General features: G+C 65.2%; 63 protein-coding genes and 3 tRNA genes. 55 read left to right on the forward strand and 11 right to left on the reverse strand.

Annotated features, from left to right (window positions below):
* Positions 1-104: 104 nt before the first annotated feature.
* Entirely contained in the window at positions 105-2081 is a 1977-nt protein-coding gene (locus B447_RS15935) for a hybrid sensor histidine kinase/response regulator (RefSeq protein WP_002942728.1), read from the reverse strand.
* A complete protein-coding gene (locus tag B447_RS15940) occupies positions 2081-3073 on the reverse strand; it encodes an ABC transporter substrate-binding protein (RefSeq protein ID WP_002942729.1) in 993 nt (330 codons plus the stop codon). The genes B447_RS15935 and B447_RS15940 overlap by 1 nt, the downstream gene beginning before the upstream one ends.
* A gap of 219 nt (positions 3074-3292) precedes the next feature.
* On the opposite strand from B447_RS15940, the gene B447_RS15945 reads away from it, so the two are divergent.
* Positions 3293-3925, forward strand: a complete 633-nt coding sequence (locus tag B447_RS15945) for a response regulator transcription factor (protein WP_002931542.1) — start codon at positions 3293-3295, stop codon at positions 3923-3925.
* A 12-nt stretch (positions 3926-3937) separates the two neighbouring features.
* On the opposite strand, the gene B447_RS15950 is transcribed toward B447_RS15945, so the two are convergent.
* Positions 3938-4645: a hypothetical protein gene (locus tag B447_RS15950; protein ID WP_002931545.1), complete on the reverse strand. Its 708-nt coding sequence runs from the start codon at positions 4643-4645 to the stop codon at positions 3938-3940.
* Between the two features lie 109 nt (positions 4646-4754).
* Positions 4755-5489: a class I SAM-dependent methyltransferase gene (locus B447_RS15955; RefSeq protein WP_002942730.1), complete on the reverse strand. Its 735-nt coding sequence runs from the start codon at positions 5487-5489 to the stop codon at positions 4755-4757.
* Positions 5490-5669: 180 nt separating this feature from the next.
* Between B447_RS15955 and B447_RS15960 the strand changes: the two genes are divergently transcribed.
* The 34 genes from B447_RS15960 (at position 5670) to galE (ending at position 22404) form a co-directional block, all read left to right on the forward strand.
* A tRNA-Tyr gene (locus B447_RS15960) sits at positions 5670-5754 on the forward strand.
* Between the two features lie 88 nt (positions 5755-5842).
* Positions 5843-5916, forward strand: a tRNA-Gly gene (locus tag B447_RS15965).
* A 27-nt stretch (positions 5917-5943) separates the two neighbouring features.
* Positions 5944-6018, forward strand: a tRNA-Thr gene (locus B447_RS15970).
* 85 nt (positions 6019-6103) lie between these two features.
* Positions 6104-7294 (forward strand): elongation factor Tu, encoded by a 1191-nt coding sequence (tuf, locus tag B447_RS15975; RefSeq protein WP_002931549.1) that lies wholly within the window; start codon positions 6104-6106, stop codon positions 7292-7294.
* Between the two features lie 77 nt (positions 7295-7371).
* On the forward strand, positions 7372-7683 hold the full coding sequence (rpsJ, locus tag B447_RS15980) for a 30S ribosomal protein S10 (RefSeq protein ID WP_002931577.1): 312 nt from the start codon (positions 7372-7374) through the stop codon (positions 7681-7683).
* A 111-nt stretch (positions 7684-7794) separates the two neighbouring features.
* A complete protein-coding gene (rplC, locus tag B447_RS15985; RefSeq protein ID WP_002942731.1) occupies positions 7795-8433 on the forward strand; it encodes a 50S ribosomal protein L3 in 639 nt (212 codons plus the stop codon).
* A 10-nt stretch (positions 8434-8443) separates the two neighbouring features.
* Positions 8444-9064: a 50S ribosomal protein L4 gene (rplD, locus tag B447_RS15990; protein ID WP_002942733.1), complete on the forward strand. Its 621-nt coding sequence runs from the start codon at positions 8444-8446 to the stop codon at positions 9062-9064.
* The gene (rplW, locus tag B447_RS15995) at positions 9061-9366 is read left to right on the forward strand and encodes a 50S ribosomal protein L23 (protein ID WP_002931584.1); all 306 of its coding nucleotides are present in this window, start codon (positions 9061-9063) and stop codon (positions 9364-9366) included. Before rplD ends, rplW begins: the two co-directional genes overlap by 4 nt.
* A gap of 6 nt (positions 9367-9372) precedes the next feature.
* On the forward strand, positions 9373-10200 hold the full coding sequence (gene rplB / locus B447_RS16000; protein WP_002931586.1) for a 50S ribosomal protein L2: 828 nt from the start codon (positions 9373-9375) through the stop codon (positions 10198-10200).
* Positions 10201-10210: 10 nt separating this feature from the next.
* Positions 10211-10486: a 30S ribosomal protein S19 gene (gene rpsS / locus B447_RS16005; RefSeq protein ID WP_002931587.1), complete on the forward strand. Its 276-nt coding sequence runs from the start codon at positions 10211-10213 to the stop codon at positions 10484-10486.
* Positions 10487-10495: 9 nt separating this feature from the next.
* Entirely contained in the window at positions 10496-10825 is a 330-nt protein-coding gene (gene rplV / locus B447_RS16010) for a 50S ribosomal protein L22 (protein ID WP_002931589.1), read from the forward strand.
* A 9-nt stretch (positions 10826-10834) separates the two neighbouring features.
* Entirely contained in the window at positions 10835-11602 is a 768-nt protein-coding gene (rpsC, locus tag B447_RS16015; RefSeq protein WP_002931590.1) for a 30S ribosomal protein S3, read from the forward strand.
* Complete coding sequence (gene rplP, locus B447_RS16020; protein WP_002931592.1) at positions 11602-12018, forward strand: 50S ribosomal protein L16; 417 nt, start codon at positions 11602-11604, stop codon at positions 12016-12018. Before rpsC ends, rplP begins: the two co-directional genes overlap by 1 nt.
* 2 nt (positions 12019-12020) lie before the next feature.
* Positions 12021-12215, forward strand: a complete 195-nt coding sequence (gene rpmC / locus B447_RS16025) for a 50S ribosomal protein L29 (protein WP_002931593.1) — start codon at positions 12021-12023, stop codon at positions 12213-12215.
* Positions 12212-12481, forward strand: coding sequence for a 30S ribosomal protein S17 (gene rpsQ / locus B447_RS16030; RefSeq protein WP_002931595.1), 270 nt, complete (start codon positions 12212-12214; stop codon positions 12479-12481). Before rpmC ends, rpsQ begins: the two co-directional genes overlap by 4 nt.
* A gap of 153 nt (positions 12482-12634) precedes the next feature.
* Positions 12635-13003 (forward strand): 50S ribosomal protein L14, encoded by a 369-nt coding sequence (gene rplN / locus B447_RS16035; RefSeq protein ID WP_002931596.1) that lies wholly within the window; start codon positions 12635-12637, stop codon positions 13001-13003.
* An 11-nt stretch (positions 13004-13014) separates the two neighbouring features.
* Positions 13015-13332: a 50S ribosomal protein L24 gene (rplX, locus tag B447_RS16040; protein WP_002931597.1), complete on the forward strand. Its 318-nt coding sequence runs from the start codon at positions 13015-13017 to the stop codon at positions 13330-13332.
* A 9-nt stretch (positions 13333-13341) separates the two neighbouring features.
* Positions 13342-13881, forward strand: a complete 540-nt coding sequence (gene rplE / locus B447_RS16045) for a 50S ribosomal protein L5 (protein ID WP_002931598.1) — start codon at positions 13342-13344, stop codon at positions 13879-13881.
* Between the two features lie 7 nt (positions 13882-13888).
* The gene (gene rpsN, locus B447_RS16050; RefSeq protein ID WP_002931601.1) at positions 13889-14194 is read left to right on the forward strand and encodes a 30S ribosomal protein S14; all 306 of its coding nucleotides are present in this window, start codon (positions 13889-13891) and stop codon (positions 14192-14194) included.
* A 13-nt stretch (positions 14195-14207) separates the two neighbouring features.
* The gene (gene rpsH / locus B447_RS16055; RefSeq protein WP_002942737.1) at positions 14208-14603 is read left to right on the forward strand and encodes a 30S ribosomal protein S8; all 396 of its coding nucleotides are present in this window, start codon (positions 14208-14210) and stop codon (positions 14601-14603) included.
* Between the two features lie 10 nt (positions 14604-14613).
* The gene (gene rplF / locus B447_RS16060; RefSeq protein WP_002942741.1) at positions 14614-15147 is read left to right on the forward strand and encodes a 50S ribosomal protein L6; all 534 of its coding nucleotides are present in this window, start codon (positions 14614-14616) and stop codon (positions 15145-15147) included.
* An 11-nt stretch (positions 15148-15158) separates the two neighbouring features.
* A complete protein-coding gene (gene rplR, locus B447_RS16065) occupies positions 15159-15512 on the forward strand; it encodes a 50S ribosomal protein L18 (protein ID WP_002931606.1) in 354 nt (117 codons plus the stop codon).
* A 12-nt stretch (positions 15513-15524) separates the two neighbouring features.
* On the forward strand, positions 15525-16049 hold the full coding sequence (gene rpsE / locus B447_RS16070) for a 30S ribosomal protein S5 (RefSeq protein ID WP_002931609.1): 525 nt from the start codon (positions 15525-15527) through the stop codon (positions 16047-16049).
* A 3-nt stretch (positions 16050-16052) separates the two neighbouring features.
* Positions 16053-16235 carry a 50S ribosomal protein L30 gene (rpmD, locus tag B447_RS16075; protein ID WP_002931611.1) on the forward strand — a complete coding sequence of 61 codons (183 nt, stop codon included), beginning with the start codon at positions 16053-16055 and terminating at the stop codon, positions 16233-16235.
* Position 16236: 1 nt separating this feature from the next.
* Positions 16237-16674, forward strand: coding sequence for a 50S ribosomal protein L15 (gene rplO / locus B447_RS16080; RefSeq protein ID WP_002931612.1), 438 nt, complete (start codon positions 16237-16239; stop codon positions 16672-16674).
* Positions 16675-16689: 15 nt separating this feature from the next.
* Positions 16690-18015, forward strand: coding sequence for a preprotein translocase subunit SecY (gene secY / locus B447_RS16085; protein WP_002931614.1), 1326 nt, complete (start codon positions 16690-16692; stop codon positions 18013-18015).
* Positions 18016-18019: 4 nt separating this feature from the next.
* Positions 18020-18238 carry a translation initiation factor IF-1 gene (gene infA, locus B447_RS16090; protein ID WP_002931617.1) on the forward strand — a complete coding sequence of 73 codons (219 nt, stop codon included), beginning with the start codon at positions 18020-18022 and terminating at the stop codon, positions 18236-18238.
* Between the two features lie 25 nt (positions 18239-18263).
* The gene (gene rpmJ, locus B447_RS22280; protein WP_002931619.1) at positions 18264-18377 is read left to right on the forward strand and encodes a 50S ribosomal protein L36; all 114 of its coding nucleotides are present in this window, start codon (positions 18264-18266) and stop codon (positions 18375-18377) included.
* 53 nt (positions 18378-18430) lie between these two features.
* On the forward strand, positions 18431-18793 hold the full coding sequence (gene rpsM, locus B447_RS16095; protein ID WP_002931620.1) for a 30S ribosomal protein S13: 363 nt from the start codon (positions 18431-18433) through the stop codon (positions 18791-18793).
* A gap of 12 nt (positions 18794-18805) precedes the next feature.
* Positions 18806-19195, forward strand: coding sequence for a 30S ribosomal protein S11 (rpsK, locus tag B447_RS16100; protein WP_002931621.1), 390 nt, complete (start codon positions 18806-18808; stop codon positions 19193-19195).
* 14 nt (positions 19196-19209) lie between these two features.
* The gene (gene rpsD, locus B447_RS16105) at positions 19210-19839 is read left to right on the forward strand and encodes a 30S ribosomal protein S4 (RefSeq protein WP_002931624.1); all 630 of its coding nucleotides are present in this window, start codon (positions 19210-19212) and stop codon (positions 19837-19839) included.
* Positions 19840-19878: 39 nt separating this feature from the next.
* A complete protein-coding gene (locus B447_RS16110; protein ID WP_002931627.1) occupies positions 19879-20859 on the forward strand; it encodes a DNA-directed RNA polymerase subunit alpha in 981 nt (326 codons plus the stop codon).
* A 25-nt stretch (positions 20860-20884) separates the two neighbouring features.
* A complete protein-coding gene (gene rplQ, locus B447_RS16115; protein ID WP_002942745.1) occupies positions 20885-21283 on the forward strand; it encodes a 50S ribosomal protein L17 in 399 nt (132 codons plus the stop codon).
* A 101-nt stretch (positions 21284-21384) separates the two neighbouring features.
* On the forward strand, positions 21385-22404 hold the full coding sequence (gene galE, locus B447_RS16120) for a UDP-glucose 4-epimerase GalE (RefSeq protein ID WP_002942748.1): 1020 nt from the start codon (positions 21385-21387) through the stop codon (positions 22402-22404).
* Position 22405: 1 nt separating this feature from the next.
* On the opposite strand, the gene uvrA is transcribed toward galE, so the two are convergent.
* Positions 22406-25240 carry an excinuclease ABC subunit UvrA gene (uvrA, locus tag B447_RS16125; RefSeq protein WP_002942750.1) on the reverse strand — a complete coding sequence of 945 codons (2835 nt, stop codon included), beginning with the start codon at positions 25238-25240 and terminating at the stop codon, positions 22406-22408.
* Between the two features lie 108 nt (positions 25241-25348).
* Here uvrA and B447_RS16130 point away from each other — a divergent pair, with 108 nt between their 5' ends.
* The 8 genes from B447_RS16130 to B447_RS16170 all read left to right on the forward strand — a co-directional run bounded on the left by B447_RS16130 (position 25349) and on the right by B447_RS16170 (position 34559).
* A complete protein-coding gene (locus B447_RS16130) occupies positions 25349-26548 on the forward strand; it encodes an MFS transporter (protein WP_232431651.1) in 1200 nt (399 codons plus the stop codon).
* Between the two features lie 91 nt (positions 26549-26639).
* Positions 26640-27137 (forward strand): single-stranded DNA-binding protein, encoded by a 498-nt coding sequence (gene ssb / locus B447_RS16135; protein ID WP_002931643.1) that lies wholly within the window; start codon positions 26640-26642, stop codon positions 27135-27137.
* A 116-nt stretch (positions 27138-27253) separates the two neighbouring features.
* The gene (locus B447_RS16140) at positions 27254-28219 is read left to right on the forward strand and encodes an MBL fold metallo-hydrolase (protein ID WP_002942760.1); all 966 of its coding nucleotides are present in this window, start codon (positions 27254-27256) and stop codon (positions 28217-28219) included.
* A gap of 10 nt (positions 28220-28229) precedes the next feature.
* A complete protein-coding gene (locus B447_RS16145) occupies positions 28230-29069 on the forward strand; it encodes a tRNA threonylcarbamoyladenosine dehydratase (protein WP_002942762.1) in 840 nt (279 codons plus the stop codon).
* Positions 29066-29452, forward strand: coding sequence for a sirohydrochlorin chelatase (locus B447_RS16150; RefSeq protein ID WP_002942770.1), 387 nt, complete (start codon positions 29066-29068; stop codon positions 29450-29452). Before B447_RS16145 ends, B447_RS16150 begins: the two co-directional genes overlap by 4 nt.
* 273 nt (positions 29453-29725) lie before the next feature.
* The gene (locus B447_RS16160; protein ID WP_002942772.1) at positions 29726-30793 is read left to right on the forward strand and encodes an efflux RND transporter periplasmic adaptor subunit; all 1068 of its coding nucleotides are present in this window, start codon (positions 29726-29728) and stop codon (positions 30791-30793) included.
* Positions 30794-30803: 10 nt separating this feature from the next.
* Positions 30804-34076, forward strand: coding sequence for an efflux RND transporter permease subunit (locus B447_RS16165; protein WP_037983019.1), 3273 nt, complete (start codon positions 30804-30806; stop codon positions 34074-34076).
* Positions 34077-34238: 162 nt separating this feature from the next.
* Entirely contained in the window at positions 34239-34559 is a 321-nt protein-coding gene (locus tag B447_RS16170) for a PilZ domain-containing protein (RefSeq protein ID WP_232431652.1), read from the forward strand.
* 27 nt (positions 34560-34586) lie between these two features.
* Here the strand turns inward: B447_RS16170 and B447_RS16175 are convergent, their stop codons facing one another.
* Together B447_RS16175 and B447_RS16180 are read right to left on the reverse strand one after the other, a co-directional pair.
* On the reverse strand, positions 34587-35102 hold the full coding sequence (locus B447_RS16175) for a disulfide bond formation protein B (protein ID WP_002942778.1): 516 nt from the start codon (positions 35100-35102) through the stop codon (positions 34587-34589).
* A gap of 36 nt (positions 35103-35138) precedes the next feature.
* Positions 35139-36083, reverse strand: a complete 945-nt coding sequence (locus B447_RS16180; protein WP_002942780.1) for a LysR family transcriptional regulator — start codon at positions 36081-36083, stop codon at positions 35139-35141.
* Positions 36084-36197: 114 nt separating this feature from the next.
* Between B447_RS16180 and B447_RS16185 the strand changes: the two genes are divergently transcribed.
* Complete coding sequence (locus B447_RS16185) at positions 36198-36797, forward strand: FMN-dependent NADH-azoreductase (protein ID WP_002942788.1); 600 nt, start codon at positions 36198-36200, stop codon at positions 36795-36797.
* 71 nt (positions 36798-36868) lie between these two features.
* On the forward strand, positions 36869-37753 hold the full coding sequence (locus tag B447_RS16190; RefSeq protein WP_002942789.1) for a pirin family protein: 885 nt from the start codon (positions 36869-36871) through the stop codon (positions 37751-37753).
* A 13-nt stretch (positions 37754-37766) separates the two neighbouring features.
* On the opposite strand, the gene B447_RS16195 is transcribed toward B447_RS16190, so the two are convergent.
* Positions 37767-38132 (reverse strand): PilZ domain-containing protein, encoded by a 366-nt coding sequence (locus tag B447_RS16195; protein WP_002932243.1) that lies wholly within the window; start codon positions 38130-38132, stop codon positions 37767-37769.
* Between the two features lie 48 nt (positions 38133-38180).
* Positions 38181-39095, reverse strand: a complete 915-nt coding sequence (gene ybiB / locus B447_RS16200; RefSeq protein ID WP_002942790.1) for a DNA-binding protein YbiB — start codon at positions 39093-39095, stop codon at positions 38181-38183.
* A gap of 121 nt (positions 39096-39216) precedes the next feature.
* Between ybiB and B447_RS16205 the strand changes: the two genes are divergently transcribed.
* The 4 genes from B447_RS16205 (at position 39217) to B447_RS16220 (ending at position 42287) form a co-directional block, all read left to right on the forward strand.
* The gene (locus B447_RS16205; protein ID WP_002942791.1) at positions 39217-40098 is read left to right on the forward strand and encodes an NAD(P)-dependent oxidoreductase; all 882 of its coding nucleotides are present in this window, start codon (positions 39217-39219) and stop codon (positions 40096-40098) included.
* Between the two features lie 17 nt (positions 40099-40115).
* Positions 40116-41003 (forward strand): NAD(P)-dependent oxidoreductase, encoded by an 888-nt coding sequence (locus B447_RS16210; protein ID WP_002942792.1) that lies wholly within the window; start codon positions 40116-40118, stop codon positions 41001-41003.
* Positions 41004-41144: 141 nt separating this feature from the next.
* Positions 41145-42071: a UDP-3-O-acyl-N-acetylglucosamine deacetylase gene (gene lpxC, locus B447_RS16215; RefSeq protein ID WP_002932254.1), complete on the forward strand. Its 927-nt coding sequence runs from the start codon at positions 41145-41147 to the stop codon at positions 42069-42071.
* Between the two features lie 27 nt (positions 42072-42098).
* Positions 42099-42287 carry a hypothetical protein gene (locus B447_RS16220; protein WP_002942795.1) on the forward strand — a complete coding sequence of 63 codons (189 nt, stop codon included), beginning with the start codon at positions 42099-42101 and terminating at the stop codon, positions 42285-42287.
* Positions 42288-42308: 21 nt separating this feature from the next.
* On the opposite strand, the gene B447_RS16225 is transcribed toward B447_RS16220, so the two are convergent.
* Positions 42309-42740, reverse strand: coding sequence for a DUF721 domain-containing protein (locus B447_RS16225; protein ID WP_002932256.1), 432 nt, complete (start codon positions 42738-42740; stop codon positions 42309-42311).
* Positions 42741-42827: 87 nt separating this feature from the next.
* Between B447_RS16225 and secA the strand changes: the two genes are divergently transcribed.
* From secA to B447_RS16255, 6 genes are all read left to right on the forward strand, one after another.
* Entirely contained in the window at positions 42828-45563 is a 2736-nt protein-coding gene (secA, locus tag B447_RS16230; protein WP_002942796.1) for a preprotein translocase subunit SecA, read from the forward strand.
* Positions 45564-45581: 18 nt separating this feature from the next.
* Positions 45582-46820: a bifunctional glutamate N-acetyltransferase/amino-acid acetyltransferase ArgJ gene (gene argJ, locus B447_RS16235; RefSeq protein ID WP_002942797.1), complete on the forward strand. Its 1239-nt coding sequence runs from the start codon at positions 45582-45584 to the stop codon at positions 46818-46820.
* Positions 46821-47014: 194 nt separating this feature from the next.
* Positions 47015-49087 (forward strand): TonB-dependent receptor plug domain-containing protein, encoded by a 2073-nt coding sequence (locus B447_RS16240; RefSeq protein ID WP_002942798.1) that lies wholly within the window; start codon positions 47015-47017, stop codon positions 49085-49087.
* Positions 49084-50070, forward strand: coding sequence for an ABC transporter substrate-binding protein (locus tag B447_RS16245; RefSeq protein WP_002942800.1), 987 nt, complete (start codon positions 49084-49086; stop codon positions 50068-50070). The genes B447_RS16240 and B447_RS16245 overlap by 4 nt, the downstream gene beginning before the upstream one ends.
* 5 nt (positions 50071-50075) lie before the next feature.
* A complete protein-coding gene (locus B447_RS16250) occupies positions 50076-51374 on the forward strand; it encodes a diguanylate cyclase (RefSeq protein ID WP_232431653.1) in 1299 nt (432 codons plus the stop codon).
* Positions 51375-51567: 193 nt separating this feature from the next.
* Entirely contained in the window at positions 51568-53556 is a 1989-nt protein-coding gene (locus tag B447_RS16255) for a TonB-dependent receptor plug domain-containing protein (RefSeq protein ID WP_054967142.1), read from the forward strand.
* Between the two features lie 18 nt (positions 53557-53574).
* Here the strand turns inward: B447_RS16255 and apaG are convergent, their stop codons facing one another.
* The gene (gene apaG / locus B447_RS16260; RefSeq protein ID WP_002932262.1) at positions 53575-53958 is read right to left on the reverse strand and encodes a Co2+/Mg2+ efflux protein ApaG; all 384 of its coding nucleotides are present in this window, start codon (positions 53956-53958) and stop codon (positions 53575-53577) included.
* Positions 53959-53981 lie beyond the last annotated feature (23 nt).

Below are 53981 nucleotides of genomic sequence, written 5' to 3' on the forward strand. Positions count from 1 at the left end.
TCGCGGCTTGCGCCGCTCCTACGGCACCCCGCCGCGGCCGATCACCCTGTAGGAGCGGCGCAAGCCGCGAGGGGCTGAAGGCGACATGGCCGAGGTCGTGGCCTTCAGGCCGGTGGCGCGGGGTCGGTGTGCGGTGGTGTCTGGCCCGGGGGCTCGGCCGTCGACAGCAGCCTGTTCATGAGGGCTCGCAGGCGCGCCGGGCGTACCGGCTTGTGCAGGAACTGCGCGCCTTCGGCCTGGATGCGGGCGAGGGTCTCGGCGGGGGCTGCCGTGCCCAACAGCACGGCTGGGAGCGCCTCGAGGCCGGGGCGGGTGCGGATGTCGGAGACCAGTTGGAGGCCGTTGGCGGCGCCATCGAGGTCGACCAGAAGCAGGTTGGGCCCGACGCCGTCGTTGATGAGGGCGTATGCGTCGTCCGCGCGGCGTGCGGTGATCATGTCGCAGCCCCAGTGCGTCAGCAGATCGGTCAGGGTGCGCTCGGCGGGGACGTCCTCACTCACGAGCAGCACGACAAGGCCGTCGAGGCGGCCGAGTGCGCGGGCGTCGTCATGCGCCCGGATGGCTTCCGCTGCGGTGCCCGCAGGGACCTCGATGGCGAATACCGATCCGCGGCCGGGGGCGGAGCGCAATTCGACCACGAGCCCGAGCAGGTCGGTCAGCCGGCGTACGATCGCCAGGCCGAGGCCGAGGCCCTTGTCGCGCGCGCGTTCCGGGTTGTCGAGCTGGACGAACTCCTGAAAGATGATGTGCTGCTCATCCGCTGCGATCCCTCGTCCGCTGTCGCGGATTTCGATGCGCAGGCGGGTGCCGCGTCGGCGGCAGGCGATCAGTACGCTGCCTTGTTCGGTGTAGCGGATGGCATTGCTGACCAGGTTGGAGACGATGCGCTCGAGCAGGTGGGGGTCGGTGTGGGCACGGCACGGCGGGCAGTGCAGGCGCAGTCGCAGGCCGCGTGCCTGAGCTGCGGCCGAATAGCCGTGTGCGATGCGTTCGAGGCAGGCATGGAGGTCGAAGTGCGTGGGGGCGGGGTTGAGCACCCCGGCGTCGAGGCGGGAAATGTCGAGCAGGCTGTCGAGCAGGCTTTCCATGGCCTCTGCCGACGCCGAGATGCGCTCGGTGATCCGCCGGCTGCGTTGATCCAGGCCCTGCTGCTGGAGTTCGGAGAGGAACAGCCCCAGCGCATGCAATGGCTGGCGCAAGTCGTGGCTGGCGGCGGCGAGGAAACGCGACTTCGCGAGGTTGGCGCGCTCGGCCTCTTCCTTGCGTGCGCGCAATTGTGCGGTGGCGTCATCGATGCGCTGTGACATGGATGCATGCACGTTGGCCAGCCGTTCGGCCATCTCATTGACGCCCTCTGCAAGCCTGCGCAGGCTGCCACCGCCCTGTACGGGTACCCGTTCGTGCAGCCGGCCCTGGCCAATGCGCTGCACCGTCTCGGCCACGCTGCGGATTGGCCCGGTGACGCTGCGGCTCATGCTGCGCACGAGGAGCAGGCTGCCGAGGGCAACGACAAGGAGCCAGCCGGCACCGATCCACAGGAGTTCGATCTGGCGCTTCTGCAGGCGTTCGAGCGAGAGGTCGACCACGACCGTGCCCATCGGGGGTGGTTGCCAGCTGCTGGCGTTACCCGGTTCGAGCTCCAGGCTGGTGATGCCACCGGTAGCGGGCAGCGCACTCGAGGCGATCGGTTCTACGATGCGCAGCCAGCGTCCAGCGCCATTGTGATGGATCAAGGGGGCCGGCGCGGCCGGCGCCAGCGGCCATTCGGTGGCCGGTTTGCCCGCTGTGGCCAACAGCCTGCCGTCCGCGGCCAGGATCGCGACGCCGAGCACGTCATCGGCGGTGAGCAGGGCGTTGCCCAGCTGTTGCAGTGATTGCAGGTCGCCCGAGAAGACGGCGTACTCGCTTCCTGCCGCGAGTTGGCGGGCGTGGGCTTGCGCGCGGGCGAGCAGGGCTTCGTCGAGGTCCGCCAGCCGCAGGCTGACGTGGGTGGCGGTCATCAAGGTGGCGAGCACGATCGTCGGCATCAGGGCGACGAAGGTGACGCGGGCGCGTACGCCCCAGTTGCGCATCCGCTTCATCATGGCACATTGCCCGCTTCGATGGCTTTCAGTCCGCGGTGAAGGGCCTCGGCACTTGGCAGGTCGAGCCCCAGGGAGCGTGCGACGGTAGTGTTGACTTCGACTTCGTACAGGCCAGGCCTGGCAGGCGGTGGCAGCGCTGCACCGGCAAGCGTGTGCAGGGCCAGGGTGGCGGCTTCGGTGCCGACCTGGTCCGGGGTCGTGTACAGGCCGATGACCGCGCCCGCTCGCACGAAGGCAGCCGAGTAGCCGAGTACGGGCGAGCGCAGTCTGAAGGCGGTCAGCAGCACGTTGTGTGCAGTGTGCATGTGATAGATGCGGGGGTCCGGCACGGTGATGAGGACGGCGGGTTCGGCCATCGTCGTGCGCAATGCGGTGTAGAGACCACGGTCGTCCTCGATCACGGCGCTGGATACCGAGAGCGCGTGCGCCTGGGCGCCTTGTTCGATAGCCTTCGCGAGTTGTGCGCTGTCGGGGCTGGCGATGAGGGCGATGCGATCGTAGTCGGGGAGTGCGAGCCGGACGAGGCCAAGCTGGCGTTCGACAGGTTGGTCGAGGACGATGGCCGTGCGCGGCAGCATGCTGGGGCGTGCCGGCAAGGCTGCGAATGCCTGCTGGGACAGCAGGACGTGAAGCAGCGGGGCGGGGGGGTCGAGCGCGGTCGCAGTCTGCGCGGCGCGGCTGCCGATCGTGATCACCAGGTCGGCTGGCGGGAGCGCTTCGGCGGGGCTGTCGGCGGTGGAGAGGCGGGTCTCGATGTCGACGGCGGCAGGCCCAGCCGTCAGCGTGCGCCGCAGGGCGGCGAGCGTTTCCGCGTGGATGCCTTCGTCGCCGCTCGAGATCACGAGGATGCGCCCCGCGGCGAAGCCAGGCGCCGATAGCAGCAGGCTGCACACGACAAGCGCGGCAACGACGACGCTCGCCATCAGCGGGCGCCCGGCAATGCGAATGGAATCAATGGCGCCGCCGCCTGGAGTTGCGCCTTGCGTCATCGTCGCCCGCCTTCGGAGCCCGCGGCAGGTGTCACGTGCCGCGGGCAGGACGGGGCGTTGAGGCAAACTGTCATGGTGCGGCGACGGCTGTGCAGGTAGGGTGGCAAGCTTTCGATTGTCCTCCGTTTCTCGCGTTCGGCATAGGGTTTGCCGGTATGCGGCGTGCTATCCTCGGCGCCCTTGGCCGTGGCCGGCGTAACGCTTGGTGTGGGGTGGAAAGTGACTGCGATCCTGATTGTGGAAGACCATGCGCTGGTGCGCGAAGCGATGGTGCAGGGATTGGGCAGGCTTGGAGCCGGTGTGCGCTGTATCGAGGCGGGCAGTGCGGACGAGGCGCTCGCGTGCCTGGATGCGGAGGGCAGTGTGGACCTGGCGGTTGTCGACCTGATGCTGCCGGAAATGAGCGGGTTCTCCCTGCTTGCGATCCTCGGCAAGCGCTTTCCGGACATGCCGGCCATCGTAGTGTCGGCGATGGATGACGAGGCGTCCGTCCGTCGCGCCATGAAGGCAGGGGCGTCGGGTTTCGTGTCGAAATCGAGTTCCGGCGACACGCTGCTGCAAGCCGTGCGCGAGGTGCTGGACGGCGGCGTGCCCACGCCGCCCCGGTTCGCGCCGGCGGCGCCGACGCCCAGGCGCGCCCGCCCGCTGGCAGAGCAATATGGCCTCACCACGGCTCAGGCGAGGGTGCTCGAGTTGCTCGCGAATGGGTCGACGAACCGGGAGATCGCCGACTCGCTGGGCCTGTCCGAAGGGACGGTCAAGGTGCACATGACAGCCATCTTCCGCGCTCTGGGGGTGGTCAATCGGGCGCAGGCGCTGGTGGCGATCGCCCGCAGCGGAACGCGCCTCTAGCGTCGACTGCGTTCAGTGCGAGCGGCGGTCGCTGTGCGCGAGGCGCAGCGGCATGTCGGCAGCAGGCAGTTGCTCGGATGCTTGTTCGAGATCGTAGAGTCCGGTGTCGTCAACGAAGTCGATTTCCAGGACTTCGAGCACCTGGCGCGCGATTGCGCGGCATGCATTGGCAAGCGGGGTCGGCAACTGCTCGGGGATCTGCTTCTGCAACAGCAGCTTGGATGAAGAGAGCGCGTTGACCGGGCGCAGGATGCGATGCTTGTAGGCGCCCATGAGCTGCGCCACGCTGCGGTCCGCAGCCTCGCGTTGCCAGGCATTGTGCGGCCACTGCGTGGGCACCGCGTAGGCGCGCGGAAACATCTCGAGGTCGCGCGCGACGGTGCGGATGTCCTCGTGCGATTCGCGGAAGGGCAGCAGCACGATGTCGGACAGGGCGTAGAGCTTGCGGTCCATCTCCGTGCGGTTGCCGCCGCCGTCGATGACTCCGATCCAGTCCTCGAGCCCGCGTAGCTTGTCGACGACCTTCGTGAGTGCGTCGCGTGTGCGTGCGTCGGCGATCACATAGCGGCGGCCGGTGGGTACGAGGGGTTCGCGCGATGTGTCTGTAAGCACGCAGGCGGCGCGTTGGCCCAGCAGCCCGAGGCCCTGGCACAGCATGTGCGAAAGCGTGGTCTTGCCTGTGCCGCCCTTGTTGCCGATGACGCAAATGATCTCAGCCATGAATGTCCATCCTGAACTCGGAGTACCCGCGAAGGGATGAGCAGGATTATCGGCCCGGCTGTCAGCCCCCGAGCCCGGAAAAAGCGTGCTTTAGTACCCCCATTTCCGCCTAAGAGGCATGTGGGCGGCTGCTGATCCGGTAGGCATGCAGTCGCGTGCGCCGCCGGTCGTCGACGTCGATGACGAAGTCCGCCTCGCAATCGGGCACCGGGAAGCTGTTGCTCACCAGCAGGCTGCCCGGGCGCATCTCGGCGCAGGCCTTGTGCCATACCGCCGCCATCGGAACAGGGGACAGGAAGGCGTACACGACGTCGTAGTGCGCCCATGAGTGTGCGAAGAGGTCGCTGCGTTCAAACGTGACGTTGGGGATGCCCGCACACAGCGCCCTGCCGAGCAGCCAGGGGGCTGGTGCGAGCTCGACGCCGACGAAGCTGCAGTCGGGTCGTGTACGCGCAAGCGGCCGCAGCAGTGTGCCGGTGCCGGCGCCAATGTCGAGCACGCGTGCAGGTTCATCGGGCAGCAGGCGCAGCACGGCCGCTGCGGTGGCGGCATTGCTCAGATAGAGCGGCACCTGCGTCCGGAAGCTGGTCCAGTAGATCAGCAGCAGTGCGACGAATGCGGCGAGATACCAGGCGGGATCGAGGGCGAGTCGATGCGCCATGACGGCCATCGGCAGGAAGAGCAGGTGGATGAGCAGCCACCAGCGCGCACTGCCGAGCATGCCCGAGGCCAGCGCGGCGATGCCGGCCTGGGACAGCACCAGCGGCCACAGGCCGGTGACCAGTCCAGTCCGGGCAAGGGCGTAGGCACCGGCGCAGCCGGCCAGCTGGGCGACGAGGGCCATTAGGGCTGGTGCGTGTCTGATGGGGAAGGGCACGATCGCAGGCTGGGTGAGCGCCCGGTAGCGGGCGGTAGAGCGCGGATCATAGCCCGCAGAGATCGGGTGAGCTGGCCTGGGGTAAAAAAATTTCAGAAAGTGTTTGACACTTCGTGGGGTGAGCACTATAGTGCGGGGCTTCCCGACGGAGGGATACCCAAGCGGTCAACGGGATCAGACTGTAAATCTGACGGCTCAGCCTTCGAAGGTTCGAATCCTTCTCCCTCCACCAGATGCATCGTGTTGCCAGGTGAAGTTCTGTCCTGATCAACACAAGTGGTTGTAGTGAATCGATTGCAGCTTGCTGCGTCGTGGTAAGTGCGGGTGTAGCTCAATGGTAGAGCAGAAGCCTTCCAAGCTTATGACGAGGGTTCGATTCCCTTCACCCGCTCCAGATGTGCTGCGTTTGTACTGTTTCGGAGCCCTTGTAGCTCAGTGGTAGAGCACTCCCTTGGTAAGGGAGAGGCCACGTGTTCAATCCACGTCAAGGGCACCACTCATTTTCTGCCTGGCCTGGCGCGGCGGCCAATATTGTTGGCTGCCGCACTGGTTTTTCTGGTTCTGATTTTAAGGATAGCGATATGGCTAAGGGTAAGTTTGAGCGGACGAAGCCGCACGTGAACGTTGGCACGATTGGCCACGTTGACCACGGCAAGACCACGCTGACCGCTGCGATCACCACGATTCTGTCGAAGAAGTTCGGTGGTGAGGCGAAGGCCTATGACCAGATCGACGCGGCGCCCGAAGAAAAGGCGCGCGGCATCACCATCAACACCGCGCACGTCGAGTACGAAACCGCTGCTCGCCACTACGCGCACGTTGACTGCCCGGGCCACGCCGACTACGTCAAGAACATGATTACCGGTGCTGCCCAGATGGACGGCGCGATCCTGGTGTGCTCGGCCGCTGACGGCCCGATGCCGCAGACGCGCGAGCACATCCTGCTGGCCCGTCAGGTTGGCGTGCCGTACATCATCGTCTTCCTGAACAAGTGCGACATGGTCGACGACGAAGAGCTGCTCGAGCTGGTCGAGATGGAAGTGCGCGAGCTGCTGTCGAAGTACGACTTCCCGGGCGACGACATTCCCATCGTCAAGGGTTCGGCGCTGAAGGCGCTCGAAGGCGACCAGTCGCCGATCGGCGAGCCGGCAATCCTGGCGCTGGCCGATGCGCTGGATTCGTACATCCCGACGCCCGAGCGCGCCATCGACAAGCCCTTCCTGCTGCCGATCGAAGACGTGTTCTCGATCTCGGGTCGTGGCACCGTGGTGACCGGTCGTGTCGAGCGTGGCATCGTCAAGGTTGGCGAGGAAATCGAGATCGTCGGCATCAAGGCCACGGTCAAGACCACCTGCACCGGCGTTGAAATGTTCCGCAAGCTGCTCGACCAGGGTCAGGCCGGCGACAACGTTGGCGTGCTGCTGCGCGGCACCAAGCGTGAAGACGTCGAGCGTGGCCAGGTGCTGTGCAAGCCGGGTTCGATCAAGCCGCACACGCACTTCACGGGCGAAGTGTATGTGCTGTCGAAGGAAGAGGGTGGTCGTCACACCCCGTTCTTCAACAACTACCGCCCGCAGTTCTACTTCCGTACCACGGACGTGACCGGTTCGATCGAGCTGCCCGAGGGCACCGAGATGGTCATGCCGGGCGACAACGTGTCGATCACCGTCAAGCTGATCGCCCCGATCGCCATGGAAGAAGGTCTGCGCTTCGCCATCCGTGAAGGCGGTCGTACCGTCGGCGCCGGCGTGGTTGCCAAGATCATCGAGTAATTTGCTCGATCCGGGGGAGGGGCCTGCAGCCTCTCCCCTTGCTCTTTTCGCTCTTTCAGCTCTTTAGGAACAACATCATGCAAAACCAGAAGATCCGCATCCGCCTCAAGGCTTTCGATTACCGTCTGATTGACCAGTCGGCGCTCGAGATCGTCGATACCGCCAAGCGCACCGGTGCGGTTGTTCGTGGTCCGGTTCCGCTGCCGACCCGCATCGAGCGCTTTGACCTGCTGCGCTCGCCGCACGTCAACAAGGCATCGCGCGACCAGATGGAAATTCGTACCCACCAGCGCCTGATGGACATCATCGATCCGACCGACAAGACCGTCGATGCGCTGATGAAGCTGGACCTCCCCGCAGGTGTGGATGTCGAGATCAAGCTCCAGTAAGCGTAATCCGCTTGCGGAAGTTTGGAACGGGCCGGTATAATCCGGCCTTTGTGCCTTTTGGCGCAATAATTTGACCCCCGGTCAATCGCAACCGGGATTCAGGAGAAAAAAATGAGTCTAGGCCTTGTTGGACGCAAGGTCGGCATGACTCGCATCTTTGCTGAGGATGGTCGTACCATCCCGGTTACGGTGCTTGACGTGTCGGATAATCGTGTGTCCCAGATCAAGACGATTGAGACCGATGGCTACGCCGCGGTCCAGGTCGCATACGGCAAGCGTCGCGCGAGCCGCATCACCAAGCCGGTCGCGGGGCATCTCGCGAAGGCGGGCGTCGAGCCCTGCCGCGGCATCAAGGAGTTTCGTGTCGAGGCCGAGCAGGCTGGTGGCATGAATGCCGGTGATGCAATCGGTGCGGATCTCTTCCAGGTCGGGCAGAAGGTCGATGTGACCGGCGTGACGATCGGTAAGGGTTTCTCTGGTCCGATCAAGCGTCACAACTTCTCGTCGAACCGTGCGTCGCACGGTAACTCGATCTCGCACAACTCCCCGGGTTCGATCGGTATGGCTCAGGATCCGGGTCGCGTTTTCCCGGGTAAGCGCATGGCTGGTCAGTACGGCAACGTGCAGCGCACCACCCAGGGTCTCGAGATCGTCCGTGTTGATGTCGAGCGCCAGCTCCTTCTCGTGAAGGGTGCGGTGCCGGGTGCCAAGGGTGGCGACGTTGTCGTCCGTCCGGCGGTCAAGGCCTGAGGAGCGCGCAATGGAATTGAAGCTATTGAATGAGCAGGGCCAGGCAGCATCGACGCTCGAGGCGTCGGATGTGCTGTTCGGTCGTGACTACAACGAAGCCCTGGTGCACCAGGTCGTCACCGCCTATCTGGCGAATGCGCGCTCGGGTAACCGCAAGCAGAAGGGCCGTTCGGAGATCGCCAAGTCGACCCGCAAGCCCTTCCGCCAGAAGGGTACGGGCAATGCGCGTGCCGGTATGGCCTCGAGCCCGCTGTGGCGCGGGGGCGGCAAGATCTTCCCGAATTCGCCTGACGAGAACTTCACTCAGAAGGTCAACCGCAAGATGTACCGCGCTGGCGTTGCTGCGATCCTGTCGCAGCTGGCGCGCGAGGATCGCCTTGCCGTGGTCGAGAGCTTCAGCGTCGAGGCGCCGAAGACGCGACTGCTGTCGCAGAAGCTCAAGGGTATGGGCCTGGATTCCGTCCTGGTCATTACCGACGAAATGGACGAGAACCTGTTCCTCTCTTCGCGCAACCTCCACCAGGTGCTGGTGCTCGAGGTGAGCGAGGCGGATCCGGTGTCGCTCGTGCGTTTCCCGAAGGTGCTGGTCACCAAGGGCGCGCTGGCGAAGATGGAGGAAGCGTGGCAATGAGCGCGATCAGTCAGGAACGTCTGCTGCAGGTGCTGCTCGCCCCGCAGATCTCCGAGAAGGCGACTTTTGTCGCCGACAAGAACGAGCAGGTGGTGTTCAAGGTCGCTTCCGATGCAACCAAGCCCGAAGTGAAGGCGGCTGTCGAGTCGCTCTTCAAGGTCGAGGTGAAGTCGGTGCAGATCCTGAACGTGAAGGGCAAGGCCAAGCGCTTTGGCAAGACCATGGGTCGCCGCAAGGACTGGAAGAAGGCCTTCGTGTGCCTGAAGCCCGGTCAGGAAATCAACTTCGCGGCGGGGGAGTGATAGATCATGGCAATCGTTAAACTCAAGCCTACGTCAGCAGGCCGTCGTGCCCAGGTCAAGGTGGTTAACCCCGACCTGTACAAGGGTCGCCCGGTCGCAGCGCTGGTCGAGAAGCAGAGCAAGAATGCTGGTCGTAACAACAACGGCCGCATCACCGTGCGTCACCAGGGTGGCGGTCACAAGCAGCACTATCGCCTGGTCGATTTCCGTCGCAACAAGGATGGTATCCCGGCGAAGGTCGAGCGCATCGAGTACGACCCGAACCGCTCGGCGCACATTGCGCTGCTGTGCTACGCCGATGGCGAGCGTCGCTACATCATCGCCCCGCGTGGCGTCGAGGTTGGTCAGCAGCTCGTGAGCGGGTCCGAGGCGCCGATCAAGCCCGGTAATGCGCTGCCGATCCGCAACATTCCTGTGGGTTCGACCATTCACTGCATCGAGATGGTTCCTGGCAAGGGCGCACAACTTGCGCGTGCGGCGGGTACCTCGGTTCAGTTGCTGGCCCGCGAAGGCACCTACGCGCAGCTTCGTCTGCGCTCGGGTGAAATTCGTCGAGTGCACGTCGAGTGCCGTGCGACGATCGGTGAGGTCGGCAACGGCGAGCACGGTCTGCGCAAGATCGGCAAGGCTGGTGCGAACCGCTGGCGCGGTATCCGCCCGACCGTTCGTGGTGTGGCGATGAACCCGGTGGATCACCCGCACGGTGGTGGCGAAGGCCGTACCGGCGAAGCGCGCGAGCCGGTGAGCCCGTGGGGTACGCCGAGCAAGGGTTATCGGACGCGTTCGAACAAGCGCACCGACAACATGATCGTGCAGCGTCGTCACAAGCGTTAAGGGGTAAAAGATGGCACGTTCTATCAAGAAAGGCCCGTTCATCGACGCGCACCTGCTCAAGAAGGTCGACGCGGCTCGGACGAGCAACGACAAGCGCCCGATCAAGACCTGGTCGCGCCGTTCCACGGTGCTGCCGGACTTCATCGGTCTGACGATCGCGGTGCACAACGGCAAGCAGCATATTCCGGTGTTCGTGACCGAGAACATGGTTGGTCACAAGCTGGGCGAATTCGCGCTGACGCGTACCTTCAAGGGTCACGCTGCCAGCAAGAAGGCCAAGCGATAAGGGGACGACATGGAAACCAAAGCAATTCTCCGTGGCGTTCGCCTGTCGGCTCAGAAGGGCCGCCTGGTTGCCGACCTGGTCCGCGGCATGCCCGTCGGCCGTGCGCTCGACACGCTCGCCTTCTCGCCCAAGAAGGGCGCGAAGATCATCCGCAAGGTGCTCGAGTCGGCAATTGCCAACGCTGAGCACAACGACGGTGCCGATATCGACGCGCTGAAGGTCAAGACCATTCACGTGGAAGAGGGCATGACGCTCAAGCGCTTCACCGCGCGTGCGAAGGGTCGCGGCAACCGCATCCTGAAGCCCACCTGCCACGTCTACCTGACCGTTGGCGAGTAAGGAGTAAACATGGGTCAGAAAATCCATCCCACTGGCTTCCGTCTCGCCGTAACGCGTGACTGGGGCTCGCGCTGGTTCGCCAACAGCAAGGACTTCTCGGGCATGCTGCACGAGGACTTGAAAGTTCGTGATTACCTGAAGAAGCGTCTCGCGCACGCTTCGGTTGGTCGCGTGACGATCGAGCGTCCGGCCAAGAATGCACGCATCACCCTGTTCAGCGCCCGTCCTGGTGTCGTCATCGGCAAGAAGGGCGAGGATATCGAGGCGCTCAAGCGTGATCTGCAGAAGATCATGGGTGTGCCGGTTCACGTCAACATCGAGGAAGTGCGCAAGCCGGAACTCGATGCCAAGCTCGTGGCCGACTCGATTGCTCAGCAGCTCGAGAAGCGCATCATGTTCCGCCGCGCCATGAAGCGTGCGATGCAGAACGCCATGCGCCTCGGCGCCCAGGGTATCAAGATCATGAGCTCGGGCCGTCTGAATGGTGCGGAAATCGCTCGTACCGAGTGGTACCGTGAAGGTCGTGTGCCGCTGCACACGCTGCGCGCCAACATCGACTACGGTGTTTCGGAAGCGAAGACCACCTACGGCATCATTGGCATCAAGGTCTGGGTGTTCAAGGGCGAGATGCTTGGCCGTAACGAACAGCCCGTGGCTGCAGAGCCCGAAGCCGACAACCGCCGTGGCCGTCGTGGCGCTCCCCGTGACGGCGAGCGTCCGGGTCGCCGCCCCGCCCGTCGTGGCGAAGGCCGGCAAGAAGATAGCAGGAGTGAATGATGCTGCAGCCGACTAGAAGGAAGTATCGGAAGGAGCAGAAAGGCCGTAACACTGGCGTCGCCACGCGTGGCGCCAAGGTGTCGTTCGGCGAGTACGGGCTCAAGGCGGTCGGTCGCGGTCGTCTGACGGCGCGCCAGATCGAGTCGGCACGTCGTGCCATGACGCGTCACATCAAGCGCGGTGGCCGCATCTGGATCCGCATTTTCCCGGACAAGCCGATCTCCAAGAAGCCCGCCGAAGTGCGGATGGGTAACGGCAAGGGTAACCCGGAGTACTGGGTTGCCGAGATCCAGCCGGGCAAGGTGCTCTATGAAATGGATGGCGTGGCCGAAGAGCTCGCTCGTGAAGCTTTCCGGCTTGCCGCCGCCAAGCTGCCGATCGAGACCGTGTTCGTGACCCGTCAGATTGGGGGTTGAACATGAAGGCCAATGAACTCCGCGCCAAGAGCGCTGAAGAGTTGAACAAGGAATTGCTCGAGCTGCTGAAGGCACAGTTCTCGCTGCGCATGCAGCATGCCACCCAGCAACTTGGCAACACGAGTCAGATCGGGAAGGTGCGTCGCGACATCGCGCGTGTCCGTACCATCCTGCGCGAAAAGGCGGGTCAGCAATGAGCGAACAAGTCGAGAAGGTTCGCCGCGCGCTGGTTGGGCGTGTGGTTAGCGACAAGATGCAGAAGACCGTGACGGTCCTCGTCGAACGTCGGGTGAAGCACCCGCTGTACGGCAAGATCATCACCCGTTCGGCGAAGTACCATGCCCACGTGGAAGATGGTATCGCCGCCGAAGGCGATCTGGTCGAGATCGAGGAATGCCGTCCGATCTCGCGCACCAAGACCTGGCGCGTTGCCAAGGTGCTCGAGAAGGCACGCATCATCTGAACTGAGTAACAAGCAAGGTGCAGAAAAACAGCTTGGCGCGACAGCGCCAGGCTGTTATACTTTTGCCTCTTTGCTCCGGGGCTCGCTCGGGGCATCCTACCCTGACGGGTTCCAAGACTGTCCGCACATGCGGGATAAGTTGGAGATACTTTCATGATTCAAATGCAGTCCAAGCTGGACGTCGCCGATAACTCCGGTGCGCGCTCGGTGATGTGCATCAAGGTCCTGGGTGGTTCGAAGCGCCGCTACGCTGGCGTGGGCGACATCATCAAGGTCACCGTGAAGGATGCTGCGCCGCGTGGTCGCGCCAAGAAGGGCGATGTCTATAACGCGGTTGTCGTGCGTACCGCCAAGGGCGTCCGTCGTCCCGATGGTTCGCTGATCAAGTTCGATGGCAACGCGGCCGTGCTTCTGAACAACAAGCTGGAGCCGATCGGCACCCGTATCTTCGGGCCGGTCACTCGTGAGCTGCGTACCGAGCGCTTCATGAAGATCGTCTCGCTCGCGCCCGAAGTGCTCTGAGGAGTCCTTAGATGAACAAGATCCGCAAGGGTGACGAAGTTTTGGTACTGACGGGCAAGGATCGCGGCCGTCGCGGTACCGTGCTGCGCCGCGTCGATGACGAGCGCGTCGTGGTCGAGGGTGTGAATCGGGTGAAGAAGCATGTGCGCCCGAATCCGCTCAAGGGTGAGGTGGGTGGCATTGTCGAAAAGGAAATGCCGATCCACGTGTCGAATGTCGCGCTGTTCAATCCCGCCACCCAGAAGGGTGATCGCGTCGGGATCAAGACGCTTGAAGACGGCCGCAAGGTTCGTTTCTTCAAGTCGAACGGCGAGCTGGTGAACGCCTAAGGAGTGACGATGGCTCGCTTGCAACAGGTTTACAAGGACGAAGTCGCGCCGGCGCTCAAGCAGCAGTTCGGCTACAAGTCCGTGATGGAGATCCCGCGTATCACCAAGATCACCCTGAACATGGGTGTCGGTGAGGCGGTGGGTGACAAGAAGATCCTCGAGAATGCGCTCGGCGACATGACCAAGATTGCCGGTCAGAAGCCGGTGTCGACCAAGGCTCGCAAGTCGATTGCGGGTTTCAAGATCCGTGACGGCTATCCGATCGGTTGCATGGTCACCCTGCGTGGTCCGCGCATGTTCGAGTTTCTCGATCGTCTGATCACTATCGCGCTGCCGCGCGTGCGTGACTTCCGCGGTATCGCAGCGAAGGGTTTTGACGGTCGTGGCAACTACAACCTCGGTGTCAAGGAGCAGATCATTTTCCCTGAAATCGAGTACGACAAGATCGATGCGCTGCGCGGGATGAACATCAGCATCACGACGACGGCGAAGACCGACGGGGAGGCGCGCGCGCTCCTCGCTGCGTTCAAGTTCCCGTTCAAGAATTGAGGGTCATATGGCGAAACTCGCTCTGATCAATCGCGAAGTGAAGCGCGCCAAGCTGGTGGAGAAGTTCGCCGCCAAGCGTGCCGCCCTGGTCGCAAAGGTCAAGGACAGCAGCCTGTCCGAAGAAGAACGCATGGCTGCACGCCTGGCCCTGCAGCAACTGCCCCGCAACGCCAATCCGACTCGCCAGCGTAATCGTTGCGCGCTCACCGGGCGTCCGCGTGGTGTTTTCCGCAAGTTCGGTCTGTGCCGCAACAAGCTGCGCGAGATCGCTTTCCGCGGCGAAGTCCCTGGCATGACCAAGGCGAGCTGGTAAGGAGAATTCGAAGATGAGTATGTCCGATCCCATCGCCGACATGCTGACGCGCATCCGCAATGGCCAGCAGGCACAGAAGGCATCGGTGTCGATGCCCTCGTCGAAGCTGAAGATTGCGATCGCGAAGGTGTTGCAGGATGAAGGTTACATCGACGGCTTCGCCGTCCGCGACGATGCCGGCAAGGCGTCGCTTGACGTTACGCTGAAGTACTACGCCGGTCGTCCGGTCATCGAGCGCCTTGAGCGCGTGAGCCGTCCCGGCCTGCGCATCTACAAGGGCAGCGACGATCTGCCGCGCGTTATGAACGGCCTTGGCGTGGCCATCGTGTCCACCCCGCGTGGTGTGATGACCGACCGTTCGGCGCGTGCAAACCGCGTTGGCGGCGAAGTCATCTGCCTGGTGGCATAAGGAGGAAGCGATGTCTCGTGTAGCCAAGAATCCGGTGGCGATTCCTCAGGGTGTCGAAGTGACGATCTCCGCTGGTGAGATCGCCGTCAAGGGGCCGCTCGGTACGCTGCGTCAGGCGCTGACCAGCGCCGTCTCGGTCGAGCGCGAAGGTGATGCAGTCGTGTGCAAGGCGCGCGACGGTGTGGCCAACGCCCGTGCGCTTTCGGGTACGACCCGTGCGCTCATCAATAACATGGTGAGCGGTGTCAGCAAGGGTTTCGAGCGCAAGCTCAACCTGGTTGGCGTCGGCTATCGCGCTCAGGCTCAGGGCGACAAGCTCAACCTGTCGCTCGGCTTCTCGCATCCGGTCGTGCATCAGATGCCGGAAGGCGTGAAGGTCGAGACCCCGACCCAGACGGAAATCGTGATCAAGGGTATCGACAAGCAGAAAGTCGGCCAGGTCGCTGCCGAGGTGCGTGCCTACCGCTCCCCCGAGCCCTACAAGGGCAAGGGCGTCCGTTACTCGGACGAGGTGGTGGTGCTCAAGGAAACCAAGAAGAAGTAAGGCGGTTCGTCATGAACAAGAAAGAAACTCGTCTTCGCCGTGCGCGCAAAACTCGCGCCAAGATTGCGGAGCTCAAGGCGGTTCGCCTGACGGTGTTCCGGTCCAACTGCCACATGTACGCCCAGGTCATCGACGGTTCCGGCTCCCGCGTGATTGCGGCCGCCTCGACAGTCGAAGCCGATGTGCGCGCCCAGGTCGCGAACGGCGGCAACAAGGCTGCCGCCGAGCTCGTCGGCAAGCTGATTGCCGAGCGCGCCAAGGCTGCCGGCATCGAGCAGGTCTCGTTTGACCGCTCGGGCTTCCTGTATCACGGCCGCGTCAAGGCGCTGGCCGAGGCTGCCCGCGAAGGCGGCCTCAAGTTCTAAGCGAGGATTCGAATGGCTAAGCAGCAAACCAAACGTGCGCAAGCCTCCGACGAGCGCGATGACGGCCTGAAGGAGAAAATGGTCGCGATCAATCGCGTGACCAAGGTCGTCAAGGGCGGCCGGATCCTCGGCTTCGCCGCGCTGACCGTGGTCGGCGACGGTGACGGTGCGATCGGCATGGGCAAGGGCAAGTCGCGCGAAGTGCCGGTGGCAGTTCAGAAGGCGATGGACGAAGCGCGTCGCAAGATGCGCAAGGTCTCGCTCAAGAACGGCACCCTGCAGCACACTGTTGTCGGCAAGCATGGCGCCGCCTCGGTGCTGATGCAGCCGGCTCCGGCCGGTACCGGCATCATCGCCGGTGGCCCGATGCGCGCAGTGTTCGAAGTGATGGGTGTTACCGATGTGATCTGCAAGTGCATCGGTTCTGCCAATCCCTACAACGTCGTTCGTGCCACGATCAACGGCCTGATGGCGATCAACACCCCGGCGGAGATTGCTGCCAAGCGCGGCAAGTCCGTCGAAGAAATTCTGGGGTAAGCGATGTCGGACAAGAAAATCAAGGTGACGCTCGTCAAGAGCGTGATCGGCACCAAGCAGTCGCACCGCGCCACCGTGCGCGGGCTCGGTCTGCGTCGACTCAACCATACGGTCGAGCTGGCGGATACCCCCGAGGTTCGCGGCATGGTCAACAAGGTGTCCTACCTGGTCAAGTGTGAGGGTTGATATGCGCCTGAATACCATCAAGCCGGGCGAAGGCTCGAAGAAGGCTGCGCGCCGTGTCGGTCGCGGCATGGGTAGCGGCCTCGGCAAGACCTGCGGTCGCGGCCACAAGGGGCAGAAGTCCCGTGCCGGCGGCTTCCACAAGGTCGGCTTCGAGGGCGGTCAGATGCCCTTGCAGCGTCGTCTGCCGAAGCGCGGTTTCGTTTCGCTGACGCGTGCGCGCAATGTCGAGGTGCGTCTGTCCGAACTGGACAAGCTGCCCATCGATGAAGTCGATCTGCTGACGCTCAAGCAGGCGGGCGTGATCGCGGCTGACGCACTGTCGGCGAAGGTCGTGCTTTCCGGCGCCATCAACCGTAAGGTTGTGCTGCGCGGTGTCGGTGCTACCCAGGGTGCCAAGGCGGCGATCGAAGCCGCTGGTGGTTCCGTGGCGGCCGAGTAAACAGGGAAAACGATTGTGGCGAATACTGCTGCCACGCTCGGAAAGCCGGGGCGGTTCGGCGACCTGAAGCGTCGCCTGCTGTTTCTGCTGGGCGCGCTGATCGTCTACCGCATCGGCGCGCACATTCCTGTCCCGGGTATCGATCCCGAGCGTCTGGCTGAGTTGTTCCAGTCGCAGGCGGGCGGCATCCTCGGGGTGTTCAACCTGTTCTCCGGCGGCGCGCTGTCGCGTTTCACCATCTTCGCGCTGGGCATCATGCCCTACATTTCCGCGTCGATCATCATGCAGTTGATGACGGTGGCGGTACCGTATCTCGAGGCGTTGAAGAAGGAAGGCGAGGCTGGGCGACGCAAGATCACGCAGTACACCCGCTACGGCACGCTCGTCCTTGCTTTTGCTCAGGCGCTCGGTATTTCGATTGCGCTCGAGGGGCAGCCGGGTCTGGTGCTGGATCCGGGGCTGATGTTCCGTTTCGTTACCGTGGCGACGCTGGTGACTGGCACGATGTTCCTGATGTGGATGGGTGAGCAGATCACCGAGCGCGGTATCGGAAACGGTATTTCGTTGATCATCTTCGCGGGGATTGTGGCTGGACTGCCGAGTGCGATCGGTGGGCTGTTCGAGCTGGTTCGTACCGGCGCGATGCATCCCTTCACGGCGCTCTTCATCTGCGTGCTGGTTGTGCTGGTGACCGGGTTCGTGGTGTTCGTGGAGCGGGGGCAGCGCAAGATTCTGGTGAACTACGCCAAGCGGCAGGTCGGCAACAAGGTGTATGGCGGGCAAAGCTCCCATCTGCCCCTGAAGCTGAACATGTCGGGTGTGATTCCGCCGATTTTTGCGTCGAGCATCATCCTGTTCCCGGCGACCTTGGGTCAGTGGTTTGGTTCGTCTGAGGGTATGTACTGGTTGCGGGATATCGCATCCACACTGTCTCCAGGACAGCCGATCTACGTGATGCTGTACGCGCTGGCAATCGTGTTCTTCTGTTTCTTCTACACCGCGCTCGTGTTCAACGCGCGTGAGACGGCGGACAACCTGAAGAAGAGTGGTGCGTTCGTGCCTGGCATTCGTCCGGGTGACCAGACGGCGCGCTACATTGACAAGATTCTCATGCGGCTGACGTTGGCCGGGGCGGTGTATATCACCCTGGTCTGCCTGCTGCCGGAGTTCCTGATCCTGAAGTGGAACGTTCCGTTCTATTTCGGCGGCACCTCGCTGCTGATCATCGTGGTGGTCACGATGGACTTCATGGCCCAGGTACAGGCGTTTGCGATGTCGCACCAGTACGAGAGTCTGCTGAAGAAGGCGAATTTCAAGGGGGCGGGCTTCCCGGGCAGGTAGAACCATGGCGAAGGAAGATGTCATTGAGATGCAAGGTGAGGTTACTGAGAACCTCCCGAATGCAACATTCCGCGTCAGGCTCGAGAACGGTCACATGGTGCTTGGGCACATCTCCGGAAAGATGCGGATGCACTACATCCGCATCCTCCCTGGCGATAAGGTGACCGTCCAGCTTACCCCCTACGACCTGACCAAGGGCCGGATCGTGTTCCGGACCAAGTGAAGATAAGAGAAACAGGAGCAAGACCATGAGAGTCCAGGCATCGGTAAAGCGGCTCTGCCGCAACTGCAAGATCATCCGCCGCAAGGGTGTGGTTCGCGTCATTTGTAGCGATCCGCGGCACAAGCAACGCCAGGGTTGATTAGATCAACTTAAGGCTTTAGAATTTAACGTTTTTCGCTTTGGGGTATACGGATGGCCCGTATTGCTGGGGTAAACATTCCCAATCACAAGCATGCCGAGATCGCGCTGACCGCCATCTATGGGATCGGCCGTTCGCGTGCTCAGAAGGTTTGCGACGCTGCCGGTATCCAGCGTTCGGTCAAGGTCAAGGACCTGACTGAATCGGATATGGAGAAGCTGCGTGACGAAGTCGCTCGGTTCGTTGTCGAGGGTGACCTGCGTCGTGAAGTGACGATGAACATCAAGCGACTGATGGACCTGGGCTGCTATCGCGGCGTGCGTCATCGTCGCGGCCTGCCGATGCGTGGTCAGCGTACCCGCACGAACGCCCGCACCCGCAAGGGCCCGCGCAAGGCGATCGCCGGCAAGAAGTAATAGGAACCGATAATGGCTAAGACTGGAACGAAGGTTCGTAAGAAGGTCAAGAAGAACGTCGCGGAAGGCATCGCGCACGTTCACGCGAGCTTCAATAATACGATCATCACCATCACCGACCGTCAGGGCAACGCGCTGTCGTGGGCGACCTCGGGTGGCGCTGGCTTCAAGGGTTCGCGCAAGAGCACCCCGTTCGCTGCCCAGGTGGCTGCAGAAGCAGCTGGCAAGGTGGCACAGGAGTGCGGTATCAAGAACCTCGAGGTTCGCATCAAGGGCCCGGGCCCAGGTCGCGAGTCTTCGGTTCGTGCGCTCAACGCGCTGGGGATCAAGATTTCCAGCATCACGGACATCACCCCCATTCCGCACAACGGCTGCCGTCCGCCGAAGAAGCGTCGTATCTGACAAGGAGTTGATAAGTGGCTCGTAATCTCGATCCCAAGTGCCGTCAGTGCCGTCGCGAAGGCGAAAAGCTGTTTCTGAAGGGCGAAAAGTGTTTTACCGACAAGTGCGCGATTGAGCGCCGTGCCTACGCGCCTGGCCAACACGGTCAGCGCTCGGGGCAGCGTCTGTCGGGTTACGGTGTGCAACTGCGCGAGAAGCAGAAGATCCGTCGTCTGTACGGCGTGCTCGAGCGTCAGTTCCGTCGTGTGTATTCCGAAGCTGACCGTCGTCGTGGCCAGACCGGCGAGAACCTGCTTCAGTTGCTCGAAGGTCGTCTGGATTCGGTGGCCTACCGCATGGGTTTTGGCGCTTCGCGTGCTGAGGCTCGTCAGGTTGTGCGCCACAACGGCGTTCTGGTCAATGGCAAGCGCGTCAACATCCCGTCGTATGTCGTTCGTCCGGGCGATGTCGTGGAGCTGACCGAGCGCGCCCGTGGGCACCTGCGTGTCAAGGCTGCGCTCGAAGCGGCTGAGTCGCGCGGGTTCCCGGAGTGGCTGGAAGTCGACGCCAAGGCTGGCAAGGGTACGTTCAAGGCCTATCCGGTGCGCAGCGAACTGCCGGCAACGATCAACGAAGGCCTGGTTGTGGAACTGTACTCCCGTTGATCGGGAGTCTGAGCCTCTTCTAGTTCCGAGGGAATGCTGATGCAAAGCAATGCACTGCTGAAACCGCGCATCATCGACGTCCAGAGCACCTCGCCTGTCCAGGCGCGGGTGACGATGGAGCCGTTCGAGCGCGGGTTCGGTCACACGCTGGGGAATGCGCTGCGGCGCATCCTCCTGTCGTCGCTGCCTGGCCATGCGGCCACGGAAGTGACGATCGAAGGTGTGCTCCATGAGTACTCGACGCTTGACGGCGTGCGCGAGGACATCGTCGACCTGCTGCTCAACCTCAAGGGCGTGGTGTTCAAGCTGAACGGCCGTGCCGATGTAACCGTGCGGCTGGCGAAGTCCGGCGAGGGCGTTGTCACCGCGGCCGACATCGAGCTCGGTCACGACGTCGAGATCATCAACCCGGATCACGTGATCGCCCACCTTGCTCCGGGCGGAAAGCTCGACATGCAGATCAAGGTCGAGCAGGGCCGTGGCTATGTTCCGGGTAATGCACGTCCGCAGAGCGCCGAGAGCAAGAGCATCGGGCACATCGTGCTTGATGCTTCGTTCGGGCCGGTGCGTCGCGTCAGCTATCTCGTCGAGAGCGCTCGCGTCGAGCAGCGTACCGATCTGGACCGGCTGATCATCGATATCGAGACCAATGGTGCGGTCGACCCCGAAGAGGCCATCCGCTACGCCGCGCGCGTGCTGATGGACCAGCTCTCGGTGTTTGCCGACCTCGAGGGTACTCAGCCCGAGCGCGAGGTGGCGCCGTCGGTGACCATCGATCCGGTGCTCATGCGCCCGGTCGATGATCTGGAATTGACGGTGCGTTCGGCGAACTGCCTGAAGGCCGAGAACATCTACTACATCGGTGACCTGATCCAGCGCACCGAGACCGAGCTGCTCAAGACCCCGAACCTGGGTCGCAAGTCGCTCAACGAGATCAAGGAAGTACTGGCCTCCCGCGGGCTTACCCTTGGCATGAAACTGGAAAACTGGCCGCCGGCCGGGCTTGAAAAGCTCGGTTGAGACGCCGGGCAAGTGAGGAATTGAAATGCGTCACCGTAATGGTCTTCGCAAGCTGAATCGTACCAGCAGCCACCGCCAGGCGATGTTCCGCAACATGGCCAACTCGCTGCTGCAACACGAAGTCATCAAGACGACCCTGCCGAAGGCGAAGGAACTTCGCCGTGTGGTCGAGCCGATGATCACCCTGGGCAAGAAGCCCAGTCTCGCCAACCGCCGTCTGGCTTTCGACCGCCTGCGCGACCGTGACATGGTCGTCAAGCTGTTCGACGAGCTGGGCCCGCGCTACGCCGCCCGCAACGGTGGTTACCTGCGTATCCTGAAGTGCGGTTTCCGTGATGGCGACAATGCACCGATGGCTTACGTCGAGCTGCTGGATCGCCCCGACGTGGAAGCGGTCGAGGTCGAGGACGCCGAGGCGGCTTGAGCCGTCGCGAGCAACCGAATAAAAAACCGGGCAGCGCCCGGTTTTTTTTCGTGATCAGCAATCACGACTTTAACAACGGGCTTTGCTGAAGGGGCGAGCGTATGGGCGTGACATTGGTGACGGGTGGGGCGGGTTACATTGGGTCCCATACCTGCGTGGAATTGCTCGCGGCCGGGCGTGACGTGGTCGTGATCGATGATCTCTCGAACTCTTCGCCCGAAGCGCTGCGGCGTATCGAGGAGCTTGGCGGGCGCCCGTTGGCTGGGTTCGTCGAAGCAGACGTGCGCGATCGTCGCGCGTTGGAGGGCATTTTTGCCGCGCACGAGGTGGAGGCGGTTATCCACTTTGCGGCGCGTAAGGCGGTCGGAGAGTCGGTGGCACAGCCGCTCGCCTACTATGACAACAATCTTCAGGGCTTGCTGAGTGTGCTGCAGGCGATGGATGCCGCGGACTGCCGGAGGATGGTGTTCAGCTCTTCAGCGACGGTGTATGGCGATCCCGCAAGCGTGCCCATCCGCGAGGATTTTCCCACTACGGCGACCAATCCTTACGGCTGGACGAAGCTGATGGGAGAGCAGATCCTGCGCGATCTGGCGAATGCAGATGGACGCTGGAACGTGGTTCTGCTGCGCTACTTCAATCCAGTAGGGGCCCACTCGAGCGGGCGAATCGGCGAAGACCCGGAGGGTTTGCCGAATAACCTGATGCCTTTTGTAAGTCAGGTAGCGGTGGGTCGACTCGAACGCCTGCGGGTGTTCGGTGACGACTATCCGACGCCTGACGGTACCGGCGTGCGCGACTACATTCACGTTGTCGATCTCGCGCTCGGGCACCTGCGGGCACTGGAGCGTATCGACACGCTGGCCGGTGTCACGACGCTCAATCTCGGCACTGGGCGCGGCTACAGCGTACTCGAGATGGTGCGTGCGTTCGAGCTTGCGTGCGGTCGGCCGGTGCCATACGACATCGTGGCGCGTCGGCCGGGTGACATCGCCGCATGCTGGGCCGATCCAGCGCGAGCCCAGGCGATGCTGGGCTGGAAGGCCGAGCGGGGGTTGGCGGCGATGTGCGAGGATGCGTGGCGCTGGCAGCGCATGAACCCGCTGGGGTATCGAGGCTGAGTCAGGCGGATCGGGGTGTTGCGAGCAGGCGTGCGAGGTAACGCCCGGTGTGGCTCGAGGGGTGGGCTGCGACTGCTTCCGGCGGGCCTGCGCACACAATGGTGCCGCCCCCACCGCCGCCTTCCGGGCCCATGTCGATCAGCCAATCGGCAGTCTTGATGACATCGAGATTGTGCTCGATGACGATAACCGTATTGCCATGGTCGCGCAGACGGTGCAGGACCGTGAGCAGCATCTCGATGTCCTGGAAATGCAGGCCGGTGGTGGGTTCATCGAGGATGTACAGGGTGCGGCCGGTGTCGCGCTTCGAGAGTTCTAGGGCGAGCTTGACACGTTGCGCTTCGCCGCCCGACAAGGTGGTAGCGCTCTGGCCCAGACGGATGTAGCCGAGGCCGACATCCTTCAGGGTCTCGAGCTTGCGCGCGACGGCGGGCACAGCAGCGAAGAAATCGAAGGCCTGTTCCACCGTCATGTCGAGCACTTCGTAGATCGTTCGCCCCTTGTAGCGGATCTCCAGGGTCTCGCGGTTGTATCGCTTACCGTGACAGACGTCGCAAGGCACGTACATGTCGGGCAGGAAGTGCATCTCGACCTTGATCATGCCGTCGCCCTGGCAAGCCTCGCAGCGGCCTCCACGCACGTTGAAGGAGAACCTCCCAGGTCCGTAGCCACGCGCGCGGGCCTCGGGCACGCCCGCGAACAGCTCGCGTATCGGTGTCAGCAGGCCGGTGTAGGTGGCTGGGTTCGACCGCGGTGTGCGACCAATTGGTGACTGGTCGACATTGATGATCTTGTCCAGGGCGTCCAGCCCTTGGACGCTCCGGTGGGGGGCGGCCTCGACGCTGGCGCCATTGAGGTGGCGCGCTGCTGCGGCGGCCAGGGTGTCGTTGATCAAGGTCGACTTGCCCGATCCGGACACGCCTGTGATGCAGGTGAACAGGCCGATCGGTAGCGCCGCATCGACCTGCTTGAGGTTGTTACCGGTCGCGCCGAGGATGTGCAGCATACGCTCCGGGTCGAGCTGCCGGCGGGTGCGCGGCACCGGGATGCTGCGGCGGCCGGCGAGATAGTCACCGGTGATGGAGGCTGGGTCGTCGATGACTTGCTGGGGTGTGCCGCGGGCGACGATTTGACCGCCGTGCTCCCCTGCGCCCGGGCCCATGTCGATCAGGTAGTCGGCGCTGCGGATTGCGTCTTCGTCGTGCTCGACAACGATCACCGTATTGCCGAGATCGCGGAGTTGGCGCAGGGTGCCGAGCAGGCGGTCGTTGTCGCGCTGGTGCAGGCCGATCGAAGGCTCGTCGAGCACGTACATGACGCCAGTCAAGCCTGAGCCGATCTGGCTGGCCAGGCGGATGCGCTGAGCTTCGCCGCCGGACAGGGTGTCTGCAGCGCGGTCGAGTGAAAGATAGTCGAGGCCGACGTTGATGAGGAAGCTGAGGCGGTCGGCGACCTCCTTGATGATGCGCTCGGCGACCTGGGCGCGCGCGCCGGTGAGCTGCAGCTGGGTGAAGAAGCGCTGGCATTCGGCGAGCGGCAGGCGAGCGATGTCGGGCAGCGCACGGCCACCGATCAGCACGTGGCGTGCCTCGCTGCGCAATCTGCTGCCCTCGCAGGCCGGGCAGACCCGGCTGGCACGATATTTCGTCAGTTCTTCTCGCACCGCCTGTGAGTCGGTCTCGCGCAGGCGGCGCTCGAGATTCGGGATGATGCCTTCGAACGGGTGCTCCTTGAGCACCATGCGGCCATTGTCGGCCATGTAGCGAAAGGCGATGCGGGTGCGTCCGGAGCCATGCAGGACGGTCTCACGTACCGTGTCGGGTAGATCGATGAACGGGGTCTCGATGTCGAAGCCGTAGTGTGCTGCGAGGCTGGCGAGCATCTGGAAGTAGAACTGGTTGCGCCGATCCCAGCCCCGGATCGCGCCTGCGGCGAGCGAAAGTTCGGGGTGTGCGACGACGCGTGCGGGGTCGAAGAACGCGATGGCGCCCAGTCCATCGCAGCGCGGGCACGCGCCTGCCGGGTTGTTGAACGAGAACAGGCGTGGTTCGAGCTCGGCGAGTGCGAAGCTGCACACTGGGCAGGCGAAGCGCGCCGAGAACAGGTGAGCGGTGCCGCTGTCCATCTCCACGGCGAGCGCACGTCCGTCGGCATGCTGGAGCGCGGTCTCGAAGGACTCGGCGATGCGGCCACGCTGGTCGGCACGGACCTTCAGGCGGTCGATCACCACCTCGACGTCGTGGCGGCGGCTCTTGTCGAGTGCCGGCATCGCATCGAGTTCCATGACCTCGCCGTCGACCCGCACGCGCACGAAGCCCTGGGCACGCAGCTCGGCGAACAGGTCCTGTTGCTCGCCCTTGCGCCCGCTCACCACCGGGGCGAGGATCATCAGCCTTGTCTCGGGCGGCAGCGCCAGAACGTGGTCGACCATCTGGGCCACACTTTGGGCCTCGAGGGCGTGCTCGGGGTGCTCCGGGCAATGGGGCGTGCCGGCACGGGCGTAGAGCAGGCGCAGGTAGTCGTGGATCTCGGTAACCGTACCCACGGTGGAGCGCGGGTTGTGGCTGGTGGCTTTCTGTTCGATCGAGATCGCGGGCGACAGGCCCTCAATGAGATCTACATCCGGTTTTTCCATGAGCTGCAGGAACTGGCGCGCGTAGGCCGACAGCGACTCGACGTAGCGGCGCTGGCCCTCAGCGTACAGCGTGTCGAAGGCGAGCGAGGATTTGCCGGATCCGGACAGGCCGGTGATGACCGTGAGCCGGTTTCGCGGCAGGTCGGCACTGATGTTCTTCAGGTTGTGCGTGCGCGCACCGCGGATGCGGATCTCGTCCATGGCAGATGCCTAGCGTGGGCCAGCCCGAAACTATACGAGAGAAGGGCGGCACCGGCCAGGCGGCCGGAGTGCTAAAATGCTCGGCTTTGACGACGCCGGTTTCCTCTGATGACCGTTCCTGCTCGCGATCCGATGACGCGCGACGAACGCCGCGCCGGCATGAGCCTGGCAGCGATCTTTGCGCTGCGCATGCTGGGGCTGTTCCTGATCCTGCCTGTGTTCGCAGTTCATGCCGCGACCATCCCGGGCGGCGACAACCTGACCCTGGTGGGGCTGGCGATAGGCGCCTACGGCCTCACCCAGGCCTGCCTGCAGATCGCCTACGGTGCCGCCTCCGATCGTTTCGGCCGCAAGCCGGTGATCGTGTTCGGACTCGTGCTGTTCGTGATCGGCAGCGTGGTCGCCGCGCTAGCCGACGATATCACGATGATCATTGCCGGCCGTATCCTGCAGGGGGCGGGCGCGATCTCGGCGGCAGTCACGGCGCTCGCTGCCGACCTCACCCGCGACCAGCACCGTACCAAGGTGATGGCCATGATCGGCTCGTCGATCGGGCTCGTGTTCGCGCTGTCCATGGTCGCTGCGCCGCTGTTGTATGCCGCGGTCGGCATGGATGGGATCTTCTGGCTGACCGCGGTGCTCGCCTTCGTCGCCATCGGCGTGGTGCTGTGGGTGGTGCCTGCGGCGCCGCCCGTGCCGCGCGCGACGGGGCGCCTGATCGACGTGCTCCGCGACGGCCAGCTCATGCGGCTCAACTTCGGCGTATTCGCGCTCCATCTCATCCAGACCACGATGTGGGTGATGGTGCCCTCGGCCCTGGTGGCGAGCGGCGGGTTGCCCATGCCCGAGCACTGGAAGGTCTATCTGCCGGCCGTGCTGTTGTCCTTCGTCGTGATGGTGCCAGCGGTGATCGTCGCCGAGCGCCATGACAAGCTCAAGCCCGTTTTCAATGCGGCGATCGTGCTGCTGGCGGTGGTCCAGCTGGGGCTGTGGCTGATTGGTGACGGTCTGATACCATTGGCATTGCTGCTGACGCTTTTCTTCATTGCGTTCAATGTGCTCGAGGCAACCCAGCCGTCGTGGATTTCGCGCATCGCAGCGCCCGGCGCAAAGGGCACAGCGCTGGGGGTGTATAACACCTTGCAGTCGATCGGCCTGTTCCTCGGCGGCGTGCTCGGCGGCTGGCTGGGCCAGGTCCATGGGCCGGGTGCGGTGAGCCTGTTCTGTGCCTTGCTCGCCCTTGCCTGGCTTGGTCTTGCGGCGTCCATGCGGCCGCCGCCGCTGCGCGCGCAGCCGGCAGCGGGCTGAAGCACCCAGGCCTGGCCTGGGGTCTGTCGTATTTCACGCGGGTGCAGCGCTTACATCGCCGCGCCCGGATGCACACTCAAAGGAGAACCGGATGGCATCCGTCAATAAAGTCATCCTGGTCGGCAACCTCGGTGCCGACCCGGAAAGCCGTTTCGCCCCGTCGGGCGACGCGATTTGCAATATCCGTCTTGCCACCACCGAGAACTGGCGCGACAAAGCCACCGGCGAGCGCCGTGAAGCGACCGAATGGCATCGGGTGTCCTTCTACGGCAAGCTGGCCGAGATCGCTGGCCAGTATCTGCGCAAGGGCAGCCAGGTGTACATCGAGGGCAGCCTGCGGACCCGCAAGTGGCAGGATCAGAGCGGCCAGGACCGCTACACCACCGAGATCCGCGCTGACGAGATGAAGATGCTGGGCGGCCGTCGCGAAGGTGGTGACGCACCGATGCGCGCGAGCGAGGGTGGCTGGGACGCGCCCGCGCCGGCCGCTGCCGCGCCGCGCGCACCCGCACAGCGCCCTCAGCCGGCAGCACAACCGCAGCAGCAGCCGGGCGGTTTTGGTGATTTCGACGACGACATCCCGTTCTGAAGCGGGAGGATGCGGATGCGCGCGCGTGATGTGCGTCCGCGACACTGCCGGAGCGCGAGGCTAGAGTCGGGTCGCCGATGCTGGTCTGCCGCGCGGCAGTGCGAGGAGGGAGTGCAATGTTGGACCTGATCAGCCACGCCGACGGCGTTCATGCGGTGGATTCCGGCTATGGCCGGCCGCAGCTTGCGGCCATCCATATCATCGTGCAGGACGGTCGCGCCGCGATCGTCGATACCGGCAGCAACGCCTCGGTGCCGCGCGTGCTCGGCGCGCTCGCCGCGCTCGGTATCGCGCCCGAAGCAGTGGATTGGGTGTTGTTGACCCACATCCATCTCGACCACGCCGGTGGTGCGGGCAGCCTGATGTGTGCGCTGCCGCACGCCAGGCTTGTCGTGCATCCGCGTGGCGTGCGCCACATGACTGATCCGAGCCGGTTGTGGGACGCCACCTGCGCCGTTTACGGGCCGGAGCGCGCGTTCGCGCTCTACGGACGCCTGGTGCCTGTCGCGGCCGAGCGCATCGTGGCGGCCACCGACGGCCTCGAGCTCAAGCTGGGCGGTCGCTGCCTGCGCATCTTCGATACCCCGGGGCATGCGCGCCACCACGTCTGCATCTGGGACGACAGTGCGCGCGCCTTCTTCACGGGCGACACCTTTGGCTTGTCCTATCGCGAACTTGATGTCGATGGCCGTGCCTTCATCATGCCGACGACGACGCCGACCCAGTTCGAGCCCGAGGCGATGCACGCCTCCATCGACCGCATGCTGGCGATGCAGCCGCAGGCCATGTACCTGACGCACTACAGCCGGATCACCGAAGTCGATCGCCTGGGCGCTGACCTCCACCGTCTGATCGACACCATGGTGGCGGTGGCGCAGGCTGCGCGCGGCGATGGCGTGGCCCGCCATGTCGAGATCCTTGCCGGCCTCGAGCAGATCATGCGCGAGGAGGCCGCACGCCAGAACTGGGCGCTCAACGAGGACGAGACGCTCGACCTGCTGCGCATGGACCTCGAGCTCAACGCCCAGGGTCTGGGCGTATGGCTCGACAGCCAGCGCGTCACCGCGGCCGAGACGGCCTGAGCGGGGCGCGATGCAAGACGCAGGCGTCGATGTTGCCCGCCGCTTCGGCGGTATCGACCGGCTCTACGGCGATGGCGCAGTCGCCCGTCTGCAGGTCGTACATGCCTGCGTGATCGGTGTCGGCGGCGTCGGCTCGTGGGCGGCCGAGGCGCTGGCACGCAGTGGGGTAGGCCGACTCACCCTGATCGACCTCGACCACGTTGCCGAGTCGAACATCAACCGCCAGGTACATGCGCTCGAATCTACGCTCGGCATGGCCAAGGTCGGCGCGATGGCCGCGCGCATTGCGGGCATCAACCCGCTGTGCGCGGTCGAGCAGGTCGAGGACTTCCTGACTGCCGAGAACGCCGAGGACCTGCTGCAGTGCTTCGATGTCGTCATCGACGCCATCGACAACGTGCGCGCCAAGGTAGCGATTGCGGCCGTGTGCCGGCGCCGCCGAATCAGGTTGGTGATGGCGGGCGGGGCAGGGGGCAAGACCGATCCGGGCCGGCTGGTGGTCGATGATCTGGCACGTACGGTGCAAGACCCTCTGCTGTCCAAGGTGCGCGCCCGCCTGCGCAAGGAACACGGTTTCAGCCGCGACCCGCGGCGCAAGTTCGGCATCGATGCGGTGTTCTCCACCGAGCCGGTGCGCTACCCCGAAGCGCGGGCCTGCCAGGGTACGGGCGCGGCTGCCGCGCTCGCTCCGCAGGGGTTGGCCTGTGCCGGATATGGCTCGAGCATGGCAGTGACCGCCAGTGCGGGCCTGTTCTGCGCCGCACGCGCGCTCGATCATCTGCTGCAGGCGCGGGTAGCCTGCGCTACCCTTGGCGCAGCGGACCCAGACAACCCGGAGAGCTGTTCATGAATTCAAGTGTTGCGCGTGACACCGCCGTCGTCTTGTTCGGGCATGGTGCCCGTAATCCCGACTGGGCGGGGCCCATGCGCCGCATCCGTGAGGCGCTGCTGGCACGCCCCGATGCGCCGAGCGTGGAGCTTGCCTTCCTCGAGTTCATGACGCCGACGCTGCCGGAGGCGGTGGCCGCGCTGACTGCCGCGGGTGCGCGCAAGGTGGCGGTAGTGCCGATCTTCCTCGCCCAGGCGGGGCATCTCACGCGTGACCTGCCGATCCTGGTCGATGAGGTGCGCGCGGCCCACCCAGACTGCGAGATCGTGCTCGCCACCGCAGCGGGCGAGTCCGCCAGGGTGGTCGCTGCGATGGCGGACTACGCGGCTTCCTGTCTCGACTGATTCCCCCGTACGCTTCAGCGTGCGCATGGCCTGCTGCAAGGCCATCGCATCAAGCGCGCGATCTTGCGGATGCAGCGGCATGATCGCCTTCACGAGTTCGCGGCTGGGGCCGCTCCTACGGCGGGTCTGCAGCGCTTGGGACCAAGGCAGGAGCGGCGCCAGCCGCGAGCTTTTCGTCGTTCACATGCTGGTTGTCCGCGCGGGAAGAGGTTCATGCACGCGCGTCGTGGCGGATGGCTTGACGCTCATGTCTATAAGAATATACTTATAGACATGAAGATGATCATGCTCCCCCCTCTTGTACGCGCCGTACTGGTCGCGTGTGCTTTTTCAGTGCCGGGCGCAGCCACTGCCGACGTGCCGACCGTGCGGATCGGCGCGCAGGCACAGGATCTTGGCTTCGTCAGCGAGGCCAGCATAGAGGCTGTCCATCAAGTCACCGTTGCTGCGCAGGTGCAGGGGCGGGTCCTTGCACTCGCCGTCGACACCGGCGACCGTGTCCGCCGCGGCCAGGTGCTGGCCCGCATCGATGCGGCCGAGGCGGCGGCTGCGCTTGCGGCTGCGCAGGCCGGGGTGGGGCAGGCCGAGGCCGAAATGGGCAATGCCCGTAGCGAACTTGCCCGTGCACGCGGCCTCGTCGAGCGCCAGTTCCTCAGCGCGTCCGCGCTCGATGCCGCGCGTACCCGCCTCGAGGCTGCCGAGGCGGCCGTCAAGGCTGCCCGCGCCCAGCGCGAACAGGCTGCCACCGTAAAAAGTCAGTTCGAGATCGTGGCGCCGCTCGACGGCGTGGTGTCGGTGCGCCATATCGAGACCGACGAGATGGCCCAGCCCGGACGCGCGCTATTCACCCTTCACGACCCGGCACGCATGCGTGCCGTCACCGATGTGGCGCCGCAGCGCCTGGCCGCGCTCGGTGACGGGGCTGTGCGCGCGCGCGTGACGCTCGGGGATGGCGGCCGCGTCGTCGATGCCGAGGCGGTCACCTTGCTGCCGGCGGCGGATGCGCGCACGCACACGGTGCGTGTCCGCGTCGAGTTACCCGCAGGCACAGACGGATTGATGCCGGGCAGCTTCGCGCGCGTGCATTTCGTGGGGGCGGGCACGGCAGAGGCTTCCGTGGTGGTTGTGCCGCGTGCGGCCATCCTGCGCCGTGGCGAGTTGACAGCGGTGTATGTCGCTGACGGAGCAGGCGGCTTCGCGCTACGCCAGGTCCGCCTCGGGCGGGGTGTGAACGGCAGCGAGGCGGTAGAGGTGCTGGCCGGCCTCAAGGGTGACGAGACGCTCGCCCTCGATCCAGTACAGGCTGGCCTCCGGGCGCGCGCAGCTGCGCCTGCACGCTGAGGAGGTGATCATGGATACGCCTCTCGGCATCGCTGGCCGCATCGCGGCCGGCTTTCAGCGCAATGCCATCACGCCGCTGCTGGCCTTGGTGCTGCTGCTCGCCGGCATCTTTGCCACCCTGGTCACACCGAAGGAGGAAGAGCCGCAGATCGACGTCACCATGGCCAACGTGCTGGTGCCGTTTCCGGGGGCTTCTGCGCGCGACGTCGAAGCCCTTGTCGCGCGTCCTGCCGAGCAGGTGCTGTCGCGCATCGCTGGCGTGGAGCACGTGTATACCGTGTCGCGGCCGGGCATGGCGGTGGTCACCGTGCAGTTCGAGGTCGGCGTGCCCAACCAGACCGCGCTCGTGCGCCTTTACGACACCGTGCACTCGCACGCCGACTGGCTGTCGCCGCAGCTTGGCGTCGGCACGCCGCTGATCAAGCCCAAGGGCATCGACGACGTGCCCATCGTCAGCTTCACGCTGTGGACCGCGGATGGCGAGCGCGCCGGCTTCGAGCTGCAACAGGTTTCGCGTGCGATCGAGACCGAGTTGAAGCGTATCCCCGGCACCCGCGACGTGCTCACTATCGGTGGCCCCGGTCATGTCATCCGGGTGAACATGGACACCGTGCGCATGAACGCGCACGGTGTCACTGCGCAGGACCTGCGCGCCGCCCTGCAGCTGGCCAACGCCTCGCAGCCCGCAGGCAGCCTGGTGGCCGGCAACCAGGAGGTGCTGGTTCAGACGGGCACCTATCTGGAGTCGGCCGAAGACGTACGCGGCCTGGTGGTTGGCGTGCACGACCTGCGCCCTGTCTTCCTGCGCGATGTCGCCGACGTCATCGATGGGCCCGATCAGCCCGCGCAGTACGTGTGGTTCGGCACCGGCGCGGCTGCGCAGCAGCGCGGCATCGAGCAGCAGGGCATGTTCCCCGCGGTCACCCTGGCGTTGTCGAAGAAGCCTGGCGCCAACGCCGCCGACGTCGCCCGCGCGGCCATGCAGCGACTGGACAGTCTGCGCGGCAGCCTGATCCCCGATGGGGTCGAGGTCACCGTCACCCGCGACTACGGCAAGACGGCCAATGACAAGGCTGCCCAACTCATCGGCAAGCTCGCCTTCGCGACCGCCGCGGTGGTGGCGCTGGTCTTCTTCGCGCTCGGTCGGCGCGAGGCGCTCATCGTCGGCATCGCGGTCACGCTTACCCTGGCCGCCACCTTGTTCGCGTCCTGGGCCTGGGGCTTCACCCTCAACCGGGTGTCGCTGTTCGCGCTCATTTTTTCGATCGGCATTCTGGTCGATGACGCCATCGTGGTGGTCGAGAACATCCATCGCTGGCATACGCTCGAGCCCGACACGCCGCTGTGGAGGCTGATCCCCAAGGCGGTGGACGAGGTCGGCGGCCCCACCATCCTCGCCACTTTCACCGTGATCGCGGCGCTGCTGCCGATGGCCTTCGTCAGCGGCCTCATGGGGCCCTACATGAGCCCGATCCCGATCAATGCCTCGATGGGCATGTTCATCTCGCTGGTGGTGGCCTTCGTGGTCACGCCCTGGCTGGCGCAGAAGATGCTGAAGAACGTCGATGCGCACCAGCACGGGGGCGAGGATCGCATGACGAAGCGGCTCGATGGCCTGTTCCGTCGTCTCATGACGCCCTTGCTCGACGCCCGCCGTGGCGCGCGCAACCGCCTGCTGCTGTGGCTCGCAGTGCTGGCGCTGATCGGTGCCTCGGTGGCGCTGCCGGTGGTGCAGCTGGTGGTGATGAAGATGCTGCCCTTCGACAACAAGAGCGAGTTCCAGGTGGTGCTCGACATGCCGGTGGGTACGCCGGTGGAGGATACTGCGCGCGTGCTCAACGAGATCGGCGCGCATCTGGCTGCCGTGCCCGAGGTCACCGACTGGCAGTCCTACGCCGGCACCGCCGCGCCGATCAACTTCAACGGCCTGGTGCGCCAGTACTACCTGCGCAGCGCCCCGGAGCAGGGTGACATCCAGGTCAACCTGGTCGACAAGTCTGCGCGCTCGCGCCAGAGCCACGAGATCGCGGTCGCGGTGCGCGACGCGGTCAGCACGATTGCGACCCGCAACGGCGGCAACGCCAAGGTGGTGGAGGTGCCGCCCGGGCCGCCGGTGCTGTCGCCGATCGTCGCCGAGATCTACGGTCCGGACTACGCCGGGCAGCTGGAGGTGGCGCGCCGGGTGCGCGCGGCCTTCGAGGCCACGCCCGACATCGTCGGCGTGGACGACACGGTGGACGAGGATGCGCCCAAGCTGGTGCTGCGCGTGGATCAGGCCAAGGCCGCGCGCATGGGCGTGGCCCAGGCCGACATCGTCGAGGTGGTGCGCCTCGGCCTCGCCGGCGAGAACGTCACTCCGGTACATGGCGGCGACAACAAGTACGAGATCCCGGTGCGCGTCCAGCTGCCGGCGGTGGAGCAGTCCGAGCTCGCCAGCCTGCTGGCGATGCAGGTGCGCGCGCGCCAGGGCGACAACGCCGGCCAGCTGGTCAAGGTGTCCGAGCTGGTGCAGGTTGCCGAAACCCGGCGCGAGCAGATCCTGTACCGCAAGGACCTGCTGCCGGTGGTGTATGTGACCGGTGACATGGGCGGCAAGCTCGATTCGCCGCTGTACGGCATGTTCGACATCCGTACACGTGTCAATGGCATGGCGCTCGAGGGTGCGCCGGGCCTGTATGGCACGCTCGGCGAGTGGTTCATCAGCCAGCCCGACGACCCCTATGCCGGATACCAACTCAAGTGGGACGGCGAGTGGCAGATCACCTACGAGACCTTCCGCGACATGGGGGCGGCCTACGCGGTCGGCCTGGTGCTGATCTACCTGCTGGTGGTGGCGCAGTTCAGGAGCTATCTGGTGCCACTCATCATCATGGCGCCGATCCCGCTCACCATCATCGGCGTGATGCCCGGGCATGCGCTGTTCGGCGCCCAGTTCACCGCGACCTCGATGATCGGCATGATCGCGCTCGCTGGCATCATCGTGCGCAACTCCATCCTGCTGGTGGACTTCGTCAACCAGCAAGTTGCCGCGGGCATGGAGCTCGGCGAGGCAGTGATCCGTGCCGCGGCGGTACGTGCCAAGCCGATCGGACTCACTGCGTTGGCGGCGATGATCGGCGCGGTGTTCATCCTCGACGACCCGATCTTCAATGGCCTCGCGATCAGCCTGATCTTCGGCATCCTGGTGTCCACCGTGCTCACCCTGGTGGTGATCCCGGTGCTGTACTACGCGGCCATGCGCAGTCGCATCGGCCGCTTGCAGGATCTGCCGAGTCAGGCCTGATCTGAAGGGCGCACGCTGCTGGACGGGATGACGGGGCTCACGTCCCTGTGCCCGGCGCCGTGCGCTTGTGCACGCCGGACCGCTGATGCTTCGAGCGGGGAAGACACCTGTGGCAGCGGCAAGCGCTAGAATCACGCGATGCTCATCAGCTCCGGGATGCATATGGCCACGAATGACGTACCGCCGCACCAGGATCGACGCCTCAATCGGCGCTTGCCGCTGGGGTGCCCCGCCTACATCGCGTTGCGTAACGGCGAACGGGTAGACGCGACCTGCATCGAGATCGGGGTGGGAGGCATGACGCTGCATGCGGCCTATGTGCCGGGGCGCAACGAGGTCATCGACGTTGCCGTGCTGGGGCCGCTTGGTTCGCCGACACCGGACCGCCCGCCGTTGATCACCAAGCTCGAGGTTACGCGCTGCAATGCGCTCGGTGATGGCCGCTACGAGATCGGCGGCCAGATCGTGCGCGTGGTCGACTGAGCGCGCGCCCCATCGGCGCGGCCTGTCTCAGCGTGCCGCCTCCCGGCGGACCAGCATCCACAGCGCAAAGGCGAAGGTGGCGGTGAAGGTTACCAGCGACCAGTTGGCGATCGACAGTCCGAGGAAGGTCCAGTCGATGGCGACGCAGTCGCCCGCGCCACGGAAGATCATTGGCAGGGCCTCGCCCAGAGGGAAGCTCTCCAGCATGAATTCCAATCCTGGGCCACACTCCGGGATCTCAGGCGGAAAGAGCTGCATCCAGCTCTGGCGCGCGGCGATGCCGCCGCCGCCAAGCGCGCCCACGGCGATCAGCGCCGCGTACACGCGGCTGCCGCTGCGGCCCGGGCCGTGCAGGCCGCCGACCAGGGCAACGAGTGCCACGCCCAGGAAGGCATAACGCTGCATGATGCACATCGGGCAGGGTTCCAGCCCCCCTACGTGCTGCAGGTAGAGTCCGAAGCCAAGCAGGCCGATGGCGGTGGCGAACAGGGCGAGGTAGAGCACGCGCGCCGGCAGGTGCAGCAGGGTGTGGATCAGGGACATCGGGTATCGGTTTCCTGGGCGGGCGCCCATTGTAGGTCATGCGTCCTCGGAGCGTGGTGTCGCGGTTTCGGTTCCCGCCGCGGTCCCCGTGCCCAGTGCAGCCTGCAGCATGTCCAGAAAAGCGCGTGTCTTGGCCGGCATCAGCCGTCTTCCCGGGAACACCGCCCACGCCGTGTGGGTGGGCAGGCACCACGCCGCGAGCACCCGGCGCAGTTCCCCGCGGCGCACGTAGGGGGCGGCGAAGTAGTCCGGTACCGCGGTAATGCCTGCGCCGCCGCGGGCCAGTCGGATCAGTAGCTCGGGTGAGTTTGCAGTGATGCTGCCGGGTGGCGTGCCTTGCCAGCGTTCCTCGCCCCGCATCAGCGTCCAGCCTAATGGGGCGCCTCCGCGTCCGAGCAGCCGCAGCGCGCGGTGCTGGTTGAGTGCGTCAGGGCGCTCGGGTTCGCCATGCTCGGCGAGGTATGCGGGGGCAGCATAAAGTCCGGCAGGGAACACCGCCAGGCGGCGCGCGGCGAGCACGGTGTCGTCGGGTAGTTCGCCCATGCGGATGGCGATGTCGAAGTTCTCGCCGAGCAGGTCGACCCGCCGTGGCGACAGGTCCAGTTCCAGCGCCACCGCGGGGTGCAGGGCGCAGAAGGCGGCCAGGGCGTCGGTGAGCAGGAGGTTGGCGAAGTCGCTCGGCATCGACACGCGCAAGCGTCCGCTGGGGCGGGCCTGGCGGCTTTCTGCGAGGGCCTTTACAGCGTCAATCTCGCTTGCGACCTGGCGTGCATGCTCGAGCAGTGCCTCGCCGAACTCGGTGACAGTCAGGCGTCGGGTCGTGCGCAGCAGCAGCCGTTCCCCTAGCTGCTCCTCGAGCATGGAGATGCGGCGCGAGACCGTGGACTTGGGCAGGCCGAGGCGGTCGGCAGCGGCGGTGAAGCTGCCACCCTCTGCCACGCGGGCGAAGATCAGCAGGTCGGCGGGGTCGTATTGTTCCAATTTTGAGACAATGTTGCTCTAAATGGGGGGTTAATCAATTAAATAGGCACGATTAGACTCTCATCACCGTGTTGCAACAAGACCCTGACCCCAAGCGTCCCAAGGAGAGAGAACATGAACATTCTGCAGATCAACGGCAGTGCCCGCACTGAAGGCGCCAACTCCACCCGTGTCGCCAGCGACATCGTTGCCCGTCTGAAGTCGACCCACCCCGAGGCGCTGATCGTGCTGCGTGACCTGGCGCGCGATCCTGCCCCGGTGATCGATGAAGGGGCGCTCGGTGCGCTGTTCACCCCCGCCGACCAGCGTACGCCGGAACAGGCGGTCCGCGTGGCCGAGAGCGACGCCTTGATTGCCGAGGTGCAGGCTGCCGACGTGATCGTGATCGGCGTACCGATGTACAACTTTGGCATCTCGACTCAGCTCAAGAACTGGATCGACGCGATCGCTCGCGCCGGTGTCACCTTCCGCTATACCGAGCGTGGGCCCGAGGGCCTGCTCAAGGGCAAGAAGGTGATCGTCGCCTTCGCTCGCGGTGGCCGCTACCGCGGTACGCCGGCCGACACCCAGACGCCCTTCCTGCAGACGGTGTTTGCTTTCCTGGGGATGACCGATGTGCGCTTCGTGTATGCGGAAGGGCTGAACATGGGTGACGAGTCGGCCCGGCAGGGCTTTGCCGAGGCTGAGGCGGATATCGCCGTCGCCTTGGGGTGAGTTTCGGCAACTGCGGCGGACCCGTCCGCCGCAGCATTGCCAGCGGTAGGACAGACATGAGGAGAGCAGACATGAGTGCAACGACAGCAGGTGCCAGTCCTGTGGTTACGGTGGTGCAGCCGCGCACGGTCGAACGTCTGGTTACCGGCGTACCGACCTCCGATGGTGCAGGCGTGAAGCTGACGCGCGTGCTGACACAGTCCCTGCAGCGCCGTCTCGATCCTTTCCTGATGCTCGATGCCTTCGGCAGCGATCGGGCCGAGGATTACATCGCCGGCTTCCCCGATCATCCACACCGCGGCTTCGAGACGGTGACCTACATGATCGCCGGCCGTCTGCTGCATCGCGATAGCGCCGGGAACGAGGGCTTGCTGGAAAGTGGTGGCGTGCAGTGGATGACGGCTGGCCGGGGGGTGATCCACTCGGAGATTCCGCAACAGGAAGACGGACTGATGGCGGGCTTCCAGCTGTGGTTGAACCTGCCGGCGAGCGACAAGATGAGCGCACCTTGGTACCGGGATTTCGCCGCCCGCGAGCTGCCACGCGTGCGCACCGCAGCCGGGGTCGAGGTCACCGTGATCGCGGGCGAGAGCCATGGCGTGGGCGGTGCAGTGACGCGCACCGCCACGGCGCCGCTCTATCTGGACATTCACCTGCCTGCGGGGGCGCAGTTCGAGCAGCCGCTGGCGGTGGAGCACAACGCCTTCATCTACGCCTATCAGGGTCAGTTGACGGTTGCGGGGCAGGTGGTGCCCGAGCACACCATGGCCATCCTTGCCAATGAGGCTGCCAGCGATGGTGTGCGGCTGGAGGCCAGGGCCGATGCACGTGTGCTGCTCGTTGCCGGCCGCCCCCTGGGCGAGCCGATTGCCCAGTACGGCCCGTTCGTGATGAACACCGAGCAGGAGATCTATCAGGCGGTCGCCGATTACCGCGCGGGCCGGTTTGCGGCCTGATCGACAGGCGTGTTCAGTGCGGCAGCAGGGCGGCGAGTTCGCGCTCGAGCAGTGTGGCGTCGCCCTGGTTGAGTTCGATCAGGCGGCGCAGGTGGGTGATGCTGTCGAGGTCGATTGCAGTGCATGCGAGCCCTATCCGGCCCGCGCTGCAGTGCGCCACATGGCCGTCCATGCGCACCACGGCCTCGCCGTCATCGAGCACGAGCTCGAGGCTGCAGCTGGCGCCAGAAGTGATCGCCGCTCCGTCCTGCAACTGCAGCAGTGCGCCCTTGAGTGAAAGGTCGAGGATCTCGCAGGCCTCGGTGTGTCCGGCGACGCTGAAGCGGGCTCCGTGGTGAAAGCCGATGCGGGCGAAGTGTCTGTGCTCGGGCGTGTCCATGTCGCGATCAGTCCTTGGGTTGGCTTGTGTGTTGCGCCCGCGCGGTGTTCAGTGCGCGAGCGCTTTCAGCGCCGCGACCTGCGCGGTGATCGGGGCGGGTATGGGGGCGTCGCCCGCGAGCATGGCGCGGATGAGTGCTGCGTTGTCGGTGACGCCCGGCAGGTCTGGCAGCCCGGGTAGCGGTGGGGCGCCGCCTTCTTCGCCCGCGACGGCCAGCCGCGTCTCACCGTCGACGTAGGCTTTCATTTCCGGGCAGCGGCGAGGGTTGGCGTAGATCTCGCCCTCGGTGCCACGTAGCAGCATCGAGCGCCCACCGTCCAGGCGCAGGAAGGCATCCATGCGCTCGAGGTACTCGGGGTGGGTGACCGCCACCACGCGCACGCTGCGTCCGCGGCAGGGGTCGATCAGCTTGGCCATGGTGTGGCCGCTGGCGCGCACGCCCATGCGGGTGCGCAGGGCAAGCAGGGGGTCGAGACCCGGTAGCAGGCGCTGGAGGCTGATGCACGCCAGGCGGCGGTCCGCGAGTTGCGCTGCGGCCTCGGCGGTGTCGGCCGCCGGGCGCAGGTCGAGCTCGTCAAGCAGCTCGAACGGGCTGACCCGGGTGTCGAAGTCGTGACGACCCTGGATCAGCACCGGAACGCCCTCACGTGCCAGCAGCATCGCCACCAGCGGCATCAGATTGGCCTGGCGGCGTGCGCCGTTGTAGGTCGGCAGGACGACGCAGCGGGGGCCCGCCGGTACCTGGACCTGGGCGCTGCGCGCGTCCATCGCCTGCTTGAAGCCGAGCAGTTCGGGCAGGGCCTCGCTCTTGATGCGGAAGGCGATCAGGATGGCGCCGAGCTCGAGTTCGGGAATGCGACCGTCGAGCATGTCGCCGAACAGCGCGGCCGCCGTGTCCGTGTCGAGGTCGCGTGCGCCCTTGGCGCCCCGCCCGATTTCCTTGATGATTGCGCCGTAGTTCATGGCCCGGATTATGGCGGGCTTCCTGCCGCCCTGCCAGCGGCAAAGGCGGTGTGCGCGTGCAGGCCTCGCTCGGCTTCCGGTGCATGCCGTGCCGAACCTATCCCCCACGGAGATCTATCGAATGGAAGTTGGATTCATCGGACTCGGCCTGATGGGCCGGCCCATGGCGCTCAACCTGATCAAGGCAGGTCATCGCGTGCATGTCTGGAGCCGCCGTCGCGCGTCGATGGAGCCGCTGCTGGCGGCTGGCGCGGGTGAGTGCGAGAGCGCGGCCGATGTCGCCAGACGGGCGGCAGTGACGATCAGCATGGTGGCCGATGCGCCCGACGTGGAGCAGGTGACGCTCGGCCCGGCAGGCGTGGCCGAGGCGGCAGGGGCGGGTCACATCCATATCGACATGAGTACCATCGCACCGGCCGCAGCGCAGTCGATTGCAGCCCGTCTGGCGGCGCGCGGCGTGACGGCGCTCGATGCGCCGGTGTCGGGAGGAGAGGTCGGCGCCATTGCGGGCTCGCTCACCATCATGGCCGGCGGTGATGCCGATGCTTTTGCGCGCGTGCTGCCCCTGCTCGAGGCCATGGGGCGCTCGATCACCCGCATCGGTGACGCCGGTGCCGGCCAGGTCGCCAAGGCCTGCAATCAGATCCTTACCGGCGTCGGTGTGGCGGCAGTGGCCGAAGCGCTCAATTTCGCCACGCGCAGTGGGGTCGACGCTGCGCGCGTGCGCGAGGCTTTGCTGGGCGGCTTCGCGTATTCGCGCATCCTGGAGAACCACGGTCAGCGCATGCTGGAGCGCAACTTCAAACCTGGCTTCAAGGCCTGGATGCACCAGAAGGACATGCGCATCGTCATGGAGGAGGCGCACCGGCTCGGGCTCGCCCTGCCATCGGCTGCGGCGACGACGCAGCTGTTCAATGCCATGGTCGGCAGCGGCCTGGGCGAGGACGATTCGGTTGCCGTGCTCAAGCTGCTCGAGCGCATGAGCGGCGCTGCGGCCGAGTGAAACAGGAGGGCATGGGCATGAGGATCGGTTTCATCGGCCTGGGCGCAATGGGCGAGTCGATGGCACGCCATTTGCGCGCTGCCGGGCACCCCCTTGCGGTGTGGGCGCGGCGGCCGGAGTCCGCGGCTGGCCTGGTCGCCGAGGGGGTGCCCTTGTGTGCCACCCCGGCCGAACTGGCGGCACGCAGCGAGGTGGTGGTGACCATCGTCACCGCGAGCGCGGACGTGGAGGCGCTCGCCTTCGGCGGGGACGGACTCGCCGAGGGTTTTGCCAAAGGCGCCATCCATCTCGACATGAGCACTATCGCCCCTGATACGGCGCGTCGCCTGGCCGAGCGCTACGCGCGCCAGGGCGTCGACTGGGTGGATGCGCCCGTCTCCGGTGGGCCCCAGGGCGCGCGCGATGCAACGCTGGCGATCATGGCCGGCGCCCATCCCGAGGTGCTGGAGCGCGTACGTCCGCTGCTCGAGGTGCTTGGCAAGCGCATCGTGCACATCGGTCCGCCGGGCGCCGGCCAGGTGGCCAAGGCCTGCAACCAGATGATCATGGTGTCAGTCGTCCAGGCCTGCGCCGAGGCCATGCGCCTGGCTGCAGCCCACGGCGTCGATCTGGCGGCGGTGCGCACGGCGCTGTTGGGGGGCTCGGCGTCCTCACGCATGCTGGAGATCATGGGCGACAAGATGGTGCGCCGGGACTTTTCGGCCGGGATCGAGGCACGGCTCCACCATAAGGACTTCGGCATCCTGATGAACGAGGCAGCGACGGCAGCTGTGCCGCTGCCGATCGCGGCTCAGGTCTGGCAGCAACTCAACGCGCTGATGGCGCAGGGGATGGGGCGCGACGACATCTCCAGCCTGCTGCGGGTGCTGGAGGCCACGCAGGCTCAGGGCCGATTGCGGACTTGAGTTCCGAGTCGCGGCCGAGGCCTTGTGCAGGCGTGGTTGCGCTGCAACATCTGCTTGCGCAACAGCCTGTCTGCATGACCGCGATAGCCGGGGCGTCACGGGGGTGCGTGCTAAAATGCCTGATCAAAAAGGACAATAGACATGATCAGGCAACGTACCCTCAAATCCATCGTCAAGGCCACGGGTGTCGGCCTGCACGGCGGACGCAAGGTGAACCTGACCCTGCGCCCGGCGGCGCCCGACACGGGCATCGTGTTTCATCGCGTGGATCTCGAGCCGCCGCTCACGCTGCCGGCCGACCCGTATGCGGTGTGCGACACCCGCATGTGCTCGGGCCTGGAGCAGGGTGGCCACAAGGTCGGTACGGTCGAGCACCTGATGTCGGCGCTCGCCGGCCTGGGTGTCGACAACCTGCATGTCGACGTCGATGCGCCCGAGATCCCGATCCTCGACGGCAGCTCGGCGCCCTTCGTCTTTCTATTGCAGTCGGCGGGCATCGAGGAGCAGAAGGCGCCCAAGAAGTTCATGCGCGTCAAGAAGGCGGTCGAATATGTCGAAGGCGACAAATGGGTCAGGCTTGAGCCGTATGACGGCTTCAGCCTGTCGTTCTCGATCGTGTTCAACCACCCGGCCATCGACAGCACCTCCACTCGCGTGAAGGTCGACTTCGCCGAGCAGTCCTACGTGCGCGACGTCGCGCGCGCGCGCACCTTCGGCTTCATGCAGGATGTCGAGTTCATGCGCGCCAATGGCCTGGCGCTGGGCGGCAGTCTGGAAAACGCGATCGTCATGGATGAGTATCGCGTGCTCAACGCCGAGGGGCTGCGCTACGCGGACGAATTCGTCAAGCACAAGGTGCTCGACGCGATCGGTGATCTCTACCTGTGCGGCCATCCGCTGCTGGCCGCCTACTCGGCGCACAAGGCCGGCCATGCGCTCAACAACCAGATCCTGCGCGTGCTGCTCGAAGATCAGGAGGCCTGGGAGATCGTCACCTTCGAGAAGGATGCGAGCACACCGGCCGCCGTCTCCCACCAGTTTGCGCCGTTGGCGCAGGCTTTCGCCTGAGCGTCCGCAGATGAAGGTCGCGACCCCATGCTGATCATGCGCCTGCTGCTGCTGCTCGCCGTGCTGGCGATCGGCGGCTCGGTGATTCTGTGGCAGCTCACCGGCAATCCGCGCTACAAGGCCTGGGCGTGGAAATCCTTTCGCGCTGCGGTCGTGGTGATATTCGTCTTCTTCGCCCTGTTCGCGATCGAGCGCGTGCTCGCGCCGATGGTCTGATCCTGTCGTCGCGGCGCTCGTCTACTGGCGGCTGCGGCGCACCAGGCGCTCGAGCGATTCGCGCAGCGGCGAATCGGGCGGCAGGCTTTGCGCGAACTTGCTCAGATTGTCCTTCGCGTCGTTCGACAGGTGGCGCTCGGCAGGTGGCGGGCGCCATTGCACCTGCTCCGGCGTACCCACCTTGACCTTGATGGCCTGCACCGCATGTCCTGCTCGGACCAGGTGCTCGACGAGGCTGGGCAGCATCTGCCGCAGGCGCACGGCCGCCGCGCCGCCGCGCGCGCTGACCGTGAGCGTGCCGTCCTTCAGGTTCGCCACCTGGCATTGGCCGACAAGCTGAGGCGGCAGGCCGCGTTCGAGCGCCCCCTGCAGGCGGCGCAGGCGGGCGGCATGGTCCTGCAGGCGGGCGAGGGCGTCGCCCTGGCCGAGGAAGCGGTGCAGCAGTTGGGACATCGTGCGCGGGCTCGACAAGCGTCATCAGGTGATCGAGTCCGACATGATAAACTGCCGCCTTTGCCGAATTGACGTCGACCCCCAAACATGATCTCCGGCCTGCTCAAGAAAATCTTCGGTAGTCGCAACGACCGCCTCGTCCGCCAGTACTTCCAGACCGTGCGCAGGATCAACGCACTCGAGCCAGAGATCTCCGCGCTGTCCGATGAGGCCTTGCGGGGCAAGACCGCGGAGTTCAAGCAGCGCGTGGCCAACGGCGAAACGCTCGATGCCCTGCTGCCCGAGGCCTTCGCGGTGGTGCGCGAGGCCGGCAAGCGCGTGCATGGCATGCGCCACTTCGACGTCCAGCTCGTCGGCGGCATGGTGCTGCACAACGGCAAGATCGCCGAGATGCGCACCGGCGAGGGCAAGACCCTGGTCGCGACCCTGCCGGCCTACCTCAATGCGCTGTCGGGCAAGGGCGTGCACGTCATCACGGTGAATGACTACCTGGCCAGCCGCGACGCCGAGTGGATGGGGCGGATCTACGGTTTCCTCGGGCTCACCACCGGCTGCAACATGTCACGCATGTCGCACGACCAGAAGCAGGCCGCCTACGCTGCCGACATCACCTACGGCACCAACAACGAGTTCGGCTTCGACTACCTGCGCGACAACATGGTGTATTCGCTCGGCGAGCGCGTGCAGCGCGGTCTGAACTTCGCCATCGTCGATGAGGTGGACTCCATCCTGATCGACGAAGCGCGCACTCCGCTGATCATCTCCGGCCAGGCCGAGGATCACACCGAGCTCTACCTCAAGATGAACCAGGTCGCGCCGCTGCTGAAGAAGCAGGAGGGTGGCCTCAACGACAAGGACGAGGTCATCGAGGCCGGCGACTACACGGTCGACCTCAAGGCCCACCAGGTGCTGCTCACCGAGCAAGGCCACGAGACCGCCGAGCAGATCCTCGTGCGCATGGGCCTGCTCGCCGAGGGTGGTGGGCTTTACGACCCCGCCAACATCCTGCTGGTGCACCATCTCTATGCTGCGCTGCGCGCACATGCGCTGTACCACAAGGACCAGCAGTACGTGGTGCAGAACGGCGAGGTGGTCATCGTCGACGAGTTCACCGGCCGCCTGATGCCGGGCCGGCGCTGGTCGGACGGCCTGCACCAGGCGGTCGAGGCCAAGGAGGGCGTGCGCATCCAGGCCGAGAACCAGACGCTGGCCTCGATCACCTTCCAGAACTACTTCCGCATGTACGGCAAGCTCGCCGGCATGACCGGTACGGCCGACACCGAAGCCTTCGAGTTCCACTCCATCTACAGCCTCGAGACCGTGGTCATTCCGACCAACCGGCCGATGCAGCGCAAGGACGAGAACGACAAGGTCTATCGCACCGCGAAGGAGAAGTGGGATGCGGTGATCGAGGACATCCGCGGCTGCGTCGAGCGTGGCCAGCCGGTGCTGGTCGGTACCACCTCGATCGAGACCAACGAGTTCCTCTCCGGTCTGCTCAAGAAGGCGAAGATCGATCACCAGCTGCTCAACGCCAAGCAGCACGATAGCGAGGCGCAGATCGTCTCCCAGGCCGGTCGTCCCGGCGTGGTCACGATCGCCACCAACATGGCGGGCCGCGGCACCGACATCGTGCTCGGCGGCAACATCGAGAAGCCGGTGGCCGCGCTGCGCGAGGACTCGAGTGTCCCGCCCGATGAGCTCGAGGCCCGCGTCAGTGCCCTGCGTGCCGAGTGGGCCAAGGTGCATGAGCAGGTGCTCGCCGCCGGCGGCCTGCACATCATCGGCACCGAGCGCCACGAGTCGCGCCGCATCGACAACCAGCTGCGTGGCCGCTCCGGCCGCCAGGGCGATCCTGGCTCGAGCCGCTTCTACCTGTCGCTTGAAGATCCGCTGATGAAGATCTTCGCCGGCGAGCGCCTCAACGCCATCATGGTGCGCCTGAAGATGCCCGAGGGTGAGGCGATCGAGCACGCGATGGTCACGCGCTCGCTCGAGTCCGCGCAGCGCAAGGTCGAGCAGCGCAACTTCGATATCCGCAAGCAGCTGCTCGAATACGACGACGTTTCCAACGACCAGCGCAAGGTGGTCTATCAGCAGCGCAACGAACTGCTCGAGAGCGAGGACATCTCCGACACCATCCGCGCCATGCGACAAGGCGTGCTGCACGACATCTTCCGTCGCTATGTGCCGGCCGAGAGCGTCGAGGAGCAGTGGGAGATCCCGGCGCTGGAGCAGGCCCTGCTCGCCGAGTGCCAGCTCAAGCTGCCGGTGGGCGAGTGGGTGAAGGCCGAGCCCAGCCTGGACGACGAGGCCATCCTCGAACGTATCGTGCAGGCGGGCGAGGAGGCCTATGCGGCCAAGACCGCGGTCGTCGATCCGGCGGCGTGGCACCAGTTCGAGCGCAACGTCATGCTGCAGAGCCTGGATACCCACTGGCGCGAGCATCTGGCGGCGCTTGACCATCTGCGCCAGGGTATCCACCTGCGCGGCTATGCGCAGAAAAACCCCAAGCAGGAGTACAAGCGCGAGTCCTTCGAGCTGTTCGAGGGGCTGCTCGACACCGTACGTGCCGACGTCACCAAGATCCTGATGACGGTGCAGATCCGCACCGAATCTCAGCTCGAACAGGCCGAGCCGCCGCAACAGGTCGAGAACGTGAAGTACCAGCACGCCGATTACGACGAGGCGCTTGGCAACACCGAGGCGGGGCAGGGCGGCGCGCAGCCGCAGGTCAATGCCGCGCCCAAGGTCGGGCGCAACGACCCCTGCCCCTGCGGCTCGGGCAAGAAGTACAAGCACTGCCACGGCAAACTCAACTGATCTGCACCGGAGACACGCATGGCCGTCAATCTCGCCACCCCGAACCCTGCCGAACTCCTGCCCGTCCAGGGCGTGCGCCTGGGCGTCGCCGAGGCCGGCATTCGCAAGGCCAACCGTCGTGACCTGACGGTGATCGAGCTCGCCCCCGGCAGCCGTGCCGCGGGCGTGTTCACCCGCAACCGCTTCTGCGCTGCGCCGGTCCAGGTCTGCAAGGCGCATCTGCCTGATGGAGCCGTCCGTGCCTTGGTGATCAACACCGGGGTGGCCAATGCCGGTACCGGCGAATCCGGCGTCGCCAATGCCCAGGCCACCTGCGCTGCGCTGGCTGCGGAGATGGGTATCGACGCCAGCCAGGTGCTGCCTTTCTCCACGGGCGTGATTCTCGAGCCGCTGCCGATGGACCGCCTGGTCGCCGGTCTGCCCAAGGCGCTCGCCGACCTGCGCGCGGACGGCTGGTTCGATGCCGCGCACGCCATCATGACGACGGACACGCTCGCCAAGGCGGTGTCGCGGCAGGTGCAGCTCGGTGGCAAGACCGTGACCCTCACAGGCATCAGCAAGGGCGCGGGCATGATCCGGCCCAACATGGCGACCATGCTTGGCTTCCTGGCCTGCGACGCGGCTGTTTCTCAGCCGCTGCTCGACGCTCTGGTCAGGGAGGCCGCCGACCTGTCCTTCAACAGCATCACCGTCGATGGCGACACGTCCACCAACGACTCCTTCGTGCTCGTCGCTACCGGTGCCGCCGGTAACGATGAGGTCGTCGATGCTGCGAGTGCCGAGTTCGCGGCCCTGCGTGCCGCGATCATCGACGTATCGATCGCGCTCGCCCAGGCCATCGTGCGTGACGGCGAGGGTGCGACCAAGTTCATGAGCATTGCAGTCGAGGGCGGTGCGGATCGCGACGAGTGCCGCAAGGTCGCCTATGCGGTCGCGCATTCACCCCTGGTCAAGACCGCTTTCTTCGCCTCCGACCCCAACCTCGGCCGTATCCTGGCGGCTATCGGCTACGCCGGCATTGACGATCTCGATGTGTCGAAGTTGCGCGTGTGGCTGGGCAACCCCGACGAGGCCGTGCTGGTCGCCGAACACGGTGGGCGCGCAGCCAGCTACGTCGAGGAGGCCGGCTCGCGGATCATGAAGCACGCCGAACTGACGATCCGCATCGATCTCGCGCGTGGCAGCGCAGCGGCCACGGTGTGGACCTGCGATTTTTCCTATGACTATGTCAAGATAAACGCGGACTACCGGAGCTGAATCCCTGCAACGTGCCCCGACCCGCGTGTCTGCGCCGTGACCTGTGTCACTCGCAGTGGCGCAAGGCGTAGCTGTCGGGCAGGACATCGGGGCACAATCGGGTCCTTGGCGTTCGGCGATGTGGCCTGGACGCTGAAGCAATATGTGCTGTGAGGACCTGCATGCGGGCGTATAGGTTACCGGGTGAAGTAGGTGTGAACGCCGTACGCGTACTGGCTGCGCTCGCCGTGGCGCTGCCCCTCGCCGTTCAGGCCAGCAGTGACCCTTTCTTCGACGATATTCCGCTTGTCCTGACGGCTACGCGGCTTGCGCAGTCGCCGCTCGATGCGCCAGCCGCGGTCACGGTGATCGATCGCGAGATGATCGAGGCTTCGGGCTTCACGCGTATTCATGACCTGTTGCGCCTGGTGCCGGGCTTTCTGGTCGCCGATGTGGCGAGTGGCTCGCCTACGGTGGCCAGCCATGGTCTGGGCGACGCCTACGATCGCCGCGTCAAGGTGATGATCGATGGCCGCACGATCAACAGCCCCTTGTGGGGTGACACCAAGTGGGACGGATTGCCCCTGCGGGTCGATGACATCGAGCGCCTGGAGGTGGTGCGTGGCCCCAACGGCGCCGCCTATGGCGTCAACGCCTTCCAGGGCGTGATCAATATCATCAGCCGTTCGCCGGCAACCGAGGTGGGCAAGGCGGTCATCCTGCGTGCCGGCAAGGACGGATTCCACGACTACGGCGTTCGCATCAACGGCAACGGTGCCGGCGTGCTGGACTGGCGGTTGTCGGCTTCGCGCCGCTCGGCGGTGAACTTCGAGCCGCATCTGGAGAGCCGCCCTGGGTTCCAGCGCTGGCACGATGCCGAGAAGATCACCCGGACGGTTGCCAACTTCAGTGCGACCCTGCATGCCACGGGTCGCGATCAACTGGCCTTGCAGTTCGGCGTGAGCGAGGGGCCCAGTTGGCGCGGCAGTCCCGATTACGTCGACTTCCCCTCGCATGTCGAGCGCGACCGTTCGCTGTATCTGCAGGCGGGCTGGGTACGGCAGCTCGACGCCGAGCGCTCGTTGAGTCTGCAGTACTACCATCAGAGCGAGCGCGAGCAGGGTCGGTGGACGGTTGGGCCGTTCGTGTACGACGGTGTTTCCTATCGCTTCGATGCCGACCGTGACAGCGAGGTTCGCCGCGATGATGTCGAACTCCAGTACAGCACGCGGCTGTCGTCTTCGCTCAGCGGCATGCTCGGGCTCGGCGTGCGTGCCGAGCGCGCGCGTTCCTTCAGCCTGCTGGGCAGGCGAGATTGGCTCGACGCCACGCACGGGCAGCTCTTCGGAAACCTGGAGTGGCAGCCGCTCGCAGCCCTGCGGATCAATCTGGGAGGGACGCTCGAGCATCACGACTACAGTGGCCGCCTGTTCTCGCCCCGTTTTGCGGCCAACTATGCACTCGACGATTTCTCTGCGCTCAGGCTTTCCGCGGGGAGGGCCTACCGTGCCCCCAGCCTGATGGAGTCGCGCGCCTTCCAGACCTACCGTGAAGGCGATGTGATCCGCCGCATCCTGTATCGCGCGCAGGGTTCGTTGCAGAGCGAGCGCATGCGCTTCATCGATCTGGGCTACGTCGCGCAGTATGCGCCTCTGGGGATCACGCTCGATACGCGGGTGTTCCGCGAGTATCACGAGCGTTTCATCGATGACCGCAGCTGCAGGACCTTCATCGATGGTTTCGATTTCGACGAATTGCCGGCCGAGTATCGCGAGTTCTGGCGTGCCGAGACCTGTGCAGGAGCTGAAGGACCGGATTTCCAGCCCATTGTCCCCGGACAGAAGGCCTTCTACTTTTTCAATGGCAACGATTTCCGCATGACCGGCGCCGAGTTCACGGTGGACTGGCGTCGTGCGGGCTGGGGGCGGATCGTGCTCTCCCAGGCCTTCGTCCGCATCGACAAGGGCGAGCCTTATACCGATCGGGACATCCCGGATAGTGCGCCGCATGCGACGACCTCGGTGCTGCTCATCAAGGATCTGCCCGACCGCTGGCGGGCCAGCATCGGGTACTACCGCAACGGTGAGTACTACTGGATGAACGGTGGCGATTACATTCCGCGTGGCGACCGTTTCGACCTCAAGCTCGCACGCCGTTTCGGTGCCCCCGGTAGCGAGAGCGAGTTCTCCGTGACTGCCCTCAGCGCGACCGGGAAGTACCCCGATTTCCACAACGGCAAGTACCGCCATCAGCCGTTCCTGTTTGCCACCCTGAGGCTTGGTTGGTGAACACCGAGGACGATCGGGCGCCGCCGCTGCCGGGCCGTCGCCGGCAACACGCGAGGACGGCCGATGCTGTCCGCTGCGCCTTCGTTCGCATGTTCGCCTGCGTGCTGCTGATGCTGTCCCCGATGGCGCATGCGCTCGATCTGGTGCTGCTGGCGCCGGGGGACAAGGGGCCTGCGCAGCAGTTCGTCGAGACGCTGCGCAAGGCGACCAAGCCGGGCGTGCATCGCGTGCGTGAGGTCACCGCGCTCGATGAGGTGGCGCGAGACGGCGTGCTCGAGCGCACGGATGTCGTGATCGCAGCGGGCCGGCAGGCGGTGGAGGCGGCCTTGCGACAGTCCGACCGACCGGTGTTTGCCGTCCTCGTCGGTCAGCGCGACGTCGAACGCTTCAGGCGCGAGTTTCCGCAGCGCAGCCTGGGCGCGATCGTGCTCGACCAGCCGGTGGCGCGACACCTCGCCCTGGTGCGCGCGATCCTGCCTCAGGCGTCGCAGCTTGGTGTCCTGCTTGGGCCCGACAGCCGTTTCGTGGAGCCGATGATCAATCAGGCCGCGACCGCTCAACAACTCGCCCTCGATATCGTGGGTATCGCCGATTCGACCGAGCTTGTCGGCGCGCTGCAGGTCCTGCTGGAGCGTAACGCCGCACTGCTGCCCTTGCCGGACAGCCTGGTGTCCAGCCCGGCGGCGGCACGTGCCATCCTGCTTACCAGTTATCGCCACCGCCGTCCGGTGTTCGCTTTCTCGTCGGCCTACGTCAGCGCGGGCGCGCTTGCGGCGGTGTTCAGCTCACCGGAGCACATCGCATACGACCTCGCCGACCTGCTCAATGCCGGCCTGCACTCTGCCGAGGGGCTGGGCGGGATTCACCACCCTGAGCGCTTCGAGGTGGAGGTGAATCGGACGGTGGCCAAGGCGCTTGGCATCACCGTGCCCGACGAACAGATCCTGCGTGAGCGCATTGCCGGGGGAGGGGCGCGGCGATGAGCTGGATGCGCAAGATTTCGCTCGGCGTCAGGATGGCCCTGATCCTGTTCGTGCCCAGCCTGGCCTTCGTCGTGGTACTTGGCAGCCTGTTTGTCCACCAGAGCCATCGCGAGCTCGACGAGGCCAGCCTGGCACGGGGGCGGGCGATCGTGAGTTTTCTCGGGCCTGCCGCCGAGTACGTCCTCGTGTCGGGCAATCCGGTGGCCCTCGACAGCCTGATGGCACGCGCGCTTGCACAGGCGGAGGTCGCTGCGGTTGCCTTCTACGACGCTGACGGCGAGTTGCTTGGAGTGGCCGGTCAGGGGCTGGTCGGCTTGCCGTCGGCGGCGCGCATGGTCGAGGCCGACGAGGTGGTGGTCGAAGCTCGTGGCGGGCGGCTGCAGTTCGCCACCGCGGTACTGAGCCTGGCGCCGCAGGTGGATGACTATTCGACGCCGCAGCAGGTGTTGCGGACGGAGCGGCTTGGCTGGGTGCAGGTTGATCTGGATGTTACGGCACGTGAAGCGGCCAAGCGGCGCCTGCTGTTGGTTGTTGTCGCGGCCGTTCTGGTGGTGCTCGTGGGGGCGTTGGCTATGGCGTGGCGTCTGGCACGCTCGGTCGGCCTGCCGGTGGCGGCCCTCGTCAAGGCTGTTCGCCGGATGGCGTCGGGTGATCTCGATGTGCGCGTGTCGGCGCAGTCGACGAGCGAGGAGCTGAGGGCGCTCGAGGCCGGCTTCAACGCCATGGCGGATTCGATTGCGCACAGCCAGCAGACGCTGCAGGCACGCATCGAGGAAGCGACGGCCCAGTTGGCACACCAGGCACGCCATGACCCGCTCACCGGACTGCCCAACCGGCGCGCTTTCGAGGAATCGATCGAGCAGGCGGTGTCGATCCACAGGCGCGCAGGCGATGTAGTGACGCTGCTGTACATCGATCTCGATCGCTTCAAGCCGGTCAATGATACTTGCGGCCATGCGGCCGGAGACCGCCTGCTGAGGGAGCTGGCTGGCTTGTTGCGTGCGCGCCTGCGTGCGGAGGATCATGTGTTCCGCATCGGTGGCGACGAGTTCGCGGTGATTTTGCGCGGTTGCGGTCGTGAGGACGCCCACCATATCGCAACTGCGTTGTGCGATGCGGTCGCCGCCTACGAGTTCGTGTGTGCGGGGCGGAGCTTCAAGGTGGGGGCGAGCATCGGCATGGCGCGTATGGAAGGCATGATCAATGACGTTTCCGCGGTGATGCAGGCAGCGGACCAGGCCTGCTACGAGGCAAAGCATGCCGGCCGTGGCCGTGTCATCGAGTACCAGCGCTCTTCGGACTGAGCGCGTTCTGCATGTGCGTGCTTGCCGGAGCAGTGCGGGGGAGTACATTGGGGGAGACGACATGAAGCATATTGGTCGATCCAAGAGCGGGACCCTGGGCATGGCCATGTGCGGCCACGCCGTGTGCGGCCGACGTTTCTCCCAAAGCGCTCGCGTGGTCCGGCGCGCGTTGAGCCTGCTGCTGGCGGCAGGAATGGCGACACCCTTGGTCGGCACTGCGGATGACGGCGTGTTCTTCAGCGCACTTCCGATCGTGGCCTCGGTCAGCCGCTTGCCGCAGCGCCTGGAGGACGCCCCTGGCGCGGTAACGGTGATCGATCGCGCGATGATCCGTGCCTCGGGGGCACGTTCTCTGCATGAGGTGTTTCGCCTGGTGCCCGGCTTCCAGACCTTCACGCCCAGCGACAAGCCGGCGCGGGTCAATTACCACGGCATTACCGACGACACGGACTACTCGCCCCGCGTGCAGGTGCTGGTGGATGGCCGTTCTTTGCATTCGCCGCTCTTTCGCGGCGGTATGAACTGGGAGCTGGTTCCAGTGGCGCTCGAGGACATCGAGCGCATCGAGGTGGTGCGGGGCTCCAATACCGTCTCTTACGGCACCAATGCCTTCCTGGGGGTCATCAACATCGTTACGGTCGAGCCTGCTTTTGCCCAGGGGCTCTCGGTCAGCACACAGCGGGGTAGCGGCGGCGTGCGTGATTACAGCGTGCGGGGCGGCGGCGGTCTGGGTGAAGGCGGCGCCTTCAGGCTGAGCGTCCAGGAGCGTGCCGACGATGGACTGGACCATCGCGACGTGCTGCCAGCCGATCGTGACTGGCGCGACAGCAACCGCAGCAGGCTGTTCGATTTCCGGGCTGATCTGCAGCTCGATGCACGCAGCTTGCTCGAGTTGCAGATCGGTCGCGTCGAGGCGCACCAGCTTGTCGGGCGGCTCAGCATCGCTGCAGACGGCACTGCGATCGGCCCCCGAGCCTCCGACCCGCTGCGGCGTGCGGATCAGTCATCGACCTGGGTGCAGGCGCGCTGGCTGCATGCGCTGTCAGAGTCCGCCGATCTATCCTTACGCTACACCCATCATGTCGATCGGCTCGACGCTGGCTTCGATGTTGCTGGCCGGCCGGAGTTGGGGCGTATCAACCCCAACGGTGGCCGCGGCGTCCGCCATGAATTCGAGGCGCTCCATACCTTCCTCCCCGTGGATTCGTTACGCATGGCCTGGGGGGGGAGTTGGCGCCATGACACGCTCGAGTCGGCGACCATGCTGCATGGAGTTGGTCGTGTCAGCCGCGATGTCGGGCGTCTGTTCGCCAACCTGGAGTGGAAACCGTTGGGTTGGTTTACCGGCAACCTTGGCCTGTCGCACGAGTACGACTCGCTGGCCGGTGCGCATGTGGCGCCACGCGCGAGTGCAAGCTTCCATATCGACGAGCAGAACACCGTTCGCGTTGGTTATGCCAGGGCCTGGCGCACGCCGGGGACGCTGGACTATAAGGCCAGCCAGCTTGCCAGCAACGGGAGCATCGAATGGGCGGGTACCCCGGGCTTGCCCGCCGAGGGGCTGGACAGCTGGGAACTGGGCTACCTCGGCGATTGGCGCGCTGTGCGCATGAGCCTGGACCTGCGTGTCTTCCACGAGCGCGTGTCGGATCGTATCCACCGCATCCGTACGGTGGCGGGTGGGCCGCTGACGGCGCAGGCCGTGCATGAGCTGAAGATCAGGGGCCACGAGCTGCAGTGGAAGTGGCAGCCCGTAGATGCGACACGGATTGTTGTGGGGCATGCCCACATCGACATCGATGCTGACTTCAGCACGCTCGGCAGAACACTGCATGCAGCTGCCGGCAGCCACTTGTTCGGATCTGGCGCCGAGCGCTATTTCGCCCTCTCCGAGCGCTCCGCGCCGCGACGGGCTACCTCGCTGCTGTGGATGCAGCGCTTGCCGATGGGTGTGAGCCTGGCGGTGGCGCGCTACTGGGTGCACGACATCAAGTGGACCCGCAATACCGACACCGACAGCTATCAGCGTACCGACCTGCGCCTGTCCTACCCGTTTTCAGGTTTCGCCCGCGGCGGCGAGATCGCCTATACGGTGCAGTCCCTCAACGGTGCGCATGCCGAGGAACGCATGCAGCGCATCGTCGACCGGCGCCACTGGGTATCCCTGAGCCTGGACTTCTGAGCCGCGCCCGGCGCGGTCTCAGTGCAGGGCGCGTGGCATGGCCAGCATGAATGGCGGAATTTCAGCCTCGAAGCGGTGCTCGTCCTCGGCAAGCATCTGATAGCGCCCGTGCATGGTGCCGACCGGGGTTTCCAGTACGCAGCCGCTGGTGTACTCGAAATGCTCCCCAGGTGCGAGCAAGGGTTGTTCGCCGATCACGCCCTGGCCATGAACCTCCTGCACCTTGCCGTTGCCGTCGGTGATGACCCAGTGGCGGGCAAGCAGCTGTGCCGGCACGGTGCCAAGGTTGCGGATGGTGACGTGGTAGGCGAAGACGAAGTGGTCGTCCTCGGGGCGGGACTGTGCGGTGACGTACTCGGCAACGGCAGTCACCTCGATCTTGTAGCGCTCCGGCGTGCTCACGGTGGTTTGTTCTCTTCTGGGAA

Source organism: Thauera sp. 27, from assembly GCF_000310125.2.
Lineage (GTDB): Bacteria > Pseudomonadota > Gammaproteobacteria > Burkholderiales > Rhodocyclaceae > Thauera > Thauera mechernichensis.

Bases quoted from the DNA above. Each gene is read 5' to 3' on its own strand.
- B447_RS15935 (WP_002942728.1), bottom strand. From the start codon at position 2,081: ATGAAGCGGATGCGCAACTGGGGCGTACGCGCCCGCGTCACCTTCGTC.
- B447_RS15940 (WP_002942729.1), bottom strand. From the start codon at position 3,073: ATGACGCAAGGCGCAACTCCAGGCGGCGGCGCCATTGATTCCATTCGC.
- B447_RS15950 (WP_002931545.1), bottom strand. From the start codon at position 4,645: ATGGCTGAGATCATTTGCGTCATCGGCAACAAGGGCGGCACAGGCAAG.
- B447_RS15955 (WP_002942730.1), bottom strand. From the start codon at position 5,489: ATGGCCCTCGTCGCCCAGCTGGCCGGCTGCGCCGGTGCCTACGCCCTT.
- tuf (WP_002931549.1), top strand. From the start codon at position 6,104: ATGGCTAAGGGTAAGTTTGAGCGGACGAAGCCGCACGTGAACGTTGGC.
- rpsJ (WP_002931577.1), top strand. From the start codon at position 7,372: ATGCAAAACCAGAAGATCCGCATCCGCCTCAAGGCTTTCGATTACCGT.
- rplC (WP_002942731.1), top strand. From the start codon at position 7,795: ATGAGTCTAGGCCTTGTTGGACGCAAGGTCGGCATGACTCGCATCTTT.
- rplD (WP_002942733.1), top strand. From the start codon at position 8,444: ATGGAATTGAAGCTATTGAATGAGCAGGGCCAGGCAGCATCGACGCTC.
- rplW (WP_002931584.1), top strand. From the start codon at position 9,061: ATGAGCGCGATCAGTCAGGAACGTCTGCTGCAGGTGCTGCTCGCCCCG.
- rplB (WP_002931586.1), top strand. From the start codon at position 9,373: ATGGCAATCGTTAAACTCAAGCCTACGTCAGCAGGCCGTCGTGCCCAG.
- rpsS (WP_002931587.1), top strand. From the start codon at position 10,211: ATGGCACGTTCTATCAAGAAAGGCCCGTTCATCGACGCGCACCTGCTC.
- rplV (WP_002931589.1), top strand. From the start codon at position 10,496: ATGGAAACCAAAGCAATTCTCCGTGGCGTTCGCCTGTCGGCTCAGAAG.
- rpsC (WP_002931590.1), top strand. From the start codon at position 10,835: ATGGGTCAGAAAATCCATCCCACTGGCTTCCGTCTCGCCGTAACGCGT.
- rplP (WP_002931592.1), top strand. From the start codon at position 11,602: ATGCTGCAGCCGACTAGAAGGAAGTATCGGAAGGAGCAGAAAGGCCGT.
- rpmC (WP_002931593.1), top strand. From the start codon at position 12,021: ATGAAGGCCAATGAACTCCGCGCCAAGAGCGCTGAAGAGTTGAACAAG.
- rpsQ (WP_002931595.1), top strand. From the start codon at position 12,212: ATGAGCGAACAAGTCGAGAAGGTTCGCCGCGCGCTGGTTGGGCGTGTG.
- rplN (WP_002931596.1), top strand. From the start codon at position 12,635: ATGATTCAAATGCAGTCCAAGCTGGACGTCGCCGATAACTCCGGTGCG.
- rplX (WP_002931597.1), top strand. From the start codon at position 13,015: ATGAACAAGATCCGCAAGGGTGACGAAGTTTTGGTACTGACGGGCAAG.
- rplE (WP_002931598.1), top strand. From the start codon at position 13,342: ATGGCTCGCTTGCAACAGGTTTACAAGGACGAAGTCGCGCCGGCGCTC.
- rpsN (WP_002931601.1), top strand. From the start codon at position 13,889: ATGGCGAAACTCGCTCTGATCAATCGCGAAGTGAAGCGCGCCAAGCTG.
- rpsH (WP_002942737.1), top strand. From the start codon at position 14,208: ATGAGTATGTCCGATCCCATCGCCGACATGCTGACGCGCATCCGCAAT.
- rplF (WP_002942741.1), top strand. From the start codon at position 14,614: ATGTCTCGTGTAGCCAAGAATCCGGTGGCGATTCCTCAGGGTGTCGAA.
- rplR (WP_002931606.1), top strand. From the start codon at position 15,159: ATGAACAAGAAAGAAACTCGTCTTCGCCGTGCGCGCAAAACTCGCGCC.
- rpsE (WP_002931609.1), top strand. From the start codon at position 15,525: ATGGCTAAGCAGCAAACCAAACGTGCGCAAGCCTCCGACGAGCGCGAT.
- rpmD (WP_002931611.1), top strand. From the start codon at position 16,053: ATGTCGGACAAGAAAATCAAGGTGACGCTCGTCAAGAGCGTGATCGGC.
- rplO (WP_002931612.1), top strand. From the start codon at position 16,237: ATGCGCCTGAATACCATCAAGCCGGGCGAAGGCTCGAAGAAGGCTGCG.
- infA (WP_002931617.1), top strand. From the start codon at position 18,020: ATGGCGAAGGAAGATGTCATTGAGATGCAAGGTGAGGTTACTGAGAAC.
- rpmJ (WP_002931619.1), top strand. From the start codon at position 18,264: ATGAGAGTCCAGGCATCGGTAAAGCGGCTCTGCCGCAACTGCAAGATC.
- rpsM (WP_002931620.1), top strand. From the start codon at position 18,431: ATGGCCCGTATTGCTGGGGTAAACATTCCCAATCACAAGCATGCCGAG.
- rpsK (WP_002931621.1), top strand. From the start codon at position 18,806: ATGGCTAAGACTGGAACGAAGGTTCGTAAGAAGGTCAAGAAGAACGTC.
- B447_RS16110 (WP_002931627.1), top strand. From the start codon at position 19,879: ATGCAAAGCAATGCACTGCTGAAACCGCGCATCATCGACGTCCAGAGC.
- rplQ (WP_002942745.1), top strand. From the start codon at position 20,885: ATGCGTCACCGTAATGGTCTTCGCAAGCTGAATCGTACCAGCAGCCAC.
- galE (WP_002942748.1), top strand. From the start codon at position 21,385: ATGGGCGTGACATTGGTGACGGGTGGGGCGGGTTACATTGGGTCCCAT.
- uvrA (WP_002942750.1), bottom strand. From the start codon at position 25,240: ATGGACGAGATCCGCATCCGCGGTGCGCGCACGCACAACCTGAAGAAC.
- B447_RS16130 (WP_232431651.1), top strand. From the start codon at position 25,349: ATGACCGTTCCTGCTCGCGATCCGATGACGCGCGACGAACGCCGCGCC.
- ssb (WP_002931643.1), top strand. From the start codon at position 26,640: ATGGCATCCGTCAATAAAGTCATCCTGGTCGGCAACCTCGGTGCCGAC.
- B447_RS16140 (WP_002942760.1), top strand. From the start codon at position 27,254: ATGTTGGACCTGATCAGCCACGCCGACGGCGTTCATGCGGTGGATTCC.
- B447_RS16145 (WP_002942762.1), top strand. From the start codon at position 28,230: ATGCAAGACGCAGGCGTCGATGTTGCCCGCCGCTTCGGCGGTATCGAC.
- B447_RS16150 (WP_002942770.1), top strand. From the start codon at position 29,066: ATGAATTCAAGTGTTGCGCGTGACACCGCCGTCGTCTTGTTCGGGCAT.
- B447_RS16160 (WP_002942772.1), top strand. From the start codon at position 29,726: ATGAAGATGATCATGCTCCCCCCTCTTGTACGCGCCGTACTGGTCGCG.
- B447_RS16165 (WP_037983019.1), top strand. From the start codon at position 30,804: ATGGATACGCCTCTCGGCATCGCTGGCCGCATCGCGGCCGGCTTTCAG.
- B447_RS16170 (WP_232431652.1), top strand. From the start codon at position 34,239: ATGGCCACGAATGACGTACCGCCGCACCAGGATCGACGCCTCAATCGG.
- B447_RS16175 (WP_002942778.1), bottom strand. From the start codon at position 35,102: ATGTCCCTGATCCACACCCTGCTGCACCTGCCGGCGCGCGTGCTCTAC.
- B447_RS16185 (WP_002942788.1), top strand. From the start codon at position 36,198: ATGAACATTCTGCAGATCAACGGCAGTGCCCGCACTGAAGGCGCCAAC.
- B447_RS16190 (WP_002942789.1), top strand. From the start codon at position 36,869: ATGAGTGCAACGACAGCAGGTGCCAGTCCTGTGGTTACGGTGGTGCAG.
- B447_RS16195 (WP_002932243.1), bottom strand. From the start codon at position 38,132: ATGGACACGCCCGAGCACAGACACTTCGCCCGCATCGGCTTTCACCAC.
- ybiB (WP_002942790.1), bottom strand. From the start codon at position 39,095: ATGAACTACGGCGCAATCATCAAGGAAATCGGGCGGGGCGCCAAGGGC.
- B447_RS16205 (WP_002942791.1), top strand. From the start codon at position 39,217: ATGGAAGTTGGATTCATCGGACTCGGCCTGATGGGCCGGCCCATGGCG.
- B447_RS16210 (WP_002942792.1), top strand. From the start codon at position 40,116: ATGAGGATCGGTTTCATCGGCCTGGGCGCAATGGGCGAGTCGATGGCA.
- lpxC (WP_002932254.1), top strand. From the start codon at position 41,145: ATGATCAGGCAACGTACCCTCAAATCCATCGTCAAGGCCACGGGTGTC.
- B447_RS16220 (WP_002942795.1), top strand. From the start codon at position 42,099: ATGCTGATCATGCGCCTGCTGCTGCTGCTCGCCGTGCTGGCGATCGGC.
- B447_RS16225 (WP_002932256.1), bottom strand. From the start codon at position 42,740: ATGTCCCAACTGCTGCACCGCTTCCTCGGCCAGGGCGACGCCCTCGCC.
- secA (WP_002942796.1), top strand. From the start codon at position 42,828: ATGATCTCCGGCCTGCTCAAGAAAATCTTCGGTAGTCGCAACGACCGC.
- argJ (WP_002942797.1), top strand. From the start codon at position 45,582: ATGGCCGTCAATCTCGCCACCCCGAACCCTGCCGAACTCCTGCCCGTC.
- B447_RS16250 (WP_232431653.1), top strand. From the start codon at position 50,076: ATGCGCAAGATTTCGCTCGGCGTCAGGATGGCCCTGATCCTGTTCGTG.
- B447_RS16255 (WP_054967142.1), top strand. From the start codon at position 51,568: ATGGCGACACCCTTGGTCGGCACTGCGGATGACGGCGTGTTCTTCAGC.